Origin of the sequence: Virgibacillus salexigens (genome assembly GCF_014905415.1) — a bacterium.
Classification (GTDB): domain Bacteria; phylum Bacillota; class Bacilli; order Bacillales; family Amphibacillaceae; genus Virgibacillus; species Virgibacillus salexigens.
In genome coordinates this window covers 115344-173014 of record NZ_BNEO01000006.1, presented here as the reverse complement: position 1 = coordinate 173014, position 57671 = coordinate 115344, and the positions used below count along the sequence as shown (strand labels likewise).

The following is a 57671-nucleotide window of genomic DNA, read 5'->3' as shown; positions in this document are numbered from 1 at the left end:
TTTTATTATTATCTATAGTTTTAATTGCTGTTAGCGGGTGTAACAATAATGAAGATAATACAAACCAATCCAAGCAAGAAAGTGATCCCGTTCTTATAAAGAATCATCAATTTAGTCTAGGTACTGAAGGTGATGGTGAATTTTATAAGTATAAAAGTTTAAATGATATTGGTACATATGAAACTGGACCAGTTGTTGTCAATTTAGAGAGGGTAGAGGTAGTGCGAGGGAGCTTTAACCAGGATTACTCTGAGGTATATAATGTTGAAGCCGATGAAACACTCGAAATGATAAATTTTCATATTAAATTCGAATTAAATAAAGAAATAGACAATTTTACGTTTAATCAGGAGCATCTCCACGTAATAACAGATAATAGTGAAAAGATTGAGAAGCCAAATGAACTATTGAGTAGTGTCGTTCACGCATCAATTCTTAAGAGTCCTAAAGATAATAGCGAAAGATACTTGCGGCAATTTTCGTTTCGATTGAAAGAATCTACTGCGGAAAAAATTGAGAAAGCAACACTAATTATAGATCCACCTGTTGATAGTAATGGTGATCTTTTAGGAGAAGAGATAGAGATAGAAGTTGATTTTTCTAAAGATAATGGTTAATACATATATAATTATAAATAACCTTAAAAGTAAAAAAAGTAGGATAGAAAATACATAAAAGTAGCTAATTTATCATTATAAAGTATTAGATGTTTGGATAGATTAAACAACAAGAAAGCCCACACTAAAACAGTGTGGGTTATTTATATATAAAATGAAATTGTCTTATAATAGGTAGAAACTCGTTTTTATCATCTATGACTTCTGCCGACATTCTTGCCGACGAATTTTTTTGTTTCTATAATTTTAGGATTATTTATTTTGGTTTGGAAATGTTGCTAGAATAAGTGTTTTCTAGTTGGTTTAATTATGATATTTCCTACTCAGCCACCATGGTAAGGTGGGGGTCAGCGGTTCAAGTCCGCTTGGAAGCTCTCTTAAAAAACCTTGATATTACAGGCTTTTACTCTTCATTGGGTAAAAGCCTATTTTTGTTATCAATAGAGGAAGCCCCTTATAAATTTCTTGCTAAGAAGAAGTACTGGACGTCGTATTAATATAACTACAAGAAATTTATTTTCACGCTTACCTTGTCCAGGCTAGCAGGTATGCAGTGAACGAAAGAAGTAAAAATATCTAACATTTGATGCGGTGTTTATATACTATAATAAACCTATATTAATTTGTTATATGTAAAAATTCGGAATTATATTGAAATAATTACCTTTTTATGAGATCATTCTATGTAAATAAATAGGAGAGGGAGATTTCATGAAAAAAGTTTATTCCATTTTAACTATTATGGCGATTTTATTATCATTTTCAGTAAATCAAGCATTTGCATCAACAAAAACTGAAAATGAATTAAACCAAGAGAAAATGTTAGCAGAATTAGATAATTTTGAAGAAATTCAAGATAAAAATAGCCTTGATGAGCTAAAATCAAAATTCGATGAATTTTCCACGACTTTAGAGATTGACAATAATTTATTCAAGTATGATAATGCAAAAGCATACAATGTTAAAGAATCCAATATTAAAGCTTTAACTATTCCAGTGACTGATGGGGAAAATTATAATGAAATTAGTAATATCTCCGTTTATTTTGATAGTAATGGAGAAGTATTACATTATACAGAGTTATACGTATCTAAATCTGATAAAGGTACATTTGAAATTGAACTACTACTAAACGGTAAAGTCCAAGCACAAAAAATTACAGATGAAAAATTTACAACTGCTAAAGAATACCAAGAAAAACATGGTGGAGAAATTCAACCAATGGGTGTAAACTGGGATAATTTCTTAGAATGTATGGGTATAACAGGGATAGCAGCTGGTTTCATTTCTTCCGTCTGTGGCTTTGCTTGTGCCCTTACCGCTGGAACTGCTTGTATAGTATGCGCAGCAGGCGTATTAGGGTTTAATTCTGGCGCTATTGGAGGTTGTTTAGCAGGAAGTTGGGAATAATAATAAATAAGTAAGTGGGTGAAATAAATGGAATTTATAGTATCAGCCGTATTAATCTTAATGATGATTTCCATTGGAGTTATTTCTAGAAGAAATAAACAAAAGAACAAAATTGCCGCAGCATATTTATTCTTAGTTGTAGCATCTACTTCCCTAGCTGTATACTTTAATAATATGTATTCTTTAGTATTATATGGGCTGGCTTTATTATCAAGCCTACTTGCATTTGTATTTGCTCTTAAAATGAAAAAAAATTATAGTACTCAATAGTGAATGTAATAAAACCTCACTCTACATTAGTAGAGTGAGGTTTTAGTATAACTATAAATAGTGAACATTGGAAAGTTTCTTTAAGTAAACCTTACATAAGTCCGATTAGCAGTAATGTACAAACCACTGTAAATATAGTCACCTCTATAAAGAAACTAATCAAATTGTGTCTGAACAATTAGATGATATTCTCCAATTAAATGCCATTAAAAACAAGTAAAAAAACATCAAAATATCCTAATAGAAACAGTCATGACTCCTAAGATACTACCCAATTGGTGTACAAGGTTCACTAAGGAGGATATAGTCAAGTTGAGCATAATAGTTTTATTATATTATCCCATGAAAAAAGGCTTTTGTTTATTTCACAAAAGCCTTTTCCTTTATTATTTAATCTTCATTATTTGTACGAATATATTCAAATGAATAAATATGCGTTTTTGTTAAATCAATAACTTCCTCTATAAATTCTTCTTGAGTTTCCTTGAAACCATTTAGAATCCAATTGTTGAACCGAATCCGATGGAACGCTTTGGAAAACCAGAAGAAGTGGGGTACTTGGTTGCATTTTTATTGTCTGATCAAGCTAGTTTTATTAATGCGGCTGTTGTTCCTATTGATGGAGGTCAATCGTATAAATATTAAAGATAAATTGAAGTAATATCAAGAACTCCCTATCTGTAAAAGATGGGGAGTTTTTTCTTAAGCTCAAAACTGGTTATCTTTTAATGTAAATGGCTTATTGGAATCATGTAAGAGCTTATTCTCATACATTTCTAACCTATGGCATGCGAAGTCATACTCTACGTTAAATAATTCCATCATTTGATAAGGGGAAACCATGCCAATTTGTTGTAACATGAATGTTGGTATGCATAAATGATAGCTAAAATATTTTGCCTGCCATTCTTGCAGCTCAACAAATAAGTGAGGCATATGTTCTTATCTTCCTGCGTGCCAAAGATTGTGAGCAATTTCATGAGTGAATTCCTGCCACTGTGTTTGTTTATTCTTGGTTTTATTTAAGAAAATCAAGTTTCTACCACCTTTACAAACACTTTCGCTGCTGAATTCCCAAAAATAAACGGAGATACCCAAGGTATTGGAGAGGGTTTTTATTTTTAATTCATGCGGTGTATGAATGCCTACTTCTGTTAAAAGACGCCTAATATAGTCTTCCGTTCTTGAGTAAATAATCATTGTTCTCCCCTTTTTAAAAGAATGTGTGTTCTTATTTCGTTAAAATTAATGGTGTACATTCATGTACACCGAAAGATAGATACATATTATGTCAATATTCTTCTTTAAATGCTTCCCAAATCCGTTTGAGGCGACGAAGATCTTCTTCGTTATTCTTTGGTAATTCCTTGTACCACCTTTCCAGTGATGGATCATTACGGAAGGCTGCAAATGCTTCTTCTTCGGATAATGTTGGCTGATCCGACCTTCCTAATAGAAAATCCGTAGTAACTCCTAATTTCGTCGCAAATCTGTCTAGTTCGTGGTCTTTAATGGATCGCTCTCCCAATTCAATTCGATTCATCACGCTAACATTTAAGCCAACTTGTTTGGCTAATTCACGCTGACTCCAATTTTGGTCTTCTCTTAATTCAATGATTCTCTTTCCTATATCCACGCAAACTCCGCTTTCTATGTAACAGTTACATCGTAACATAATTTCTAAAAGAGAAAAAAGTTCTGCTTAAAATGCAAGAACAGAATTTGACATTTCTATTTTAGCAATGTAATATGAGAACAAACGTTCTATAAGAAATATATGGTAATTGTAAAGGAGGGATGTCAATGAACAAAAATCATACAGACAATCATGATATTTGTTGGATTGTGAATGAATATCGAAATGATCAACGTACCGGTGCTTTATCTCCGATCGTTAGAAGTGATTATGCTCAATTACTTTTTGATAAGGGGGCTGGTTTTCATGAACAAAGAAGAAATCGAGAGCATCTTGAGGGATTACAATTGGATGATAAAAGAAATTAATAGGCAGCATGCTATAGTAAGTAATGGTGTAGAAACTAGAATGGTGGCTAAATCTGGAATTGAATCAACCCTTCCTCGTGCTAGAGGAGGTGTGAGTGATCCGGTTGCTAAAGAAGTCATTCGGAGAGAGAGGAAATATGCGTGGATCACGAAACTTGAACAGAAAGTTATCTATATTCAAGAGCGGTTATCTGCTATTGATGACCCTGAAGAGATAGCGGTATTAGAATGCATCCTAGATGGGATGACAATAACAGCAATTAGTAAATATATGGGATTACCGAGGAAGCGAATATATAACATCAAACGATCAATTATTTACAAGCTTTCCCAATTTACACAGACTCCCGAACATATGTAAAACTAGGAAAGGTATAGATATAGAATACAGTTCAATGAAACAAGCTCCATGCCCATAACAACCGCTCTTGTCCGAAATGACATTAAACTAATAATTGTACGAATAAATTAGTAGTCGTAAATGCGTCCATACGTAATTTAGGGCTTTTTTAATGGGGGTGAAAGAATAATGCTTTTGTAAACTATCAATTTGGTATTGTGATGATTCTTAATCCTCTTTAACCAATTTTGTCAGATAAGGAGGGGGAGTCGTTGAAAGAAAAAGTATCCTGGGAAGAAATAATCCAACAGGATATAGATGTAATTAAAACAGAGCAGAATGATCTAAAGCAAAGCATAAACGAATTAAAGCTCAAAGACCTAGAGCATGATAAAGAGATATTTGCGCTACGTCAGACATTAAATGAAATAAAGGAAGATACGAAATGGATTAGGAGAATGGTCACAAAGGCAATCGTGTCAGCTGTTGTTACTGGGCTGATCGGTGGTTCCTTAGCATTGTTTTTCACAAGTGTCTTTCAAGGAGGTTAAATGATGGACAAGGCTACATGGGTGCGTACCATAGTTTTGCTTTTGGCGTTAATAAACCAATTTCTTATCGCCTTTAACCTACATCCCATACCGGGCAGCCAAGAGAGGTGGGGAGAGGTCATTTCCTTACTATTCACGGCAGTTGCAAGCGGATGGGCATGGTTTAAAAACAACTATGTAACTGTTAAGGGAAAGCAGCAACAACAAGTATTAAAACAATCAAAACTTATTTCGTAGTCAAACGGCTAGTTCACTTGGACAAGCCGTTTTTCTATATAAAAATACTAATTGGAGGAGATACTATGACAAAATTATTTATTGATGCAGGACATGGCGGCTCTGATCCAGGAGCTGTAGGGAATGGTTTACAAGAAAAGAACGTTACATTAGCTATTGCACTAAAACTAAGAGATATTTTAAATAGTGATTATGAGGGTCACTCTGTGATGCTATCCCGAACGACTGACCAGACGTTATCTCTAGATCAACGAACAGCAATGGCAAATAGTTGGGGGGCAGATTATCTTGTTTCCGTTCATATAAATGCTGGTGGGGGGACAGGATTTGAATCGTATACGTTTAATGGTAACTACGAAGGAAAGGAAGAAACAAATCGGTTACGTCGTTTGGTGCATCATGCGATAGTGGCTGAAACGGATTTTAAAGACCGTGGCATAAAAGAAGCAAATTTTCATATGTTGAGAGAATCAGCAATGCCAGCTGTGCTCACAGAAAATGGGTTCATTGATAATACTTCGGATGCTGCGGCATTAAAAAGTGATACCTTTCTTACAGCAATAGCCCGTGGACATGCAGTTGGGCTCGCTAACGCATTTGGTCTAGTAGAATCTACCAATGACAATGAGAAATTTGTTGAAGTGTTAGTAGATTCCCTTTGGACCTATCATACAGCGAATTGGGGTGATAAAGCAGTAGTAGTTAATCAAGGAGATGTTTTTACTGTCATTCAGGACAGGTTCCCAGTAGATGGCGGGTATATGTATCAGATTAAAAGTGGTTTATATATTACGGCGAATCCTAGTTATGTTCGCTATTACACGAGATAATTTATTGCCCCCACAGCAACGTGGGGGCTATTTTTTAGTTTTATCCTCTGGCTCGAAATATAGATCCAATCCCTTTAATTGTTCCCGTGTTGCTTTTATTTTTGCTAAATGATGATATCGGTAAGTGTTTTGTTGTTTAATTGCTTTATGACGCCACCATAAAAATTTTAAATAGATAGGGTGCAAGAAAAACAGCTGTTTCGATGGCTGGGTTAACCTTTCCAAGTGTTTATAGTCATACGATTTTCGTCCCCTATGAACATTGCTTGCCAAATATTTATGGCCGAAAAAATCCATATAAACGAGCATATATTGAACATCATGTTCGAAACTCTCCTCTTTCGTAATGGTAAATTCTATTGCTGTATCAGGTTGTATTTCTCGTTCTGGTTTAGACATATAATATTGTGTTCGATTGTTTACGTCTTTTTCTTTTAATAATAAGAAGGAATCAATGCATACACCATTACCAAGGTTCTTTACTGTAATATTAAAGCGGCTTTCATCCATCTGATTAGATTGTCTCAATTTATTACTAGTTATTGTAATTACGGGTGCATGATTTGCTTGAAACTGCAAACGTGCTAAATATAGTGTGAGTAGTGAAATGGGATACAAGATAATGCTAATCAATTCAGTAGTTCCTAGATCTTGATTTTTCACACTGAAATAGAATAAAGCAGTTATCACACAAATTAAGATGAGTAATTTGAAAACTTGTATCACCCCATATTATATATATCATGCGAGAACAGGAAATATGTTCCAAAATGAAAAGGCTGTTGCCTATTCTTTCTTACAGCAAAAGCGCTTATCTTTTATTGGTATCCGTAGCCTAGATAATAATAATTAGGGTAGGGTTGCATGTATCCATATTGTGGAACAGTATACGGATAATTTGTATTAGTTTCAGGGTAATATGGCTGGGAATAACCTTGATGGTCTTCTCTTTCTCTTGTGCATTCATCCGTTGGTCCAATAATAATGGATTCGTTAATAGGAGCGATTGCTTCCTTCCAAGTTTCAGGATCTAAGCAAAACGTATGTGCCATGATTTCAACAGGCGTTTTTGTAAGTATATCCGATCCAAGAATATATTCTGGATAAGGCGCATCAAAGATGGCAAAAAGATGCGTATTATTATTGGTTGCTTCCTCCCAATGCCACCATCCTTGAGGGATATTTGCTACTTGCCCAGGTGTTATAGGGATGTTAGAAACTTCATTATTGAAAGGATTAATTAGAGAGACAACAGCTGACCCACTGATACAATATACAAGCTCTGAAGCATTTTGATGATAATGAGGCTCAACAACACGTCCATTACTTAAGTAGATATCAAGCATCGACACATTACCTAGTGTATTTAATTCATTTCGTCCCAATTGATTAATGTAATTTTCATCATTTCTAGTAAATAAGCGGTTTTTGTTTACATCAGAAAAAAACGCTACACCTGGTTTTGTATAGTCCATATAAGAAGTTGGCATAAGTACGTTCAACTCCCTTTCATAATAATAGTTACAAACATATCCTATGTATGGGCGTTAAAAGTGTGACAGATGCCTAATAATTCGTATTTTAGTGGTTTCTTATGATTATTCGTCGATATATCACCATATAACAAACTACAAAAACTAGAAAAGCTAGAATACATAAACTCAGATAATACAACCACCCATCCCCAAGTAAATCTAATGGCGTTTTAGCTGTTGGAGTGGAGGATAGGTATAAATAGTTGGATTGAAATAGAGGATTAATGATAAAACCAATGAATATCGCATAAGCCAATAAATAACCATACGTTTCTAATACTGACCTAAATGTAATTGATTGTACTATAAATAACAGTAAAAATATACTTGTTAGCGATATGGCCATGTGATGAATAAAGAACTTCCAATAACGAAAATGGGGAAAATCATATGGGAGTTCAGGTGTAATTAATGCTAAAAGAGCTGGAATGAATCCAATATAAAAAGTAATGTAGGAGAGCTTCTGACTTTTCGTTGCCAAGGCAATAGCACCTGTAATACTAGCTATACCACAAAGGTGAAGAGGTATATGCTCTTGTAAATTCCATATACCAGTTGTTAGTGTCCACCATTGGTAGCTGATTTCAGATAAAATTAAGATAGTGAATAAAAGCCAGTGTGTAAGTTGAACGAAGAATTTTTGGGTGTGTTGGTGATGGGATAAAGCAATAATCAAAACGAATGCAACGATATAAATAACCAGTATAATTACATGACTAATACCAAATTGATTAAAGGGGGGAGTATGCATCTTCTATCCATCATTCCCTTCATTATGCCATTTCATCTTGACGTCGATAGCTAATAAAGGCGCTTTTCCCAGCTTGTAGGATGAAGCGCCTTTGTTCTCTGTTAACTATAAAAGTAAAAAGGATTAGCCTCCAATAATATGGTAACCGGAATCAACATGAAGTACTTCCCCTGTTATGCCTCTTGATAGTTCACTCATAAAGAATAATGTGGCATCTCCAACTTGATCTTGATCTACATTCTTACGAAGCGGAGCTTTTTCTTCAATCACTCCCATTTTTTCGTTAAAACCAGAGACTCCTTTTGCGGAAAGTGTACGAATTGGACCAGCTGAAACAGCATTTACACGAATCCCATACTTACCCATATCCTCAGCGAGGTAACGAACGCTTGCTTCAAGTGAAGCTTTTGCCACTCCCATCACATTATAGTTCTGGATAACTCGTTCTGCACCAAGGTAGGTTTGGGTAACAATGCTTCCACCTTCTGTCATTAATTCTTTCGCTGCCTTTGTTACGGCTACTAAGGAGTAGGCGCTAATTTCCTGTGCCAGTAAAAAGCCATCTCGCGAGGTGTCAGCATATTCCCCTTGTAATTCATCCCGATTGGCAAAAGCAACAGAGTGTACAACTCCGTGAATAGTTCCAATTTCATCTTTTATCGTGTTGAATGCACTCGTAATACTTTCGTCACTGGCAACATCACAGGATACGACTAATTGAGCTTCGATATCATGTTTCTCCAAAAGCTTTGTTAGCTTTTTGTATGACCGTTCTTGTCTATATGTAAATATAAGATTTGCTCCTGCTTTATGTAAGGATGATGTAATTCCCCAAGCAATACTTCTTTCACTTGCAACACCCATAATAACAATATTCTTTCCTTCTACTAAATGTCCCATCATCGAACCTCCATGATCATTTCTTTCATACATTATAACCTAATCCATATTTCGAAAGAAAGCCTTATCTATTTTGAAGTTATTTATCATCGTAACCTGCTTTATACTCGTCTATACAAACGAATAAAAAGAAATGATAAAAAAATAAAATTTACCCTTTACAAATGATATAGAACTGGGTATAATAAAATTCGTTGGTTTCGACGGAACTTAACAAAGACATCCAAGAATCGACATTTTTAAAAAGATATGGCCCGTTGGTCAAGTGGTTAAGACACCGCCCTTTCACGGCGGTAACACGGGTTCGAATCCCGTACGGGTCACCAATTTTTATTTTCTACATAATTGGTGCGGAGGATTAGCTCAGCTGGGAGAGCACTTGCCTTACAAGCAAGGGGTCGCAGGTTCGAGCCCTGCATCCTCCACCATATGCCGGCCTAGCTCAACTGGTAGAGCAACTGACTTGTAATCAGTAGGTTGGGGGTTCAAGTCCTCTGGCCGGCACCATTTTTTTAAAAAGCATGAATAAATAATAAATTGTGTGTTAACAATATGGAGGGGTAGCGAAGTGGCTAAACGCGGCGGACTGTAAATCCGCTCCCTCAGGGTTCGGGAGTTCGAATCTCTCCCCCTCCACCATATATATAGAATTGTTGGGCTATAGCCAAGCGGTAAGGCATCGGGTTTTGATCCCGTGTACCCCAGGTTCGAATCCTGGTAGCCCAGCCATTTTTTTGTTTCTAAAAGTTTTTTACATAATACAGTGTTTAATTTTATATGAGCCATTAGCTCAGTCGGTAGAGCAACGAGCAATATCTTCCACCGAATTAACTGCGAGTAACCCCGATGCACAATGCTTCCAAGAATAGGCTGGGAGAAGTAGGGGTAATTAAAGAATGATCTTATTTAGAAACAAATTAATTTCATATGAGCCATTAGCTCAGTCGGTAGAGCATCTGACTTTTAATCAGAGGGTCGGAGGTTCGAATCCTCCATGGCTCATCAAAGTATCATAACAATAAATAAGAATTAGAAATAAACAAGGTGTTATAACTGTAGCAGCCTTGTTTATTTGCATTTTACGGTGATTTTTTACATAATAGAAACAGTTATTTTTATATATAACATGTGGTATTATGTTACCATGTGCGAGGACTAGGGAATTCAGTAGAAAGATGAGTTTATATAACGAAAAAGTGTTAAATCGTGATATAATTTACTATAGATAAATGCCTTAAAAATTTTTTGACGTACGAAATTCTATGATAACGATATAAAGGATGATAGGCAATGGAAACCTCGAGGATTCCTGGTTTTTACAATAGATCGGTGGAAGGGCGCAGAGAACTTTTAAAAAGTATGGATGTGTTCTCGGAGGAAGAGCTGCAGGGTTTAGAAGCAAAAGAAGGTTTACCTACTGAAACAGCTGATAAGATGATTGAGAATGTAATTGGTACTTATCCCCTTCCGCTTGGATTAGGATTGAATTTCTTAATAAATGGGAAAGAATATGTAGTACCGATGGCAATTGAAGAGCCTTCCGTAGTCGCTTCTGCTAGTCATATAGCCAAAATTGTTAGAGATTCCGGCGGTTTTACTACTGAAGCAACCGAAAGAGTCATGATTGGTCAGATTCAGGTTGTAGGCTGCGAGGATTTTCAAAAAGCGAAGCAAGTATTAGTTAATCATAAAACATATTTGCTAAAACAAGCGAATGAAGCGTACCCAAGCATTGTTGCTAGGGGAGGGGGAGCTGAGGATTTGGATATTCGGATCCTAAATGAAGCATCGAATTCCTCTTATCAACAGATGCTAGTATTACATTTATACATTAATACATGTGATGCAATGGGAGCGAATATAATAAATACAATGGTTGAATCACTTGCTCCTTACATTGAAGAATTAACAGGCGGGAAAGTGTATTTGCGTATTTTGTCGAATTATGCTGATAAGTGTTTAGCTCGGGCAAAATGTGTTATTCCACCTGATATTCTTAAAACTGGGGATTTTACTGGGGAAGAGGTGCGTGATGGCGTTGTACATGCGTATGAGTTTGCTGCCTCTGATCCATATCGTGCTGTCACCCATAATAAAGGAATAATGAATGGGATTGATCCAATTGTAATTGCTACAGGTAATGACTGGAGGGCAGTGGAGGCTGGTGCCCATGCCTATGCTTCGCGCCATGGGCAATACAGTTCCATGACGTCGTGGTCCGTTGATCAAGAAGGGAATCTTGTCGGTGAATTAGAATTACCGATGTCGGTAGGGACAGTTGGAGGATCAATAAACGTACACCCGATTTCTAAGATTGCGCTACGCATGTTAAACGTCGAATCTGCCCAAGAGCTTGCACAGGTTATTATTGCCGTTGGATTAGCGCAAAACCTTGGAGCCCTAAAAGCGTTAGTTACAGATGGCATCCAAAAAGGACATATGGCATTACATTCTCGTTCTGTTGCCATAGCAGCAGGAGCTACTGGGGAGTTGATTGATATCGTTTCAGAAAAATTAGTAGAAGCAAAAGAAATCCGTGTCGGAAAAGCTAAAGAATTGGTGGAAGAGTATACAAAATGAGTGCAGAAAAAGCTACAACAACAGAAAAAACAGCTATAGGTATAGCTCATAGTAAACTAATTTTAATTGGAGAGCATGCAGTTGTACACGGGCAACCAGCTATTGCTATTCCATTTCCTTTAGTCGGTGTTGAAACTTCGGTAGAGTATATCCCTGGTTCAGTAATGATTGATACAACATTTTACCATGGCCCCCTTTCTACGGCACCTGAATCATTGCAGGGTATTGCACAATGTATTCAAGAGACGTTAAAACATATCAATATGCCGGCTGAGGACCTTGTTATTCGAATTAAATCTTCTATTCCTCCTGGTAAGGGACTTGGTTCAAGTGCATCTGTAGCTATTTCTGTAGTGCGATCGTTATTTGCTTACTTTGAAGAGGATTATACAGATGAAGATTTATTAACATTAGCTAATATATCCGAAACCTTTGCACATGGTGCACCTTCAGGAATCGACACATTGACGATTACATCACAGTCGCCGGTTTGGTATGAGAAAGAACATCCAATAGATTTTATAGAATTAAGTGATGATTTCCATTTTGTGGTCGCGGATTCTGGAAGAATCGGCGATACTCGTATGGCTGTAGAGTCAGTTGCCCAACTGTTAAAGATGGCTCCAAAGCGAATTCATCGCAAGCTTGAACGGATTGGCCAATTAACACACCATGCAAAACAGGCATTGGAGAAAAAAGGCAAACATATTCTAGGTCATATGTTAAACGAAGCTCAGAAAGAATTAGAGGCTTTAGGTGTAAGTGATGCAGGTTTAAATCGGTTAATACACTTCGCTCGTAGTGAAGGAGCATTAGGCGCAAAATTAACCGGAGGCGGTAATGGCGGCTGCATAATTGCACTTGCTCAAAATGAAGTACATTCAAGGCAATTAGCAGAAAAGCTGCGGAAGTTCGGTGCTCATGCAGTATGGCCATTTGTGCTAAAAGGAAATCAAGAGAAATAGTAGCTTGTGAATAGTGAAGGGGAATTATCATGAAGGCAACAGCTAAGGCACATACGAATATTGCCTTAATAAAATATTGGGGAAAGCGCAATGAACCCATTATATTACCGACAAATAATAGCTTGTCGCTTACCTTAGATGGATATTTTACGACAACGTCCGTAGAATTTGATGAAACACTTACAAAAGATCAATTTATCTTAGATGAACAAGTAGTTACAGGTGAGCAATATGAGCGGGTTGCATCTTTTTTGGATATTATACGTAAGCTAGCGGGGAAGCAACTTTACGCAAGTATAACCTCTAAGAATGAAGTCCCTACGGCTGCAGGGTTCGCTTCTTCAGCATCTGGATTTGCTGCATTAGCAGCAGCGGGAACGAAAGCAATAGGATTAGGTTTAAGTAACATGGAGCTCTCCCGTCTAACTCGACAGGGGTCTGGTTCAGCATGTCGTTCGATTTACGGCGGTTTTGCTGAATGGCAAATGGGTAAGAAGGAAAATGGTTCCGATTCTTATGCGATTCCAATTGCTTCTGCAGAACATTGGGATATTCGAGTTGCTGCCGTTGTATTATCTTCGACAAAGAAAAAAGTTTCGAGCAGAGCTGGAATGAAACGAACGGTCGAAACTTCTCCATTCTTTCAAGGATGGTTGGATAGCATTCCGCAAGATTTAACAACGATCAAAGAAGGTATTCGTCATCGTGACTTTCAAAAGGTGGGGGAAATAGCTGAGGCTAATTGCCTAAAAATGCATGCAACAACACTTGGAGCGAATCCCCCGTTTACCTATTGGCATGATACAACTATTGCTGTTATGCAAAAAATTCAAGAAATGCGTACACAGAATATACCGGTTTATTTCACCATTGATGCTGGTCCTAATGTAAAGGTGCTTTATTTGCCAGAATATGAGAAAATTGTCGAAGAAACGCTTCGTAGTCTATCTGGTGTAGCTGATATACGGTTAAGCAAGCCGGGACAAGGAGTAACCTATTTATAGGGGTTGAACATGTTGCAACAAACACCAATGACCATCAAAGTTCCAGGAAAGTTAATGGTAGCAGGCGAGTTTGCTGTATTACAGCCAAATAATCATTTGGTAGTAATGGCAGTAGATCGTTATGTGTATGCTACGATTCAACCAACGGAAACAAATGAAATTAGTCTACTCGATTTTCAATTAGAACAATTAGAATGGGAATTCACAAATGGTCGTGTAAAGATTGACTGTGATGATATCCGAACAAGCTTTGTTGAAGAGGCGATGACGATTGCAATAAAGTATTTGAAGGAGCAGCGTATTTTAATAAAGCCGTTTCGATTAACGATTAAGAGTGAATTGGATGACACATCCGGTGTGAAATACGGACTAGGGTCTAGTGCCGCAGTAGTAACTTCTGTAATTACTGCTATCCTGCATCAATCACTCCCCTATAGACCTAGCGCAAGATTAATCTTTCAACTTGCTGCTATCTCTCATGTGGTGACGCAAGGGAATGGCTCTGGAGCCGATGTAGCTGCATCATCCCATGGAGGCTTTCTTAACTATTCTTCGTTTCAGGCTGATTGGTTACGACATGCGTATCAAAATGCTTTATCACTATCTGACGTAGTAAATCAAAATTGGAAGTACTTATCCTTACAACGCGTACAGCTTCCAGAAAATATACATATGTGTATCGGCTGGACTGGTAAACCGGCATCTACGGCGAAACTGGTCGATGAGATTTTGAAGTTAAAGACGGATAATTTAAGCCACTTTAATCAGTTTCTGTTGGAGAGTGAACAAGCGGTTACGAAGATTTTAAACGGAATGAAGGAAAATGATGCATCCTTATTTTTAAGCGGTATTACGGAAAATCGTCATGCTTTAGCTAAAGTGGGTCGATATGCTAATGTGGATATCGAGACATCATTATTATCGAAGTTGTGTGACCTTGCCGAAGCTTATGGTGGTGCCGGAAAGCCTTCAGGTGCAGGAGGTGGTGATTGTGGAATCGCCTTTATGCCTTCGAAACAACAAGCGGATCAATTGATTAAAGCTTGGGAAGAAGTGGGGATAAAACCACTTTCGCTTAAAGCAAACCCTTTTGGGGCAAGAAAGGTAGAGGTTTAAAAGAGATTCAGATAGTATCCGAATGGATAGTATCTGTTTTTTTAGTTAAGAAGGAATAGTTACTGTCTGATATGAGTCGTTGACTAGATCACCTGCAGCAATAATCTAACACAAACAAACCCATTTTATCTTGCTAATCCGACTCCATTGTATATATATACAGTCTAATGTTGAGTTGAGTCATCATGCGTATTTTGTCTACAATGGGAAAGGGAGGAGGCGATTACATGACAAACAACAAAATTTCAATTATTGGAGTACCGATGGACTTAGGACAAAGCCGCCGTGGAGTCGATATGGGACCAAGCGCACTGCGATATGCTGGTGCTATTGAGAAATTGGAAGAATTGAAATACCAAATTCATGATTTAGGGGACATTCCAATCATCCGTCCGGATAAGCCGATTACGGATCATGATAGTAAATTAAAGAATCTAAAACAAGTAGTAGAAGCCAACCAAAGGTTATCTGAAATGGTGGATCAAGAAGTAACAAAGGGGCATTTTCCACTTATTTTTGGTGGTGATCACAGTATTGCCATTGGAAGTTTAGCAGGCATTTCAAAACATTATGACAATCTTGGAGTAATCTGGTATGATGCTCATGGGGATTTAAACTCAAGTGAGACATCTCCATCAGGGAATATCCATGGGATGCCACTTGCAGTTAGCCTAGGGATAGGTGATGACAAATTAACTGCGATTGGAGATTATGTTCCAAAGGTAAAGCCAGAAAATATTGTTATCATTGGAGCGCGTTCTCTCGATCTAGGTGAAAGAGAATTGATTCGTAATAAAGGCATTCAGGTATATACGATGCATGAAATCGATCGCTTGGGAATGCCAGCTGTAATGGAAGAGGCGATTGGTTATTTACAAAACAGGACCGATGGTGTTCATTTAAGTCTGGACCTTGATGGGCTTGACCCTTCAGAAGCACCGGGAGTAGGAACACCGGTAATAGGTGGAATTACATATCGGGAAAGCCATTTAGCGATGGAAATGTTAGAAGAGTCATCAATGCTGACATCAGCAGAATTTGTAGAAGTAAATCCAATACTTGATGAAAAAAACAAAACGGCAACCGTTGCAGTAGGGTTAATGGGATCGCTCTTTGGTGAAAAATTAAAATAACACAGTACGAAATTTGAAGCGTTATAAAAAAGACATTAAATTTCAAACTGGAAATTTGATGTCTTTTTTACCCTATTTCTATCTCTTTTTATAAAGTTGTGCGTTAATACGTGCCGTATTGTGAAGATCATGCATTCTAATCGTGTTTGTTAAGATACTCATTAATAAGTTGATCTAGCTTGGTACTAGAGGAAATGACAACTTCTGAAGTCAATGCATGTGAGTCACTAAGTGAGATCATTTCTTCACGACATTTCTCAATTTCTTCCAATAATACATAATTACTCACAAAACTATCCTCCTATCTAGTATACTATAATAGGAGAGTATCCAAATTATTGCAATTATAAACTAATAATTTTTTTAATTTTTTTTGAAACCTTTTTGAGGTCTATTTCGTAACAGAAATACCGCATAGTTGGCGGAGGTACCAATATGGATGAAATGATACGAGAGAGAATAAAACAAGTGAAAAAAGGAGATCAATCTGCTTTTGAGGATGTGGTCTCATTCTTTCAGAATAAGATTTACCAGCATTGTTATCGGATGCTCGGTAATACACACGAGGCGGAAGATATAGCGCAGGAGGCTTTTATCCGTGCATATATTAATATCCATTCATTTGATGAACGCAGAAAGTTTTCGACATGGCTTTATCGGATAGCTACGAATTTAACCATTGACCGAATTCGTAAACGAAAGCCTGATCATTATCTTGATGCAGAAGTAAAGGGAACAGAAGGATTAGATATGTACTCTCAATTGGCCGATAAGGGTCGAAAACCGGATGAAGAAGTTGAAGGTTTAGAGCTGCAACGCTATATTCAGTATGAAATTTCTAAGCTTCCACCGAAGTATCGAAGTATTATCATGCTTCGATATATTGAGGAATTTTCCCTTCAAGAGATTAGTGAAATCTTAGATATTCCATTAGGAACGGTAAAAACCCGTATCCATCGAGGAAGGGAAGCTCTACGGAAAAAGCTTCGTCACGTGTAAAAGGAGTGTGACTCACTTGAAATGTAATAAAGAAGCTGTAGAACTAATGCATCATTATTTAGATGGGGATATTACCAAAGAGCAGGAACAAGCTCTAAGCAAGCACTTAGAAGTTTGTGAAGCCTGTCAGGAGCATTTTCATGAATTAAAAAGGACGATAACTTTTATTCAAAGTGCAGAACAGGTGAAAGCCCCTGCCAATTTTACAGCGAACGTTATGGGAAAACTTCCTACAGAAAGAAAAAGATTAAAATATACAAGATGGTTAAAGGCGCATCCAATGATTACAGCGGCCGCCATCTTCTTCCTGTTTATGTTTAGTGGTATTTTTTCTGTGTGGAATCAAGATAATCAACTGGTTGTCTCAAAACAAGAAGACCTTATTATAAAAGGGGATACTGTAATTGTTCCAGCGGACGTTACAGTAGAAGGAGACTTACTTGTTAAAAATGGCAACTTAATTGTTAATGGAACGATTGATGGAGATGTAACCTTAGTAAATGGGAAATTTATTGAAAAGCCTCTAGAAGGTGAAGGTTTAATGGCTTCTGTTGGAGAAGTAAATGGAGAATTAAAACAAGTGGATCAGGTGTTTGAATGGATATGGTATAATCTAAAACAATTGTTTCAACGTATTTTTGCATTATAATTTCAAATGGATTAACCTGAATCGTATTTTGTATTCAGGTTTTTTGTTGTCAAAAAAATAGTTACATGCTTTAGATCTCTTGCTATAGATGTGGAGCTTTTTATCGTATTTTTATAGGAACAAGCTTTCCGCTGTGCTCAGAGTTTGGCGATAAACACAGCTTGTGCGTTACATCCTTTGTGAACTTTTATTATTCGTGAGTGTTATCATACATGTTGTTGGTAAAATTATGTTATAATAATAATGTTATAATGCGATAAATTTGGGTATTACTGAAATTTTGTTGAAGAAGGATGTGTAATCATGCTTGATGGGGGATTCGACCTGATACAGCTTCTAAGGATAGGCGTAGATATTGCTCTCGTCTGGTATGTTCTATATAAATTAATCATGCTGATTAGAGGTACAAAAGCAATTCAGCTTTTAAAGGGAATTGCAGTCGTATTAGCTGTATGGCTTTTAAGTATTGTGCTAAATTTACAAACTGTCCAATGGATTACAAGTCAAGCAATTGACTGGGGTCTTATCGTAATTATTATTTTATTCCAACCAGAACTAAGACGTGCATTGGAGCAATTAGGTAGAGGGAATATATTTGGAAGGAGTTCCAGATCTGAAGAAGAGATTATTGAACAAAATATAGAATCGATTATTCAGTCTTGTAATTACATGGCGAAGCGTCGTATCGGTGCCCTCATCTCCATTGAACGGGAGACAGGAATTGGTGATTATGCTGAAACAGGAATCCCGATAAACGGTAAACTGACACATCAGCTTCTAACAAATATATTCACTCCAAATACCCCATTACATGATGGTGCGGTCATTTTAAAAGGAGATAATATCTTAGCTGCAGCTTGTTATCTTCCGTTATCAGAAAGTCCCTTTATTTCTAAGGAGTTAGGGACAAGGCACCGTGCTGCTATGGGAATTAGTGAAGTTACAGATGCATTAACGATTGTTGTATCCGAGGAAACAGGAAATATATCTTGTACAAAAAATGGTGAGCTACATAGAGAGCTTAATCAGGAAAGTCTCCGAGAACTATTACGGGAGAATTTATCATTAAGTATGAAAGCCCCTGATAAAAAGTCAAAAAAATGGAGGGGAAACAAAAATGGATAATTGGTTTAGAAGTAAGTGGTTTGTCCGTGTCGTTTCCTTAGCCTTTGCCGTTTTATTTTATGTTTTCGTATCCGTAGAAGTCAATAATGCACCAAATAATGCAGATTCAACTTTCCCATCTGGGGGGGATTCACAGAATTTAGAAACAATTGATGAGGTACCAGTCGATATACGTATCAATAATGATAAATATGTCGTTAGTGGCGTACCTGAGCATGTATCTGTGTCGATGGAGGGATCTTTGTCCATACTAACTCCAACAATTAAAAATAGAAACTTCAATGTATTTGTGGATCTTCAAGGATTAGAGGCTGGAAATCATACAGTTGAATTGCAGCATGATATACCTGAAAAATTGGATGTATTTATTGAACCAAAGCGAATTGAAGTCACCATTGAGGAAAAAGCAACACAAGAATTTGATGTTAATATCGACTTCTTACATGAAAATCAGCTTGCTGAAGGATTTGAGTTAGGTGATTATGAAGTAAGTCCACAAAAAGTAACCATTACAAGTGCGCAAAGCGTAATTGATAAAATAGGTATTGTGAAGGCGTATGTGGATTTAAATGGCTTGGATAAATCAATTAATAATCGAGAAGTTCCTGTCAATGTGTATGATAGCCAAGGTAATGAATTGAATGTAAATGTACAGCCGGAAAATGTAGTCGTCTCTGCCGATATTAATAATCCAAGTAAAAAAGTACCAATTAGTGTGGAGACAAGCGGTGAACTACCGAAGGGCTATGAATTAACTTCAATTTCTGCTAATGTAGAAGAAGTGGAGTTATTCGGTACAAATCATGTACTGGAAAATATTGAAGGAATTTCGACCGAAAAAATAGATCTATCTGAAATTACCGACTCAGGTACCATTGAAGCAGATCTTGCTTTACCTGATGGAACAAGTGCTAAAGATATCGAAAATGTTGAGGTAACGGTAGAGTTAAAACAGACAAAAACCATTAATGCTTTACCAATTAATGTAGAGTCCCTGGCAGAGGGACAGGAAATAACATTTGCTGATCCAGCAAACTCCGAAATGGATATTACTGTAACGGGTAATCCATCAGATATTAAAGAACTCACTGATGAAGATTTTCGTGCATATATAAATGTAGAAGAATTAGAAGTAGGGGAACATGATGTTCCTATCTCAGTTGAAGGACCTGAAGAGGTATCCGTAGAAGCTGAATTCGAACAAGCTACGATTGAAATTAGTGAACCCGAATAGGGGTTACTTCGCTTGATAAACGGTGGAAATGGATATAAAGGAGAGAAACTACATGGGAAAATATTTTGGAACAGATGGTGTGCGAGGAGTAGCTAATAAAGACCTTACTCCAGAATTAGCCTTTAAACTAGGTCGTGTTGGAGGATATGTACTAACAAAAGAAACGCAACGTCCAAAAATTATTATTGGACGCGATACACGAATTTCTGGACATATGCTTGAAGGAGCACTAGTAGCTGGTTTACTTTCCATCGGAGCAGAAGTGATGCGAGTTGGGATTATTTCTACACCAGGCGTTGCGTATCTAACAAAAGCAACAAGCTCGCAAGCAGGAGTAATGATTTCAGCGTCCCATAATCCTGTGGAGGATAACGGAATTAAATTCTTTGGTCCAGATGGCTTTAAATTAACAGATGCAGAGGAACATGAAATAGAAGCATTAATGGATGGAGAAGATGAATTACCTCGTCCAACTGGTGCTGATATTGGCAGCATCAATGACTATTTTGAAGGCGGGCAGAAATACCTTTCCTTCCTAAAAGACACAGTAGATAATGATTTCGATGGCTTAAAAATTGCTTTTGATTGTGCGCATGGTTCAACCTCAAGTTTGGCTACCCATCTATTTGCGGACTTAGAAGCAGATATTTATTCAATTGGCTCATCCCCGGACGGGTTAAATATCAATGATGGTGTGGGCTCAACCCACCCTGAGAAACTACAAGAATTTGTATCAGATAAGAATGCAGATGTCGGATTGGCTTTTGATGGAGATGGAGATCGGTTAATTGCTATAGATGAACGAGGAAACCTTGTTGATGGTGATCAAATCATGTTCATTTGTGCGAAGTATATGAATGAAAAAGGTGCTTTACGCCATAACACAGTAGTTTCTACAGTAATGAGTAATATTGGTTTTTATAAAGCATTAGAAAAAAATGGTATGCGCAGTGATAAGACGGCTGTAGGTGATCGGTATGTGATGGAAGAAATGCGTCAAGGCGGTTATAACCTGGGTGGAGAACAATCTGGTCACATTATCTTTTTGGATTATAATACAACTGGAGATGGAATGTTATCCGCATTACAGCTTGTTAATGTAATGAAGGAAACAGGAAAGCCATTATCAGAACTTGCTGACGAGATGACTATTTATCCGCAAATACTTAAAAATGTAAGAGTTACTGATAAAGAAAAAGCATTAAATCACCCAGACATTACTAAAGAAATAGAAGATGTTGAAAAAGAACTTGGTGATCAAGGACGTGTATTAGTGCGCCCTTCAGGTACAGAGCCATTAGTCCGTGTCATGGTTGAGTCACCTACAAAAGAAGATTGCGACAAATATGTAACTCGTATCGTTAATGTTATTGAAAAGCTACTTGGAGCAACGGAATAAGGAAATAAAGGATCTGCTCTTATTAACAGAGCGGTGCTTAGCTTGTAGAGAGCCCTGCGGTTTTCTACAAGCTTTTTTTGTTGTTTATAGTATCCGCTCGCTCGGTTTCGGTAAATGGACGTTCAAGTTGATTAAACAACAGCCTTTTTTCTTTTTCGCTTGTTCATGGTTAATTCTATAAACGATCAATTAAACAATGCTCGCTCATTCCTTGGTTATAAAGAATATGTCGTATTATCACATGAACGAGTCTATTAGATAAGCGCCTCATTTAGTAACTTTCTAAACAAATACCGCCACTTCCATGCTGTTGGTTCATAAAATGAATCATCAAGTAAAAGGAGGTGAGAGAATGTTAGGGTTCTCTATGGTTCAATTAACTAGGAAATATAGTGCAAAATTCGACAAAGGAATACGCCAAAGTCTACTTCATTTATATAAACCTATGCGTCGTACTCCTTGTTTCTTGCATCGACCGCTTGAAGGCATATTGAAAAAAACAAAGAAGTTCCCTGTTATTATTGAATTTGACCAAGAGAATACAATCTCACAAAAATCAGAAATAGATAAAGTGCATCAACTTGTTAAACCGCAACTTCGATCAAAAGTGAAACACCAATTTCCCAATGTATGTAGTTGTTCAGCAAACTTAACCGCCTCTGCCATTGAAAAGCTGATGGATAGCGATTGTAATATTAAGAAGATTTATTACGACCGTGAAGTCAAAGCTTTAATGGATGTTGCTTCTCCTTCTATTCATGCTCGGGAATTAAATGAACAGGGATTAACTGGTAAGAATGTTAATATTGCAGTGGTAGATACAGGTGTGCAGCCTCACAAGGATTTAACAGAGCCAACGAATCGTATCATTGCCTTTAAAGATTTTGTTAAAGATAAAACAGAACCTTATGATGATAATGGTCATGGGACGCACTGTGCCGGGGATGCTGCTGGTAATGGGTTTTTATCAGATGGTAAGTATCAGGGATCCGCTCCAGAAGCTGGAGTTATTGGTGTAAAGGTTCTTAACAAAATGGGCTCAGGTTCGCTTTCTACTATTATTGCCGGTATTCAATGGTGTATTGACCATAAAGATGAATACCAAATTGACATTATTTCCTTATCCTTAGGTGCAGAAGCGGATGAGTCCGATTGTAATGATCCCCTTGTGCAAATTGTAGACGCTGCGTGGGAAAACAATATAGTTGTCTGTGTAGCCGCTGGGAATTCTGGTCCAGATCAAAGAACCATTGGTACACCGGCCATTAGTTCGAAGGTTATAACTGTTGGAGCTATCGGTGACCAAAATACTGTTGAACGCGGTGATGATGAAATCGCCTCTTTCTCAAGCCGTGGACCAACATGTGGAGAAACATCTAAACCGGATCTATTAGCGCCCGGGGTAGATATAATCTCCTTACGAGCATCAGGATCTTTTCTTGATAAGACAAATAAAACTAGTCGAGTAGAGAATGATTATTTTTCTTTATCTGGTACTTCCATGGCAACTCCAATATGTGCCGGAGTAGCTGCCCTTGTATTACAAGCGCAACCAGAATTGTCTCCAGATGAAATGAAACAGCAATTGCTTCAAGCCTCTGTTGATATCGGTTTACCGGAGTACGCTCAAGGAGCTGGGTATTTAGATGCAAATAAAGCAATAATAACGAATCCTTCAGGGAAGTAATCAAATGGGGATACGCATGATAATTGTGTATCCCCATTTCTCATCGATGGAAGTTTTTTATGGATAAGGTTGTTTGATAGATGTGATTTCGTGGTATAGAGTTAAAAGTAAATTTATTCCACTATGCTCTGATTAAATTTAAGGAGGAATTAATTTGAATTTATCGCCTCAAGCTCGCGAAAAGGTCTCACCTGTAACCACTGACAGGCAACGGATTAACGAGATTATCTCCCAACTTAGAAGCGCAAAGGCATTAATCCAGCAAGATGAAAAAGAATACTACAATGAAGAAGAGGATCAACAAACGATGGATCAGTACTACAAAACGATTGACTTTGATTCTTCCGATTATAATGCGATCATCCAATCATTAACCCAGCTGATTAAAGAAACCCACAATAATCAAGTTCGTTATGATCCAAGTGAATATGTTTATCCTTGGGTCGATTTGCGACCCGATGGAAATCTTATAAGTATTTATTCTGGGCAAACAAGGGATCCAGAAGAAACGATTCTAGAGGATCATTTGACTTCTATAAAGCGTGAGGAAGCGTTAAAATTAGTTAGCGATCATAATCAGAAACACCTCCTATCTACACTCCAACAAATTAGTAAGGATCTTAAATTTAATTGCGAGCATTCCGTACCCCAATCTTGGTTTAACGAACGAGAACCGATGCGTGGTGATATCCATCATCTATTTACGTGTGATCCAGTATGTAACTCTATTCGCAGTAACTACCCATACCATGATTTTTTAGATTATAATCCAAATGCAATAGATGGTCAGCGAATTGAGGAAGCTTGTGGAAAATCAGAGGAAGAACGATTTGAACCTGAGTATGGGAAGGGGACAGTAGCTAGAGCGATGCTCTATTTTATGATGAGATACCCTAATGAAATAGAGTCATCTCATAGAGAAAGCATTGATATAGACTTATTAATAGAATGGCACCAACAATTCCCCCCTGATTTATATGAGAAACACCGTAATCGAGCCATATATGAAATTCAAGGGAATCGTAATCCATTCATCGATTTCCCAGAAATACTCACTCAACCGTTTACCATATCAATTTAAAGAAAGAGACGAAGACAAAGGTATCTTATTCTAATCCGAACGATAATTTCGTTCGGATTATTTGCTTACATAAAACCGTCAACATACTTCGCTTTCCACGGGCACGTTTTCAGTTTCCTTGCCCCTCATTAGAACACTTTCCTGCGGGATCTTCAGTTCGTGCTGTCCCCACAGGATCTTACGTACGTTGACTGCACGTTTATCAGCGTTTATTTCATTCCGATTTTATCGTTTGCTTTTTGGTTACCTCTTTTAGTTGTTTATCATCCTCTTTCTTATTACCGATAGAATTGACAGGTTTACGATATCAATTTATAATTTGATTGATCAGTCAAACAACTAATGAATAGATAAACAAGAGGTGTTTTCATTGAGTGATATACCATCTTTTATTGGCAAGACAAGGAGAGAACAAATTATTACAGCAGCTATCGAAGTGCTCGAAGAAATTGGTTATATTCATATAAGTTTAGCTAAGATTGCCAAGAAAGCAAAGATAAGTACAGGACTTATTTCCTATCATTTCTCAGGTAAAGAGGATGTTATGAATCAAACATTGTATTATTTAATTCAAAAGGAATGGCAATTTATAAATGAGAAAGTACAGGAGAAAAAAGCACCCTTAGACCGTTTGTATATGTTTATTGAAGCAAGTTTGCTATATCAAAAGACACATCGGGCTAATCAGATTGCTTTAATTGAGATTATTTTTCATGCACGTTCCGAAGATCATATTCCATATTATCTTATTGAAGGCAATGAAGAAGATGATTTATTACGACAATTATTAAAAGCTATTTTATTACAGGGGCAGGAATCAAAAGTGTTTGCTTCTTTTCATATTGATGCTGTTACAACAATTATTCAAGGCGCTATCTCGGAGTATATGTTTTCTACGGAAACAAAACTCGATGCAGATCGTTATGCTAGCGAATTGAAATATTTGGTGCATAAGATGATTACGTAAAGGAGAGAAAAACGGTGAACCATGATAAAACGATTATTGGTCTAAAACGTATGGAGAAAGCAATTGTTATCATTCTTCCTATTCTAAGCGGTGCGATTTTAGGCTGGTATATACCTGTGCTAGCAGATTGGGTGCTAACATTGCCGATTGTACCACTGGAAGATTTCATTTCATTGATCGCCTCGTTAAATAAATTTTGGGTATCTATTGTTTCGTTAATCCTTGGGATTATTGCTGCCATTGTATTTATTATTATTGTATTTAATGAAACCTTAAAGGTAGAAGTGTCAGATAGAATGGTAGAACTAATTATCGGTGAAAAGCAAGACAAATTTGAAAAACAAGAGATATCAGCTATATATGTGGAGGGAAAGCAGCTTGTAATTTTAGGGTTATCAAGTGAAGAAAAATTTAGAGAAGTAGTCGAATCAAAATTTGATTATGTAAAGGAAGTTTTTCTTGCTTATGGATATCCATTTAGAAACGAAGATCCATATATAAACTACTACCAACGATGGGAATTAGGTAATGGAGATCTGCCTTCGGATGTTAATTCAATTTTGTATGCAAGATCTAGAGCATTACGGGAAGATCAAAAAAAAGAAGCGAAACGATTACGTGAGGACTTAGCACAGCTAGGGGTAGTAATAAGAGATGAGCAAAACAGTCAATTTATACGAATGGTACAGAATAAATGATTATAAAGATGGGGCTAAGAAACTATCGGCTTGTTCATTAAAACCACATTCTCAACTAGGCATGTTTAACGTGGGTGAGTATTGCTAACTCGTATATATCAAAAACGCTAACCGATTGAATTTCTGTACCTGTGCTGTACCTGCATAAGACAGGCCTTTTTCAGTTGCTATAATCTACAGACAATATCAGGTTATCCTATTCCTTTTAGTAGTAACTATAACTATAATTTAACAAATCGAACAGAAAAAATTTGAACTATTGGTTTATAAAAGTCACTTTATTATCAAAATCTATGAATTTAACTAGGATAGGATAGACTAAGTAATGTCAGGAGGAAACGCGGAAATGGTTACAATATTACTTGTCGATGATGATGCTCATATTAGAGAACTATTACGATTCTATCTGCAAAAGGAAGGGTATCAAACAGTAGAAGCAATTGATGGAGAAGAAGCTTTGGACAAGCTAGAACAAACTACATGTAGCATAGCTATTGTGGATATTATGATGCCAAAAGTAGATGGCTATCAGTTGTGTGAGGAAATTAGAAGTAGTTATGATATTCCAGTTATAATGCTTACCGCTAAAGGTGAAATAGCAGATAAAGAAAAAGCATACATAGCAGGAACAGATGACTATATTGTAAAACCCTTTGAACCGAAAGAGGTGTTATTTCGTATTCGGGCATTGCTCAGGCGTTTTCGTATGGTACATGATGAAAAAATTCAAGTTGGGGATACGATAATTGATCGAAAAAGTTATGAAGTCTATATTAACGGGGGAGTCATCATTCTTCCTTTAAAAGAATTTGAATTATTAGCACAGCTTGCAAGTTACCCTAATCAAATTTTTTCTAGGGAAAAACTGATTGAGTTGGTTTGGGGATCTGATTATGAAGGAAATGATCGTACGGTGGATGTACACATTAAGCGACTACGAAAGCGATTTTTAGATCTCCATCCTAATTTTATGATTCAGACAATACGTGGACGTGGTTATAAGTTAGATATCGTGGAATAGAGGTATGGAGGGAGTATATGAATGCGAACCCTATACGTTCGAATAATTGTAACCACCATACTTATTATGATAGCAAGTGCAGTCATAGCATTTGTTGTAAGTAATGGTTACTATCAATATGTTTTAAAACCGCAAAATGATGAGAAAGTTACGCATATTGCTAAGAATATTGTGGACTTATACAACAGCAGTGAGCAGTCGATTGACGACTATTTAACGGAGGTTACGGATTTAGGTTATTCTTTTTATTTAGTGCATAATAATGGTGATACGCAGGCGTTTGGTAAATCCTTCGAATCGAAGGATTTACCTTCGAATGTTATTAAGGATGTACTTGCAGGTGAGGTATATCATGGTATCGCTAACTACCCCTGGCGTCTATTTATAACTGGCTTTTTTGATCATACACTTTCCAATACAATAGGTGTTCCTATTAATGAAAACCAGCAAAATTACGCGTTGTTTGTACGCCCGTACGCATCCCAACAATTTGGTGAAATGCGTGTTTTCTTTGCTATAATTATTGGCTTAATCCTTATTCTTAGCTTTTTGTTTGTTCTTATTAGTACACGTTGGATTGTAAAGCCAATTCAAATATTGAAAGAAGCTACGAATAAGGTAGCTGCTGGTAATTACCATTTACAACTCCCAGTTACGCGTAAAGATGAATTTGGACAATTGGCAAAAGACTTTGCAACAATGAGTAAAAGTTTACAACAAACGGAGCAACGAAGGCAAGCGTTTGTATCAAATGTTTCACATGAAATTCAATCACCATTAACCTCAATTCAAGGTTTTTCGCAAGCGCTTCAGGAAGCAAATCTAACGAAGGATGAAAGGGACCACTATTTAGCTATTATCGAAAAGGAAAGCAAGCGATTGTCCATCCTTAGTAGACAATTACTTACACTATCTCAACTTGATCGAGAAGATGAGAAAATAGAACGGACTCCTTTTGAGTTAGAAGAACAGCTGAGGGATGTTTTGTCTACGTTGGAATGGCAGTGGCGTCAGAAGGAGTTAACGGTAGAATGGAAGGTGCAGAAAACAATTATAAATGGTGATCCAAGACTATTGCATCAAGTTTGGATGAACGTGATGACAAATGCAATTCGCTATACACCAGAAGAAGGAGCGATAACCATAGCTGTAGAAAAGACAAAGTCTGAAGTAGAGGTTACTGTGACGGATACAGGTATCGGCATTGCTGCAGAGGACCTTTCTCAAATATTTGATCGTTTCTATAAGGTGGATAAGGCAAGAACAAGAAAAGAAAGTGGAACGGGGCTAGGTTTATCCATTACAAAGAAAATAGTAGAAATACATCAAGGAACGATTATAGTGGATAGTAAACTTGCTTCAGGGACAACAGTTACGATAACACTCCCGCAATAGTAATGATTCGTTCATCTTCTGTTCATATAAAGGAGTTATAGTAGGGACAGTAGAGGAGGGAATCAAATGTTTCTTGCAATTCGGGAATTACTATTTGCAAAGACAAAATATATTTTAATTGGGCTAATTATGGTGTTAACTGCAAGCCTTATCTTTATTATTTCTGGATTGGCACAAGGGCTATCTTCGGATAATGCCTCAGCAATTCAAGACCTTCAAGCAGATGCTCTGATTATAGAAGAAGAAGCTGAAGGGGAGATTGGTAATTCATTTATTCCTGCTGATGAAAGAGAAAAAATGATAGAAGCTCAAGGAGGAAACAATAATGCCAGTACACTTGCAATTCGCATGATGAATACAACCATAAATGACGCTGATCAGCAAATTGATATTGCTCTATTTGCAACCGAGCGTAATGGAATTTTAATGCCGGATGTTGCTGAGGGAATGTTTCCTCAAAAGGCGGATGAAGTATTAGCTGATGCTACCTTGAAGCAAGAAGGTGTTCGATTAGGAGATCAATTACAAGTTGAAGAGAATACATCTTATACGGTTACAGGATTTACGGCAGATCAACGCTATAGCCATACACCTGTTGTCTTTATTAGCAATGATGAATTAGAACAGTTCAATGCTGTTGCTGTCCAAGGTGAAGCTAATACGGATGGATCCTATGAAGTCATTACGAAAGAGACAGCATTAAACGGGATTCCTAGTTATTCCCAAGAACAAGCATCCTTAAATATGATGATTATTTTCTTGTATGTTATTGCTGCTTTTGTTCTAGCAGTGTTTTTCTATGTGATGACCTTACAGAAGCGGGAACAATTTGGTGTCTTAAAAGCTTTAGGTGCGAAAAGCATGTACTTAATTCGTGGGTTAATTGGTCAGGTCATTCTATTGTCACTTATTAGCATTAGTATCGCAGTAGTCGTTACCTTTGGTATTGGTGCCCTGTTTCCAGCCGATATGCCATTTACATTAGAATTAGAGACAATGCTTCAGCCTGCAATCATTATCATAGTTGTTTCCACGATTGGAGCCATTGTATCTCTTTATCAGGTAATTCAAATTGACCCAATAGAAGCTATTGAGGGGGCAGCATATTGACACTTATTTTAGATCATATTACCAAAGCATATACAGACGGACCGAATGAATTTAAAGCATTAGATAATGCATCATTAGAAGTGAAAGCTGGTGAATTTATAGCAATTGTTGGCCCCTCAGGTTCAGGTAAAAGTACCATGCTATCTATTGCCGGTGCACTATTATCACCAACAAGCGGGAAGGTGCTGTTAGATGGAGAAAATATTGCTGGTCTTTCTTCCAAGGAAGTAACCAAACGACGTCTTGATAAAATCGGATTTGTTTTTCAAGCTGCTCATCTAGTACCTTATTTGAAAGTCAAAGATCAATTAAACATTATTCAAGTACTTGCAAAAAAAGGGAAGAAGCACGGAAATGATTTACTTGCACACTTTGGTTTAAAGCATCGGATGAACAATTTTCCAAATGAACTATCTGGGGGAGAACGCCAGCGTGTAGCAATTGCCCGTGCACTCATGAATGATCCGCAGTTAATTCTTGCTGATGAACCGACAGCAAGTCTTGATTCAAAGCGGGGACAGGAGGTTGTCAAACTACTTGCAGATGAAATTAAAAACCGAAATAAAGCAGGAATTATGGTGACTCACGATGAACGCGTGTTGTCGTTTGCAGACCACATCGTAACAATAAGAGATGGGAAAATTGAATAAGGTATAGAGCTGTAGAAATTTATTTTCTACAGCTTTCTTTGTTTATAGGCAGATTACATCTAATTAATTATATTCTATAGTATTAGCCTAGGTCATAAGGTATAATTGGACTGTAAATAGTAAGACTAATTCGAATTTGCTAATAACCGAAGGGAGAGTGATGAGGATCAAATTTCCAAAGCCGACCGTAGAGCAGTTTTTCAGAACTTATGTCATTACTAATTTTTCAGTTAGTAATGATGAAAAACGCCTTGTGTTTAGTACGAATTTAAATGGAAAGATGAACTTATGGGCAATGGATTTGCCTGATGAATTCCCGTATTTATTTGCCCATCACGATGAATCATGCAGCTTTATTAAGTTTGATTCCGAGAATCGATTTGTATTAGCTGGATTTGATAAAGCTGGCGATGAAAATCATCAAATCTATGCATTACCTATGGAAGGAGGGCTACCTCAGCCATTAGTCACCGGTGATCCAAATGAAAAATATTTCTTTGCCCACCTAAGTGGGGATGGGGAACGACTTTATTATGTAACTTCCGTTGACAATCCTTCATTTTTGAATACACATATTCGGCATCTGCAAGATGGGAAGGATGAGTTAATTAATAAGGGAGATCTTTCTCCAACTGAATTAGCGGCAGTTTCTGATGATGAGAATAGCTTTGTTTATACGCGGGTTTTTGCCAATACTTATATAACAGGGGTTGTAAAGGTGGGGAATAAGACATTACATTTAACACCTGATCCAAATAAGGTACATGTCGTATTTGATCCTATCTTTGTCGATAATTCCACCATTTATTTTATAACAGATTATGAAAGCGAATATAGTTATGTGGCGAAATTTGACTTGGAGACTGAGGACTTTGAACAAATCATATCGGTTGATCAAGAAAGCATCCAAACATTGAAATGGAATAAAGACAAAGAAACCCTCTATTTTATAACAGAGAAAGGTGTAGTTGATCAATTATATCGTTATAATCTACAGACAAAGCAGTTGCAAGCATTGGATGCGCCAGTAGATGTGATTGACCAATTGCAAGTAACGAAATCGGGTTCCCTTTATGTTTTAGGAAGAAGTGCTACTGTTCCGCACAATATCTATCAATCTATCGATGGAGAAACGTGGAAACGGTTAACAAATAATCCTGTGCTAGGAGTAAGTAATGATGCTATGGTCGATCCGGAAGTTGTTTCGTATGCGTCATTTGATGGAATGAAGATCGAAGCACTCCTCTTTAAAGCACATCCGGAATATGATAACGGCCATACCATATTCTGGCCGCATGGTGGACCACAAGCTTCTGAACGAAAAATGTTTCGATCGATGTTTCAATGCTTTTTAAATCGTGGATATTCTATATTCGCACCTAATTTCCGCGGGAGTTCAGGATACGGCTCCTCATTTGTGAAAATGGTTGAACAAGACTGGGGAGAAGGTCCTCGTTTAGACTGTATCGCTGGAATTGAATGGCTATTTGAAAATAATATTAGTTCCCAGGACAAACTATTTTTGGTAGGCGGCAGCTACGGTGGATATATGGCGTTATTATTACATGGGCGCCATCCAGAATACTTTAAGGCAGTAGTGGATATCTTTGGCCCGTCTGATTTATTTACATTTGTTACATCGGTTCCTCCTCATTGGAAACCGATTATGGATCGTTGGTTAGGGGATCCGGAACGTGATAAAGAGCGGTTTATTAAAGACTCACCGGTAACCTATTTGGATGGAATGAAAAAGCCGATGCTTGTTATACAAGGGGCTAAAGACCCCCGTGTAGTAAAAGAAGAGTCTGATCAAATTGTAGCCAAATTAGAAAAGGAAGGCCGTGACGTCGAATACCTTGTCTTAGAGGATGAAGGGCATGGCTTTTCTAAAAAGGAAAATGAAATTAAGGTTTATCAACGCATGCTTGATTTTCTACAAAAACATCAAGGGTAGTTGTGCCAAAAAACACAGGGATACGGTTCCTGTGTTTTTTAGCAAATATGTTAGATAAGGAGATATAAACAATGGATTTGATTAAAGAACAATATGATTGGGTACGAATGACAAGGGAAAAATTATTTGATTTTCTTGAGAATATATCTGTTAAGGACTTTCAAACGGAGTTAGAGGATTTTGGGTGGGGCTCTATGAAGCATGCACATTTACATGCTGCTATGTGTTACCATGCTTGGCTAGAGGGATTTGCATGGAAGCGGGAGGTGAAACATGTTTCACCGGAACAAATAACAAAACCAGCGGATATGAAAACAGTCTTTACAGAAGTGGATCAACTTGTTTATGAATTTATCAAGTCGAGTAAGGGAAGATGGAATACCAAAATAGCAGGAACGGTACCATGGCATGAAGAGGAAGTGGAATTTACTAATCTCTGGTTAGTTACGCATATAATGACGCATGAATTTCATCATAAAGGGCAAATTGTTTCGATGGGCAGAAAATTGGGATATGTACCTACCGATACGGATTTAATCGATCCCGTAGAAATAAATCAATACAATAATTAATTTACCCTTTCAAAAAATGTAATTTTTCGGCAAACCATGCCATATAAATGAATAAAGGGGGAAGTAACTTCAACAGTTTGGCAAAGGAAGGAGGTTAAGTTTAGATGAAACGAATCTTCAGGCCATTTTGGAGTTATGATGTAAAGAGAACAGAAAGCTGGCTAAATAACAAGGCCTTATCAGGGTATCAATTAACAGAGATTCATCCGAGTAAAGGCTTATTTTTATTTGAAGCTGGAAACGATCCCCAATCCATTCATTATCATATTGGATATGCCAAATCAGAAGTGCATTCTTTACCTGCCAGCATATCTCATGATGGTTGGAAAGAAGTGTGTTGCCAAGGGAATTGGTTCATTCTTTCCAATGAAAAACCGGCGGTTCAGTTGAAGTGTTATCCAATCCGTGAAGGTATTATTAAGCGTAACCGTAATTTGCTATATGTTCATGGCATGCTCTCTGTGTACATTATTCTAACGGCTTTATTATTCCTTATTCTAGGCGCAACGACGGTGCTCTTTTATGGAGGTGCTTTAAGTTTTAATCCATTTTCGCTTTGGATAACGATCCTCATAATAGGCAGTATTCTCTTGATCGTTGCTCCTTTTCTAACTGTACGGCTATATAAAGCAAATAAACAGTTTTGGTAAAAGCACTTCTATCGAGGTGCTTTTACTTGTGTCTATTTCATGAACATTACATGTTTGTAAACATATATTAAAATGAAACACCACAAAAAAGGATTGACTGAATTTGGGAATTAGGGTTAAAATGTGGTGTATCCTATTAAGGATGATTTAAAAATAGAAAGGAGCTTTAGCGAAGTTTTATTCGGTTCATAAAGCGCCAGGACTATTTTGCCGAACGGTGGGAAAATAGTTGACGAGGTTGGAGGTTATCGAGTATTCGGCGGGTGCCTCCCGATTGTACATCTCAATTGTTATGCTGTTTCTTAAAACAACAAGGCAACTTGTTGGCCAAAGGAAATGAGCAAGATGATTATACAACAATCACGAGAAAGGGGCAGAACAGCGCCCCTATAACCAAATTTATTGGATCGTTTGTCTGCCCCTTGAATAAGGAGGCCACAAACATGTGTGGAATAGTAGGATATATCGGACAAAATGATACAAAGGAAATTTTATTAGACGGTTTACAAAAACTAGAATATCGTGGCTACGACTCAGCAGGTATTGCAATGCTTAATGAAAATGGTGTCAACCTTTTTAAAGTAAAAGGACGTATTGCAACACTTAGAGAGCGCGTAGATCATTCAATTCATGCAACAATGGGAATCGGCCATACCCGTTGGGCGACACATGGTGTGCCAAGTGAAGAAAATGCACACCCGCACCAAAGCGCGTCTGGAAGATTCACACTTGTTCATAATGGAGTAATTGAAAATTATCAAGCAATTAAAGATGCTTATTTAAGTGATGTTGACTTTGCAAGTGAAACCGATACGGAAATTGTTGTTCAACTAATTGAAAAATTATTTGCTGAATTAGGTGACACACCAGCGGCTTTCCGCAAAGCAATGGGCTTATTGAAAGGATCGTATGCTATTGGTATGATTGATAATAAAGATAAAGAAACCTTCTATGTTGCAAAAAACAAGAGTCCATTATTAGTAGGTTTAGGTGATGGATTTAACGTAGTTGCAAGTGATGCGATGGCAACATTGAAAGTTACTGATCAATACTTGGAAATTCATGATCAAGAAATAGTTCTTGTGCATCGTGATCAAGTTGAAATCCAAGATTTAAATGGTACGGTATTAGAACGTGAACCTTATACAGCGCAAATTGATGCTAGTGACATTGAAAAAGGAACGTATCCTCATTTCATGTTAAAAGAAATCGATGAGCAACCATTTGTTATGCGTAAAATTATTAATGAATACCAAACGGAAGATAATGAATTAAAGCTTGATAAAAACGTACGACAGGCAATGAAAGACTGCGATCGTATTTATATTATTGCAGCAGGTACCAGCTACCATGCTGGTTTAGTTGGAAAAGCGTTCATTGAGAAATTAGCCAATATTCCAGTTGAAGTTCACATCGCTAGTGAATTTTCCTATAATATGCCATTACTATCAGTGAAACCACTATTTATCTTTATTTCACAAAGTGGAGAAACAGCAGATAGTCGTGCAGTATTAGTACGTATTAAAGAAATGGGACATCCAGCATTAACGATTACAAATGTACCAGGATCAACCCTTTCTCGTGAAGCAGATTACACGTTGAATTTATATGCAGGACCAGAGATTGCTGTAGCATCAACAAAAGCCTATACAGCACAAATTGCAGTGCTAGCTATTTTAGCAGTAGATACTGCAAAAGCAAAATGCCAAGAATTAGATTTCGATCCAATGCAGGAGCTAGCCATCGTTGCAAATGCAATGGAAGTACTAACCGATCAAAAAGAAACAATTGAAGAATTGGCTCGTGATTATTTAAGCAAGACCCGTAATGCCTTCTTCATTGGTCGTAGTACAGACTACTATGTATGTATGGAAGCAGCTCTAAAATTAAAAGAAATCTCCTATATTCAAGCAGAAGGTTTTGCTGGAGGAGAATTGAAGCATGGAACAATTGCTCTAATTGAAGAAGGTACACCTGTGATTGCCATTTCAACACAAGAGAACGTAAATTATTCCATTCGTGGTAATGTGCAAGAAGTAGTTGCCCGTGGAGCCAATGATATGGTTATCAGCATGAAAGGATTAGAGCAAGATACAGATGCGTTTGTCATTCCACAGGTGCATGAATTATTGACACCACTCGTCAGTGTTGTGCCAATGCAGTTGTTAGCATATTACGCTGCACTTCACCGTGACTGTGACGTAGATAAACCACGTAACTTAGCAAAGAGTGTGACAGTGGAGTAATGAGTAAGGTTAACTGTTTATAAAAAAGTTGCTATCGCCCTGTTACTTTCCATTTCCCTCTGCTAAAAAGTCGGTATCCACTGTTAAATAGTTGGTATATTAGAGGGAAGAGTGTGGAGGAAAAAAGAGCAGGCGAATATGTACTCAATCATTTTTCAATCGTAAAATTAATTATATTTCAGGCTGGATCCAATAGTGGTCCAGTCTTTTTCTACGTTTCCAATAACCCACCAATCCTTTGTCCAATAAGGGTTTCAATAGCCTTTTCAATTTCTAAATCCGTAGGATTTCCAATCTCTATTCAGTTTGTTTCCTAAATGTAACACCATCCTACAATTGCTATATTTCCTTTCTTTTATCTTGATTCTTCTCTCTGTTCGGTACGAACTCTTTAACATTGTCCGAATATTCGATACAGGCCAGAGCGGAGAAAAGGAGGCGAAAATGGAGGTTTTAGGGAAGAACTTAATAACATAATGGAGGGAAGAAGAAGTCGAGAAAAGAAGGTGGAATCCTTGGGGGACAAGGGATTGAGGGGGGCGGATACCAAGAAAGTAACAGTGAGATAGTTGCTATAGACTGGAAATAAAGTTGTTTACTTTAGCTGTTACTATGAGTTAATCATAGTAACAGCTTTTCTTATATTTTTATTTGGAGGAATAACATGTCGAAATGCTCAAATAAATGGACAGAGGAGCAAACAGAAATTTCTGGCTGACCATTTATAATTCAAACCGGTCCAGTTTAATTGAATAAACGTCTAAAATTCAAGAATTGGTTTCCATGTTAGAGCGTTTATTTCCTCTGTAAATGAAATAAATAGCAATAATCATAAATAGTAGTGCAACAAGCCGCTTCCAGTCTAAAGGTATTACTAAACTATCGAACCAGCCAAAATGATCAATAATCATACTAATTGAAAGCTGTCCGCTGATAACGGCAACATTGGTCGCTATGACCCCAATTCTTGGAACAGCTATGACAGAGAGAAGTAAGAACGCCGTACCTAAAAATGCAGCGCTTAACTGCCATACTGGTGCCGAAAGTATCCGGAGCACATTACCTTGACCGAAAAATATAATAATAATTGTCAGAAATACTAACCCAGTTAACATGGTTAAAAACGTCGTTTCAATTGTTCCGGCTTTCCGGCTGAATGTTCCATGGACGGATGATTGTGCGCTTAATGTGATACCAGCTAATAAGGTAAATAGAATCATTAATATATCCATTATTAGACCTCCTAGTTAATTAATATAAGGGCAATTATCATGGAAATAACTGCAAATACTTTTTCTTTATTAATTTTGGTTTGCTGAATACCAAGCCAACCAAAATGTTCAATAACCATACTCATAATCAGTTGACCGATAATTACTGTAACCATCGTTATACCAACACCAACAAAAGGCACACTAATAACGATAGCTGTTAAATATACGACTCCTAAGATTCCGCCAAGAAGTGACCATTTTGGTGCTTCCATCGTATAGGAAAGTTTCCCCTTCCCAAAGAATAACCATAATAATCCCATGATGAGAGTACCCATAAAGAAGTTATAAAAACTGGTTTCCAGCTCTCCTATTGTTTCTCCAAGTTGACCGTATATTGCACTTTCGAAGCTAAGTGCTGTCCCTGCTAATACGGCTAAAATATATGCTAAGTAACGCATGACATAACATCCTCCTTAATCCTTATATTTAAATATCTAAAATAACCGATATATCGATTTGTAAAAAAAACAGAAATCTACAATCAATTTAGATTTCCGTTTTAAAATATTCAGCTAACCGAGATAAGATTTCTTCATTTCGCCGATAATAGGTCCATTGACCATAACGAACAGATTCCAGGATTCCTGCATTCTGCATCATATTTAGGTATTGGGAAACCGTAGATTGAGAAGCCTTAGCTTTTTCCTGAATATCTCCTACACATACTCCTCCTTTGATACTTACCCCCTTTGGTAGATGAGCGCCTTGTTTAGGAAAATGCTTCTCTGGTTCCTTCAACCACTTCAAAATGTTAAGTCGAGTTTCATTTGATAATGCTTTAAATACACGAATAGGTTCCATAAACATAATTGTATATCTGGATTTCTCGATATGTCAAGCAGATAAAGAAAGAACATAGTACCAAAAATGAAGTGAAACTTATTTCTTATCTTATTCCTCTTGAATATTGAAAAGGTGAGTTTACTTTATGAGTTAATCTCTTTTCTGCATGTAAACTCCAATAAGGATCATTAAGCATGCCTCTTGCAATGGCCACAAGTTCTGCATCTCCATTTGAAATGGTTGCTTCTGCCAGTTCTGGGCTGCTTAATTTACCAACAGCGATAACCGGAAGGTCTAATTGTTTTTTAAACTCACGTGCAAAGGGCACTTGATAACCCGGCGTATTTTGTGGTTTACGTTCTCCGGGGGGCCCTTCCCCACCACTTGAAACGTGAAAAACATCTACACCAGCTTTTTTAAAACGTTTTGCCATATCAATAGAGTATGGTAAGTCATAGCCCCCATCTATATACTCAATAGCAGACATTCGCATGATTAGTGGCATATCTGCTGGCATTACACTTTTGACCGCCTTTATAACTTCTTCCCCAAAGAGCGCTAGGTCTTCCCCATACTCATCTGTACGATTGTTGCTGCTTGGTGACATAAACTGATGCAAGAGATAACCATGAGCGCCGTGTAATTCAATTGTATCAAAACCTGCTTTTATAGCTCTTTCAGCAGCGAGTTTAAATTTCTGAACGGTTTCTTTCACTTCTTGGTTTGTTAAAGCCCTTGGGGGGCTAAGTTCACCATTCATGGTTTCCTCTGGTAATACTTCTACAGGTATATCGGAAGCTCCTACAGGTTGAACGGCATCTTCTGCTTTTCTGCCTGCATGAGCAATTTGAATTCCAACCTTGGTGTCGTACTTTTTTAATTCATTAACAAGTCGTTGGTAATGTGGTATTTGTTCATCAGACCAAAGACCAAGATCTCCATTTGTAATACGCCCCTCGGGGGTAACACTAGTCATCTCCATAATAATTAGACCTGTTCCTCCAATCGCTCTTGAAACATAGTGAACAAAGTGCCAATCGTTTGGGGCACCATCTTCTTTAGTGACTGAGTACTGACACATCGGAGACATAACAATACGATTTTTCAATGTTAGATTTTTAATTGTATATGGGCTGAATAAACGACTCATAACAGAAAAACTCCTTTTTTTTTAGGATTGCTTTCAGAAAAAGGCAGCCAGCCAGGTCGACTTTGAACATATTCCCACATCGCATCAGGGAAACATAAATCTTTATAATCTTTTGGTTTGATTTCAGTACGAATGGAGGTTTCATTACCATCTTTAATTTTGCGTATCCAATCTGGCTCAACGAGTAATCCTCTGCCAATGGCTACTAATGGAAGCCCAAGTTCCAGAGTGTTTAAAGCATCATCAGGAGTTTGAATCTTACCAACGCCTATCAAAGGTATATCTTGTCCAATTTCTTCTTGAATATTGGCTAGTACGGCATCCTTAGATTCTTTATTTCGAATGGAAGACTGCTGCGCATCTCCAACAGATACATGGATATAATCTAAGCCTTCTTTTTTAAGTTTGCTCATTAATGCAAGGGTATCATCTAAGGTAATGCCCGGTTCTTCAATCTCTTCTGGGGAAATACGGTATCCAAACAAAAATGGCTTTTTGGAATAAGTGTCAATCATTTCTTTTGCTGATTGGACCACTGCCAAAGGAAATCTCATTCTTTTTTCTAATGTTCCGCCCCATTCATCATTTCTGCGATTAGAATGTGGAGAAAAGAATTGTTGGATTAGATAAGTGTTAGCTCCATGAATTTCAACACCATCAAATCCTGCTTCAATTGCTCTTCGAGTAGCTTCTCCAAATGCCTTAACCATTTCATGAACTTCTTCAGTGCTTAATTCTCTTGGTGTCTCAGCATCCTTTCGGGGGGCAGGTATAGCACTGGCGCTTACCGTTTGTTCACCAATTGCTGCGCTCATTCCCATTCTCCCAACATGAAAAATCTGTAAAATAGCCTTCGTTCCACAACTCTTTATTGACTCAGCTAATTTAGATAGACTTTCGATGTGTTTGTCTGAAGACACACTAAGTGAACCTGGAAACTTTCCGTTCTCCATCACTTGAGCACAAGAAGTAATGACCATACCAACGCCAGTTGCTCTTCGTTTGTAATAAAGGTATTCATCTGTGGTGACCATGCCATTTTCAAATGATGATTGAGTTGTCATTGGTGCCATAATTATGCGGTTGTCTAGACGAAATCCAGATTTAAACGTAAATGGTTCAAAGAGACTTGAATATTTCACATTCATTTTTGTTCTCACTCCTTTCATATGTTTGCGCATGAAATATCATATTCTAGTTCAGGGAAAAAACTAAAAAACCATTTGTATGCACATGCATATAATATAACTTATGATATAATGATGTCAATAAAAAGAATTGGAAAGGGTTATTATCATGAATAATAATGAGTTGTTTAATGCTTGGATTAATCTGACAAAATATCACGACCGTATACTGAAATCAATGGATTATACACTTCAAGATCAATTCCAATTAGGGATTAAAGAATTTTATCTTATGTATTACTTGGTACAATCAGAACAAAAGAAGATGAGGTTATCAGATTTAGTTTCAAAAGTGGGCCTTAGTCATAGTGCTCTATCACGCTTAGTTACAAGACTGGAACAACATCGAGGCGAGTCGTTAGTTGAACGCCAAACGGATGCAATTGATAAACGATCAGTGGATATCTTTCTCATGAAAAAAGGAGAAGAACTTTTTAATGAAATGCAAATGGTAATTAATAATAGCTTACGATCTCAAATGAGTGAAAAGGATATACAAAATATTAAAAGGCTTGTTGAATAAGTCGGCAATACGGATTGAAATAACCTAATGCTATTCCATTTTGTTTAATAAAAGTAAATATTTTCTTATTACAGTTACTGTAGACGTGAAGTAAAGTTCTTTAAAAAAACTTAAAAATCACCCATCAATTAAAATAATAGCTAAGTGTTTAATTTGAAATACATATATGTGAAGAGCCTATGGTTTTTCTATATATTTTAAGTCATGTGAACTTTGAAATGGTTATGTGAACGCAATTGGGAACTGAATCATTATCATTGTAGAATCATCATCTTAAGTACAAATTTTTCCAAACGTTATAATACTTTTAATAAAGTATTCTCGTTTTTGAATGCTCCTTTTCTGTAAGAGACTACGTGTTTACTGCAGAGTTTACATTTAAATATAATGAGGATGTTCGGTGGCCAGCTTATGAAAGATAAGAAAGTCGTACTGTTAAACGCGCGCGTAGGTTTTTATTCTGCTCTGGTAAACAGAGATGTCCGTCAACTACAAGGAGATCATGGAAGAAGTCGTGATTGAATGTCATAATGTAAAGCGAGGTCAGACGACTAAGATTACCGAATTCGGACTAAAAAAGCAGCAGAAGTGCCGGGGAAATTGGTTTGTAAATTCGCTCAAACGGATATTCACTATTTTTTCCAAAAACTTTCCTTTTGAAAATAAGACAAAAGAAGAAATCCCATATTGCACAATTAAGCTAGATCTTAGATAGAAAATACACAAAGTGTGAGCATAATTACTTCTTTTTATACAAATTTCTTTCCCTAAAGATTTGAAGCATATAGTTGCATTCGGTATTCATATTAGTTATTATGTAATTGATCAATCAATAAATAAACATGAGTAGGTGTTTCCGTATGGCTAGACCAAAAAAAGAAAAACGTAAGGAAGATATTCTTGAAGCAGGGTTGGAAGTTTTTGCAAAAAGAGGTTACTATAATACAACTACTGCACTCATTGCAGAAAAGGCGGGCATTTCTCAACCTTATGTCTTTAAATTTTTTAAAACAAAAGAAGAGTTGTTTATCGCTGCGTTAGATAGAGCTTTTGAAAGAATCCTTCAGACTTTTGAAAATGTTGAGGCTAACCAAGATAATCTGGTTGCCAAAATGATTGATGCGTATGAGGAGTTGTCTGAATCAAATCCCAATGAAATTGCGTTACAGGTTATAGGTTTATCGGTGATGGAAGAGTCCATTCAAAAATCAATGAGAAAAGGCTTATCAAATATTAGAAATTATACACTAGAAAGGTTTCGATCTAAAGGAATACCAAACGGGGAAAGGGAAGTCACGACCTTTATGGCAAGGGGGATGCTCTGTAATATTTCCTTTTTCATAGAGTTACCCGAGCTTATTGGTGGTGAACAAGACCGATGACGAATTATCATCGGTTTTTTCACACTATGTTATTTATTGATTGATCACTAATTAAAAAAGGATGAGATTATGAAAACTGCAATTGTATTAGGGGCGACGGGTGGAACAGGTCAGGTTATCGTTTCAGAATTGCTGGAGAGGCAAGTCGAAGTTATTGCTTTCGGACGTTCCGAAAATAAATTGAAATCATTAATGAAGGAGCACGATTTTGATCAACGGTTGTCATACAAAATAGGTGATATATTCGATTACCAATCTATTGTTGATGCAGCAAGAGACGCAGAAGTTATATTTCAATGTGCCAACGTTAAATATCAAGAAATGGAGGGGAAGCTTCATTTGCTTGGAGAAAGTGTAATGAAAGCATCAGATATTCTGGGGAAAAAGATTGTTATTGTAGATGGGATTTATGTTTATGGACATCAAATTGCGAAGGGGGATGAGAATCATCCACAACAGCCACATACTAAAAAAGGTGAATTACGAGTAAAATTTGAGAAATTAATATTTAGTAACAAATGGGAGAATGCAAAAGCATTAATTGTAAGGCTACCGGATTATTATGGTGTGACTTCACAGAATTCTTATTTACAACCCACCTTGGAAGGAATGGCTGCTCAAAAAGTTACCTTTTTTATTGGGAATTTAGCAACACCACGAGAATATGTATATTTACCAGATGCAGCTATGATGATTATAAATATAGCAGAAAAAGAAGATGCTTATGGAGAAAATTGGAATATACCTGGATCAGGATTGATATCAGGTAAGGAAATTATCCAGATTGCTCGTAAGGTAACTGGAAACAGAAAAATAGTCATCCCTTTAAATAAAAGTATTATTCGTTTAATTGGATTGTTTGACCCGTTTATGAGGGAAGTGGTTGAGATTATGTACCTCACTAAAGAAGGGTTTGTTTTAAGTGGGGAAAAATACGAAAAACGTATCGGACCCGTTCCTGCAACTCCCTTCCAAAAAGGCCTTGAAGAAACGTTACGACTTTTAATGCATAAAAAAAATTAGAGGTTCAATGATGTAAACAGAAGAATGGTTTAGATGAAAGCTGGTGAAATGATTTGTGTTAAACCTTATTCAGAAATCGGCGTAGTTCAAACAAGAACTATGCCTGTTCTGGATAAACATTTAGTTTTTCTTCATTAGCAACATTGAATAATCTTAAAGGAAAAGCATGAAGGTTACTAAGTAAAAAGGAATGTTAAAAATAATTTTAATATAATACATAGGATTATAAGTTTCTACACTATACTTTAAGTTCTTACACAGACCCCAATCGTAAGGAAAACAGATTTTCTTACTAACTTTATTTGAAGATATTAGAACTGGAAATCAATAGCTTTATTAAAATTGAACAACTTTATTTATTCACAGTCTGCAAAGGCGACGAAGATATGCATGGTGTCGTGTCAAATTAAGTAACTTTATTCTCATATGATCCGTTTCCCCCCTTTGGATATGATTGTCCAAAGGGGTGTTTTTATGTCCGAAAAAAGAAGATCTAAAGTTGATAAGTAGATTAAAGAAGGGAATCGGGTAGTGGAACATTAAACCGTATTGGCGCAACCATAACTGCAGGAAGTACGCTATCTTCTTCAACCTAATACAGCTACCCCTTTAAGGAATGCATAAAACGCATTTCTATATTTTAAATATAATGGTACTGTTTTACCCCTTTGGATGTTATTTGTCTAAAGGGGTTTGTTATGGTAAAAGTAATATAGGTCATGGATATTATAAGAAGTTTTAAGATGAATGAAAATGGCATTATATCAAGTTAGTAGAACATACAGTGAAATACGATGAACTATATTGTTTAGTAGAAATAATCTCTTTTAAATTTACCACCATTTCAAAAGCAAGTGAACCAGTAACAGGCTGTCACTTTTATTGAAACTTCGTAAAAAGAAAGGGAAAGGATGTTTGAAATGGCAGATTTTACAATTAATCAGGAGAATATAAGCGATGCTGCTCTCCCTTTATTTTCCCTTACCATCTACGATTCACATGTGACAGCTGTTTACAGCGATACGGATATGCAAGCTGAGCTGATGAGGGTCCTTCGCGGCGATTCCAATATCTCGGTTTTTGATAAGCAGGAGGGATTGTACAGCCGCATATCGGTGGAAAGCAATGTCGCCTTTTATCATAAATGGTTCGGATGTCACACGCCGTTGCCAGAGATTCTCGTACAGTTTGAACTGCAAAGCTGTGCAAAACAACCTTTGCATCAGTGTTCGGAATCGGAAATCCGACGGATCTATTTTGCAAAATATTATATGAGCGGCGTTAAGCCAATGGTATTCCATGAACCAATACACGGTGTTGATGTCAGGACAGTTAATACCTTTATTACGATGCTTCAAAAAATTAAAGACGTTGCAACACCTGTACTCATTTTAGTATCCAACATGGAACATGCATTGTTACTTGGTGACATTGCATATAAGCTGCAACAAACTGGAATGAAGCAAGTTGAAATTGATGAAGAGGACATAGTAACTTCAGAAATGGAGGGTACTGATCTCCCAACTACTGCAAACCTATTCAAGATCTCTGCAAAGGTGGATGATAAAATGATTTTATTTGATCCGCCTGAGATCGACTATATCGAAAGCCAGGATGGAAAGGCGATGATTGTCATCAATGAGGAATCATATGCGATGGATGCCACACTGGTAGAAGTTGAGCAGAAATTGAAGGTTTACGGCTTTTACCGTTGTCATCGGTCCTACATTGTGAATCTGCAAAAGGTACGTGAAATCATTACATGGTCGAAAAACACATATTCACTCAGAATTAATAATAAAATTCAGTCGACTATTCCGTTGTCGCGAACCAAAATTCAAGATATTCAAGAGAAATTAAGCCTTAAATGAGTACAGTTCATTTTTAATAGCAGGTACAGGGGGCTTTCAAACGTTATTTTTTAACCGAAATTCAGTACAGTTCACCCTCTTTTTGGTACATTCCATTGGGATTTGACTGTGCCCTCAAGCATCAGCCGCTATGATTGAAGCAGTTGATCAAGGGAGGTTTTTCAGTTGGAAAATATCATTGAAGTAAAAGGAATGCAGAAAGTTTTTGGCTCAAATACCGCTATTAAACATGTTAATTTTGGTATTAATCAAGGGGAGATTTTTGGGTTGCTTGGTCCAAGTGGATCTGGCAAAACAACAACAGTTAAGATTTTAACCGGAGAACTATCGCAAACTACTGGTGACGTGAAAGTGCTCGGTATCGATTCAGAGCGTTTTGATACATCCGATTTCAAATCTAAGATTGGGATATTATCGGATAATAGCTCGTTGTATGAGCGGCTGACCGTCTATGATAACCTGAAATTATTTTGTAAATTATATCGTGCATCATTGAATCAAATTGACGTCATCCTGCGGGAGGTTAATTTGCAAGATGATCGTTCCAAAACGGTTTCGAAGCTGTCAAAAGGGATGAAGCAACGTGTACTGCTTGCCAAAGCGCTCATCCATAAGCCTAAACTGGTATTTCTGGATGAACCAACATCAGCTCTGGATCCCGCCAATATGGCACATATACACCGTGGGCTGCAAAAGCTGAATGATGCCGGTACAACGATTTTTTTGACAACGCATAATATGGAGGAAGCAACTGAACTATGTGACCGTGTAGCATTTCTGCACAATGGCGAACTAAAGGAACTAGATAGTCCTGCCGCACTACGATATAAATACTCAACACATGCTTTTCATGTGGAAACTTTTGATGGTGATCAATTGGTCATTGAAAACCAACCGGAGAAAGCCAATCAAATAAAGGACTTAATTGCAAACGGACAAGTAAAAGCAATGCATACCGATAATCCAACACTTGGTCAGATTTTTTTAAAAGTGACCGGAAAGGAGCTGGTATAGATGAACATTCAACGTATATCTGCCATATTTGAAAAAGACATAAAAGATTTCATGAAGAACATGATGCTGTTGGTGTTACCGGTAATACCAATTGTCACTGCGTTAATGTTCGACGGCATTGGTGAAGATAAGCTTCCACTGGCGTTAAGCTATGTAATTGTTGGAGGGACATTTTCAACGGTTACATCAAGCTGTATAATGACCATGATGGCAGAAGAAAATGAGAAAAAGACATTGCGTGGTTTGATACAGTCTCCTGCTTCCCTTTTGGATATTATTGTAGGTAAAAGTCTGGTCACTGGACTCATAACATTGATTTCCCTTGTTGTGTCATTGGTGATTATTGGCATAGAACCGTTTCTGAACTTCAGGGTATTCGTTGGATTAATCTTGCTGTTTTTGTTCTTTTTACTGCTTGGTATCGGTATTGGGTTATTTTCAAAGTCGCTTGCTGCAACATCCGCTTACCTGATGCCAGTCATATTCCTATTCGGTTTCACACCGATGTTAAATGCGTTTGGTTTTGCAGAAGACAGTATGGCCATTAAAATTACGGATATGTTTCCAATTATGCAAGCAATTGAAATACATGATACTAACTCCTGGCTGCCAATGGGGATACTGGCTGTTTGGATCATCGGTGCAGGATTGTTTACGTATGTTTGTTTTCGAAAGTCTATGACGGATGATTAAGAGGTATCTTATAAGTGTAGCCGCATGATTGAACCATGCGGCTGCTTTTTAAGATATCGATTTTGATAAAGACAGAGGGATTATTTCGAGCGGGTTTACGGAATGACACCTCTATAACGATGGTAATCAACCTAGTTAATTGTTAATTTTTTTCTTTTACTGGCATCCAAATTTCACTATATACATTTTCCGGTGAACCTTCGTGTTTTGTAAAAGAAATGCCAGGTATATCGGATACTTGATAATCTGATGAAGGCAACCATTCAGAATAAATTTTTGCAGTCGTTTCTTGCAGTGTAGAAGGAAATGGTCCTTGATTAGGGAAAATTGCCCATAAACTTTTATCAATAGAAATCTGTTCTAGATCATCGAATGGATTTTCTTTTGTAGTTGCAAACCCAATCATATGCGTTAAATAACCTTTTTCTTCCAAGTAACCATCATCAAAATCATAAGATACATTCAAAACGTGGTGAGGATATAAATCAGCTAATTGATGCATTTCATTTCTTTGTTGTTCGGTAATGGATTTGGCTAATTCCAAGATAGCATTATTTTCACCTTCGAATTGAATGGGTACTCTTTTCGATACACCTACAATATTGAACTTCTCTTTTTCTTCCATTTTGAATTCCATCGATATTCCTCCTCTTATATCTATAAAGAATGTAAATTTGGGAAATGATTTTTGAATTTTATTTTTAGCTACTTCTGATGGTAAAAAACCACTCCATTCACGAAAGGCTCTTGAAAATCCTTCTATAGATTGATATCCATATTTATAGGCTATATCTGTCACTTTTTCTCCGTTTATTAATTCAACATTTGCAACGGATAATCTTCGGTTTTTGATATACGCATTCAATGACATTCCAGCCATATATGAAAACATTCTTTTAAAATGGTAATTAGATATCCCTACAATTTTTGATATATCTTGTTCAGAGATGTCATCCGTTAAATGCGTTTCAATGTAATCCATTAAACTATTGAATTTTTGTAACATCCTTTTCCCTCCCTTTACAAGTACATAGTATCGTTAAAAATGATCCCTTACTTGATATTTTTAGTACGGGATTTATCGGAACTTCTTGTTATGTATTAGTATAGTTATTTAATTAACTCTTTCATAACATTCTTATTCACCATCGATTTATTCACTGGTTGAGATCGTCGAGTAATTTCCGAGTGTAAATGATATTTATTTGTGAAAAGTTAGGAATGTATTTTCCAGATGTTGTTAGGAGAATGTGGATTTACTACGTTAAGGATTTCCAAGAATAAAGCCCAATTCCCTACATTCTTATCGAAAAAATTGGGCGTTTTCCTATTTCTTCATAACAAACTATTACTACTCCAGAGGAGCTAGTTGCGTTTATCTTGCTCATTCTATTAAATCATTTGCTTATTGCTTGGTATTGGATTCCTTCCTATAATCTTCTTTTAATGCTTTAACAAGAGACACGATCATAAACAGCAATATAAAGGCGAAAGGAAATGCTGAGACAATAGATGCTGTTTGTAATGCCCCCAGTCCGCCAGATGCGAGTAATACCGAAGCAGTTGCTGCTTGGATAACGCCCCATATCATTTTTATTTTGTTAGGCGGATTTAAACTACCGTTTGTCGTTTGCATGCCCAAAACAAAGGTTGCAGAATCGGCAGACGTAATAAAGAAGGTACTAATTAATAGTATGGCGACGATGGTTAATACTGGGGCATATGGGAATGATTCGAATAAACCAAATAATGTTTCTTCTTGGGCTAACTCCGTCAGACCAGTATTTATGCCATTTATTTCTTGAAATAGACTAGATCCACCAAAAACAACAAACCATAACGCACAAAAAATAGTTGGGATAAACAATACGCCAATTACAAATTCTCGAATGGTTCTTCCTTTAGAGATACGAGCAATGAAGGTTCCTACAAAGGGAGACCATGCAATAAACCAAGCCCAATAGAAAACAGTCCATTGCTGAACCCAACCATTAAAATTATCATCAAATGACCCTGTTTGAAAACTAAGTGATACGAATGATTCAACATAGTCTCCTAAAGTAGAAATAAACGTATTGAGTATAAATGTGGTTGGTCCAAGGATTAAAGTTAAACCAAGAAGTAACACTGCCAAAATGATATTGGTATTACTTAAGTATTTGATTCCTTTACTTATCCCTGACCAAGCCGAGAACATAAACAAAACCGTTACAATAACAATAATAATGAGCTGGGTACTAAACGTATTTTCTATATCAGTAACAAATGATACCCCACCGCTAATTTGCGAAGCTCCCAAACCGAGAGAGGTTGCAACTCCAAAAATAGTGGCAAATACTGCAATAATATCGATAACATTTCCAATCCAGCCGTTTGTTTTCTCTCCTAGTAGAGGCTGAAAGGTAGAACTAATTAGTCCGGGTGCACCTCTTCTAAACTTGAAATAAGCGATAGCTAATGCGATAACTGTGTAGATACCCCAAGTTTGTAACCCCCAATGAAACACAGAAAAACGAAGAGCATTTTTAGCAGCATCCACACTTTCTGGTTCTGCTTCAGGAGGTGACGCGAAGTGAGCAAGAGGTTCCGCAGCTCCCCAGAATATAATTCCTATACCCATTCCTGCACTAAATAACATAGCGAACCATGTTATTTTATTATATTCTGGTTTATCTTCCTTTTTCCCTAACCGCATCTTCCCAAAGCGGCTAAAAATAAGATAGATAGAAAAAATTAAAAATATAGCGACAGAAACAATATAGAACCAGCCAAATTGTGAAGTCAAAAACGATTGAACTTCAGAAGTAATTAGCTCTAAATTAGATGGTGCTATCACTCCCCATAGAACAAAAATAGCTGAAATAAACAAAGATATCCAAAATACTTTTCCAACTTTAATCACAAATTATTCCCCTTTCAAAACTTATATAATACTTCATGCTTCTATCGGCTAACGGATAACAGCTCATTTAATGATATTAAAGATAAATGTGTTCCCGTTATGAAAAAAATCCTCCCTTTTAAAAACAGCTATCCTATTACCTGAAGTATTCCATTTGAATATATAGAACGACCTTTCTAATTCTTAACATAAGAAAATAAAGTAATCAACCATTAAGGGTTTTTAGAGTACTTTATTTATCTAATGAAAGGTCGAGAAAATAAAAAGGGATTCCTGTTGTAGCCTATTTTTAAGGAAATATTTGACGCTAGTACAGGAAATTGATACTCTAAATGTAGAAAGGTTGTTCTATCTAAAAGGAGAAGTTGATCATATGAGTCGATCTACAAAAAAGGATATACTACTTCAAGTAGCTGAACGTTTATTTTATGAGCATGGATTTCGTGGGGTTGGATTGAAGCAAATTATCAGCGAAGCGAATGTAGCAACAATGACGCTTTATAATCATTTTTCTTCCAAGGATAACTTAGTCGAAGAAGTACTTATACAACGGGAAGAACGTTATTGGTCATATTTGGATTCCCATGTAGAAATGGATTCAGATTCTCCTTTCATTCTTGCTGTTGAGGCACATGGACGTTGGTTAAAAGAACAATCCTACAAAGGAGATATGTTTTTAAGAGCGATAGAAGATTATGCAGGGACGGATAATGAGATTGAAAATATTGCAAGAGGACACAAATCCAAATTACTTCAATATTTTCAGCTATTGGCTCAAAGAAAAGGAAAAGATAACGAACGGGATTTAGCTAATCAATTTACATTATTGCTGGAAGGAACTACTTCCATGACAACATTGATTGGCGCAGAGAAAGCGACGGAATATTCTATTGCGATGGCGAGGACACTAGTCCAACATACATCGTAATTTTTTTAATATAAATTAGAAAGGTCGTTCTATATAATAAAACGTTAGGATGAAGTATATGAAATTTTTAAGGTTGGTTTTACCTGGAGTTACTATGATTGCTGTCACTTATGGATTAGCAAGATTTAGTTTTGGGTTGCTTCTTCCTGAGGTAAATAAGTCACTTGAAATGACTGAGTTAGTATCAGGAATTATTTCATCCCTATTCTATTTAGCCTACTGCTTCACCATCATTTTATCTACTGTGATTACTACAAAAGAAGGGCCAAGGAGGATGATTATTTCAGCAGGGTTATCAGCCTTTGTTGGATTGCTGCTAATCAGTATCGCAACGAATGTATGGGTACTAGCTTTAGGTGTCTTATTTGCTGGAGGAAGCACCGGCCTGGTTTCTCCACCATATGGAGCGGCAATATCACTTTGGATTAAAGAGCATAAGCAAGGAAAAGCAAATACATGGATTAATTCAGGAACAAGTTTTGGTATTGCCCTATCTGGAGTAGGAGCGTCTTTTTTAACATCGGATTGGAGACTGACCTATTTCATCTATGCTATTTTGACCCTGCTAATCGTGATATGGAATTTCCAAGCAATACCTAAAGCAGGTACGAAACCGCCGAAATTAAGGTTAAAAAAGGGGAATTTATCCATAAGAGGAGTTAAAGGATCCAATCCTTTAATTTTAGCATCACTTACATTAGGATTTTCTACGGCCGCTTTTTGGACGTTTTCCAGATCTTTTATTGAGGTGTCCGGTAATTATAGTGATTGGCAGCTATCTGGATTTTGGATTGTCATTGGATTATTTGGCGTGCTAGGAGGGTTTTCCGGTTCGTTAGTTGAAAGGAAAGGGCTGCCATTTGTTTATAAATTAGGGGGGATGTCTATCGCTTCATCCTCCATTATTCTATCCATTACATCAGGGAATTGGTTTATGTCGTATATATCTGCTGGAATATTTGGTTGCGCCTATATATTTTTAACCGGAGTTCTTCTTGTGTGGGGGATCCGTGTTTTTTTCACAAATGCATCGTTAGGTATTGGCGTGCCATTTTTACTTTTAGCAGTAGGGCAAGTAATTGGCTCCATATTCGCTGGCTGGTTTATTGGAGCATGGGGTTATGTTACAACCTTTATCATTTATGGCTTGGTTGGTATGGCAGCTATCCTGATGGGCCCAAAAAAAGAGTGAGGAAGAGTGTTCTTGGCTGTTGGTTGTACTCTAGGTAGAATTAGAGACCAATTCCTATAGCTTGGCAACTTAATAAAGATGCTTTCTTTACGTTTTTTGCTTGAAAAGAACGAACATGAAACCAAATTGAATTGAAAGAATAACAAAGACTAGATTTATTTAAAATCCAGTCTATTTTTATTTATTTGTCAGACAAATAAATAATTTGAATATTTTAATTGACAGAATATTTTATTTGTCTTACAATTAGACGAAACAACAAGATATTTAAAATGGTGAACCGATCATTAAACAGAAAAGAGAAAGTAGGGAAATGATGAGCCAAACAAAGGATCAATTAAAGATAAAATCTGTAAAAAGAGAAACGCTATCAAGCCAGGTAATTGACCAGATCATCGAATTATTATTGAGTGGTCAATTAAAACCAGGGGACAAGCTCCCTTCAGAAATGGAGTTGCTCGACATGTTCATGGTCAGCCGCCCTGTTTTGCGGGAAGCGATCAGTTCGCTAGAGACTATTGGAATTGTCCGCAGGAAGACGAGAGAAGGAACGTACTTTACGAATAAAATTGGAAGCAAGCCTTTTAAAATTATGCTGTCGTTATCAGTAGGAGATATCAAAGCTTTTATTGAGACACGGATAGTACAGGAACTGGGGCTTGTCACACTTGCAGCCGAAAAGATTACTGATGATGACTTGAGAAGGATGAAAGAAAACATGGAGAAGATGGAAGCACAGGAAGGAAGCACGATTGAACTAGATAAAGAGTTCCACCGAATTATAGCTTACAGTGCAACCAATCCGATTATTGAAGGGATAATTGACCCGCTTTTAAACATGATTGATCAGACACAAGAGACTATTCCTCCAGAGGATAGAGATAAGGCATACACGATCGAACAACACAAAGAAATTTATGCTGCCTTGGAAAAACGAGATCCAATTGAATCTTACATATGTATGTACCGGCATTTGGATCATGCAAGAAAGAGAATCTTAGCTCGGCATGAAGCGAGGCTCTCTTCGGATCTTGATAAAAAATAGAAAGGATGAAAAGGATGACAATTGAAAGAAAGGCACCGACAGGCATTTTAGGATTTCCGATTACCCCATTTAATGAAAGCGGAAACATTGATGAAAAAGCGTTAAGTCGCAATATCGAGTTCTTATTGGAGAATCATTTGGAAGCCATTTTTATTGCTTGTGGATCGGGTGAGTTTAATGCTATAAGCCTGAAAGAGTATGAAAGAATGGTAGAATTAGCTACCTCTGTTGCGGGGAAGAAAGTACCGGTCTACACTGGCGTCGGCGGTGTTTTATCTGAGGCGCTGGAAAAAGCTCAGATTTCTGTTAAGTATGGAGCTGATGGATACTTAATGCTTCCTCCTTATTTAATTGCAGGAGAGCAGGAAGGACTTTATGAATATTATAAATCAATTATATTGAGCACGGATCTGAACGCGATCGTGTATCAACGGGCAAATGCGATTCTCGATCTTAATACATTAAGAAAGTTAATAGAATTTCCTCAAGTTGTAGGACTGAAAGATGGCATCGGTAATATGGATCTTAATATTGAACTTACCCAGACGATTAGAAACCGTCTAGGGTGGTTGAATGGCATGCCGATGGCGGAAGTAACAATGCCAGCCTATATACCTTTAGGATTCCATTCGTATTCCTCCGCAATTTCAAATTATATTCCACATATCTCAAGGGGATTCTACGAAGCACTATTGAATGATCGTAAGGAGGAAGTACAAGCATTATATGAAAATATAATTCTACCAATCAACCACATTAGAAAACAGAGAAAAGGCTATGCTGTTTCTTTGATAAAAGCAGGGATGGAAATTATCGGATTGCCTATTGCTAACACTGTAAGACCACCGATTGTACCGGTAGAAAAAGAACATTACCAACAACTTGAAAAAGTATTAACCAAGGCATTTGAAATGTATCCTGTTGCTAATAAGTTGACGCACCCTTAACAAAGCTATTTTATGGTAAATCCAATAAAATAAATTCTATTTTAACAGGAGGCGAACTATGACTATTAATACGCAAAACAAGCGTTATTTAAACTATGTTAATGGCGAATGGATTGAATCAAGTAAAAATGAATGGACTGAAAACAGAAATCCGGCAAATACAGAAGAAGTTGTTGGATATGTACCGAAGTCGAGTAACGAAGATTTAGACAAAGCAGTGGCTGCTGCAAAGAATTCACAGAAGGAATGGAAGAAACTTTCTGGAGATGTAAGAGGGAAGTATCTATACAAAGCAGCTGACATTCTTGAAAGTAGGATAGATGAAGTTGCAGAATCTATGACAAGGGAAATGGGTAAAACTTTACCAGAAGCAAAAGGTGAAACAGCACGTGGAGTAGCAATTCTTCGTTATTATGCTGGAGAAGGTTTACGGAAAGTAGGAGATGTCATCCCTTCAACCGACAAAGAAGCGTTGATGTTTACAACACGAGCTCCTCTTGGTGTTGTTGGAATTATTACTCCATGGAATTTTCCTGTTGCGATTCCAATTTGGAAAGCGGCACCTGCTTTAATCTATGGTAATTCTATTGTCCTGAAACCAGCAACTGAAGCGGCAGTAACATGCGCTAAGGTTTTTGAATGTTTTGAATTGGCTGGTTTTCCGTCGGGCGTCGTGAACATGGTAACTGGCCCTGGCAATGTTATTGGCAAAGGAATAGCTAATCACTCTGATGTTAACGGTATCACTTTTACTGGTTCTAATACGGTAGGGAAGCAAATTGGTCAAACAGCATTAGCAAGAGGTGCGAAATATCAGCTGGAAATGGGCGGGAAAAACCCAGTCATCGTAGATGCAGATGCTGATCTTGATCAAGCTGTCGAAGCAACGATCAGTGGGGCTTTTCGGTCTACAGGACAAAAGTGTACTGCTACAAGCCGAGTAATTGTATTGGAGAATGTGTATGACCGGTTTAAAGAAAAGCTGGTCGCGAAAACCAATGAGATTATAGTAGGAGATGGTCTACAGGAAGGGGTCTGGATGGGACCAGCTGTCAATGAGCGTCAGTTGAATACAGTTCTTTCCTATATTCAAAAAGGGAGAAAAGAGGGTGCCTCCCTTGTTATTGGTGGAGAAAGGCTGACAGCAGGTAGCTTTGAAAAAGGCCATTTCATCCAACCAACGATTTTTGAGAATGTCACTACATCGATGACAATAGCACAGGAAGAGATATTCGGTCCTGTGATTACACTCATGAAAGTGAACACAATGGAGGAAGCATTGAATATAGCAAATGATGTAGAGTTCGGTTTAAGCGCCTCTATCTTCACGTCTAATATACAGAAGATGCTAACATTCATAGAAGATATCGACGCGGGACTTGTTCGAATCAACGCAGAGAGCGCAGGTGTTGAATTACAGGCTCCATTCGGTGGAATGAAAAATTCAAGTTCTCATTCTCGTGAACAGGGACAAGCAGCAATAGAATTCTTCACCTCGATCAAAACAGTTTTAACGAAATAAGAAAAGAATGGTTGCCGCTGGAACTTCTGGCGGCAGACATATTTCTATTCACATTTATTTTTTATATTATATATGTTTTTAAAAGGATAATGAAAAGTATTGGAGTTATATGTATGCGATTACAAATTCGGATGGGAGAGAATAAGATGAAGAATTCTTTAATAATTTTTTTGATCGTTATACTCATGCTCAGTTTAACTGCTTGCGGCGATAAGGCTTCTGGTTCAAACGATGAGGGAGAAGTCGATGTTTCAAGGATTAGACTAGTGATCGGTTCAACGTCAACTGGTGGGGATACATATCAAAATGCCGATACGATTAGTCGTTATTTGGAAGATAATTTAAAGACCAATATTAAAGTGGATGCAGTAGGCGCCGTCAGGGCTTTTCAGGAGTTAGGAAAAGCAAGGAATGATGGAAGTACAATCATGTTTTTTCATGACATGTCGTATTTAGGGGTTGAATATGGAAGTATTCAAGAAAATAACAAGTTGGAAAATTGGACAATTGGGCCAATTGTATCTGTCAACCCAGGTAATGCCTTCCTTGCAAAAGGAGGTGCACCATATGACACAATGGCAGAATCCGCAGAGTGGCTAAAACAGAACCCCGACGAAACGATCACTGTAGCAATTGAATCAGGTGGAGTCTCAGAGATCACGTTCAACGGTTATTATCTTTGGGTGAAAGAAAAATACGGAACGAAAGTTTCTGATCGTATAAAAGCTTATGTGACAGGCTCTCAAGAAGATAAGAACCAGGCACTATGGGATGGGAATGCAGATATCATTAACGGTTCCATAGGCGGCAACAGCGAATATGTCAAAGATGGAGTAGATGATGAAATTAAAATGAAGTTTCTTGGTATTACAGCTGGTGAACGGGTAGAAGGCTATGAAATTCCTACTTTTGCGGAACAAGGGATTAAAGTTGATGGCAAAGAGTTCGTATTTGATAAGGAATTTTTCTTCCTTATGCCAAAAGATGTTGATCAAGACTTTGCTTCAAAGTTAAACAATGCTGTAGCCAAAATACAAGAAAACCCAGAATATGCGGAAGACTTAGCTAAAAACTCATATAAAACCAAGTACATCCCAGCTGATAAAGCTGAGGAATATTTACTGGAAAAGAGGGAGACCTTCCAAAAAATTATCAAAAAGGCGCCAAGCTTGGACAATATTACCAATTAATTGAAATAGTCCGTCTGAATAAACAGATGCTTATAGAAGAGGTGAAACCATTGAAAGGTCTGCTTACGGTTGAATTGAAATTTAGTGAATACCATACTATCTTTCCGAACATTATGCTGACGATTTTGATTTTTTTAGCGGTGTTGATGTTGTTTCTCAATGTCATCAGAAGAATAAAAGAAAGAAGGTTGAGGGAGTTTCATTTTCAATTTTTCGTCGACAACTATGACAAACTGAAATTCTTTGGAACCCTCGTGTTAATAATAGCGTATGCGTTTGTCCTTGAATCAATTGGATTTTTGCTTGCGACCATCCTTTTTATGTTTTTGATTAGTTTACTATTCATTGGTGATATCAAAAAGAAATCGATCTTTGTCTCATTAACTAACTCACTTTCTACATCATTGATCATCTGGTATTTGTTCGGCCAGCTGTTCGATATTACTTTACCATAAGGAGGGTGGTATCCAATGGATATGTTTGAAATAATCAGCCCACTATCAGTTTTGCTCTGTTTTCTAGGTGTTTTCATGGGAATTATTTTTGGATCAATTCCGGGAATGACCGCAACCATGGCGATTGCCCTTTTCCTGCCAATCACATATACATTGGACCTGGTTGACTCGATTGCTTTATTAATTGGTTTGTATGTAGGTGGGATAAGCGGCGGCCTAGTCCCGGCGATCTTATTAAACATTCCTGGTACGCCTTCATCTCTCACTACAACGTTTGATGGTTATCCAATGACTCAGAAAGGCGAAGGGGAAAAAGCATTGAAAGTGGGGATAACGGCATCGATTATTGGTGGTTTTTTCAGTTTGATCATTTTATATTTCTTTGCTCCAGTGCTCGCTTCTGTTGCAATAAAATTTTCATCCGTTGAAAAATTCCTGATTATCGTTTTTGCGCTGACCGTCATCGCATCGATTTCAAAAGGAAGCTTGTTAGGAGGAATATTTAGTGGATTCATCGGTGTGTATTTGAGTTTGATTGGGATGTTTGCTGATAACAATCAAATGAGACTTATTCCCCCTGGATTTGAAGAAGAATTGGTTTATGGTTTTTCTCTTCTCCCAGTATTGATCGGGTTATTTGCAATTGCCCAAATTCTTCAGGAATCTGAAACAGGCATGAAAGCTTCGCCCCATCAGAATTTTGACTTCAAAAAAGATAAGAAAAATCGTTTCACGTTTAAAGTTTTTAATGGTCAATTGATAAATACGGTTCGTTCCTCGATCATCGGTACATTTATTGGTATGCTGCCAGGGGTTGGTGGAAGTGCTGCTTCAATTTCCTCTTACTCACAAGCAAAAAACTTTTCGAAGCATCCTGAAAAGTTAGGTACAGGTGAACCAGAAGGATTAA

The 57671-nt window shown here is 37.1% G+C and carries 59 protein-coding genes, 6 tRNA genes and 1 pseudogene (2 of these 66 cut by a window edge); 51 read left to right on the top strand and 15 right to left on the bottom strand.

Annotated features, from left to right (window positions below):
* The 4 genes and pseudogenes from JKP73_RS19520 to JKP73_RS19505 all read left to right on the top strand — a co-directional run.
* Positions 1-617: the 3' portion of a hypothetical protein gene (locus JKP73_RS19520; protein ID WP_200411706.1), read on the top strand. Its footprint begins 16 nt before the window's first position; only the last 617 of its 633 coding nucleotides appear in the window; its start codon lies off the left edge, out of view; its stop codon occupies positions 615-617.
* 711 nt (positions 618-1328) lie between these two features.
* Positions 1329-2027, top strand: a complete 699-nt coding sequence (locus JKP73_RS19515) for a hypothetical protein (protein WP_021290390.1) — start codon at positions 1329-1331, stop codon at positions 2025-2027.
* Between the two features lie 27 nt (positions 2028-2054).
* Complete coding sequence (locus tag JKP73_RS19510) at positions 2055-2297, top strand: hypothetical protein (RefSeq protein ID WP_021290391.1); 243 nt, start codon at positions 2055-2057, stop codon at positions 2295-2297.
* Between the two features lie 507 nt (positions 2298-2804).
* A pseudogene (locus JKP73_RS19505) lies at positions 2805-2942 on the top strand (SDR family oxidoreductase); the annotation flags it as partial.
* A 63-nt stretch (positions 2943-3005) separates the two neighbouring features.
* Here the strand turns inward: JKP73_RS19505 and JKP73_RS19500 are convergent.
* The 3 genes from JKP73_RS19500 to JKP73_RS19490 form a co-directional block, all read right to left on the bottom strand.
* Positions 3006-3233 carry an ImmA/IrrE family metallo-endopeptidase gene (locus JKP73_RS19500; RefSeq protein WP_188943995.1) on the bottom strand — a complete coding sequence of 76 codons (228 nt, stop codon included), beginning with the start codon at positions 3231-3233 and terminating at the stop codon, positions 3006-3008.
* 6 nt (positions 3234-3239) lie between these two features.
* A complete protein-coding gene (locus JKP73_RS19495) occupies positions 3240-3497 on the bottom strand; it encodes a hypothetical protein (RefSeq protein ID WP_188943993.1) in 258 nt (85 codons plus the stop codon).
* Positions 3498-3588: 91 nt separating this feature from the next.
* On the bottom strand, positions 3589-3933 hold the full coding sequence (locus tag JKP73_RS19490; RefSeq protein WP_160807593.1) for a helix-turn-helix domain-containing protein: 345 nt from the start codon (positions 3931-3933) through the stop codon (positions 3589-3591).
* Between the two features lie 167 nt (positions 3934-4100).
* On the opposite strand from JKP73_RS19490, the gene JKP73_RS19485 reads away from it, so the two are divergent.
* The 5 genes from JKP73_RS19485 to JKP73_RS19465 all read left to right on the top strand — a co-directional run bounded on the left by JKP73_RS19485 (position 4101) and on the right by JKP73_RS19465 (position 6259).
* Entirely contained in the window at positions 4101-4301 is a 201-nt protein-coding gene (locus tag JKP73_RS19485; protein ID WP_021290394.1) for a hypothetical protein, read from the top strand.
* On the top strand, positions 4240-4662 hold the full coding sequence (locus JKP73_RS19480) for a hypothetical protein (protein WP_031335339.1): 423 nt from the start codon (positions 4240-4242) through the stop codon (positions 4660-4662). Before JKP73_RS19485 ends, JKP73_RS19480 begins: the two co-directional genes overlap by 62 nt.
* A gap of 251 nt (positions 4663-4913) precedes the next feature.
* Complete coding sequence (locus tag JKP73_RS19475; protein ID WP_021290396.1) at positions 4914-5192, top strand: hemolysin XhlA family protein; 279 nt, start codon at positions 4914-4916, stop codon at positions 5190-5192.
* A 3-nt stretch (positions 5193-5195) separates the two neighbouring features.
* Complete coding sequence (locus tag JKP73_RS19470; protein ID WP_021290397.1) at positions 5196-5429, top strand: phage holin; 234 nt, start codon at positions 5196-5198, stop codon at positions 5427-5429.
* Positions 5430-5494: 65 nt separating this feature from the next.
* On the top strand, positions 5495-6259 hold the full coding sequence (locus JKP73_RS19465) for an N-acetylmuramoyl-L-alanine amidase (RefSeq protein ID WP_200411705.1): 765 nt from the start codon (positions 5495-5497) through the stop codon (positions 6257-6259).
* Positions 6260-6286: 27 nt separating this feature from the next.
* Here JKP73_RS19465 and JKP73_RS19460 read toward each other — a convergent pair whose 3' ends face one another.
* The 4 genes from JKP73_RS19460 to fabI all read right to left on the bottom strand — a co-directional run bounded on the left by JKP73_RS19460 (position 6287) and on the right by fabI (position 9445).
* Positions 6287-6922: a glycosyltransferase family 29 protein gene (locus JKP73_RS19460; protein WP_200411704.1), complete on the bottom strand. Its 636-nt coding sequence runs from the start codon at positions 6920-6922 to the stop codon at positions 6287-6289.
* Positions 6923-7077: 155 nt separating this feature from the next.
* Positions 7078-7749: a cupin domain-containing protein gene (locus tag JKP73_RS19455; protein WP_200411703.1), complete on the bottom strand. Its 672-nt coding sequence runs from the start codon at positions 7747-7749 to the stop codon at positions 7078-7080.
* A 91-nt stretch (positions 7750-7840) separates the two neighbouring features.
* Positions 7841-8545, bottom strand: a complete 705-nt coding sequence (locus JKP73_RS19450; protein ID WP_200411702.1) for a YwaF family protein — start codon at positions 8543-8545, stop codon at positions 7841-7843.
* A gap of 123 nt (positions 8546-8668) precedes the next feature.
* Positions 8669-9445, bottom strand: coding sequence for an enoyl-ACP reductase FabI (fabI, locus tag JKP73_RS19445; RefSeq protein WP_021290402.1), 777 nt, complete (start codon positions 9443-9445; stop codon positions 8669-8671).
* A gap of 251 nt (positions 9446-9696) precedes the next feature.
* Between fabI and JKP73_RS19440 the strand changes: the two genes are divergently transcribed.
* From JKP73_RS19440 to rocF, 11 genes are all read left to right on the top strand, one after another.
* Positions 9697-9771: transfer RNA gene (locus JKP73_RS19440), tRNA-Glu, on the top strand.
* A gap of 26 nt (positions 9772-9797) precedes the next feature.
* Positions 9798-9873, top strand: a tRNA-Val gene (locus JKP73_RS19435).
* Between the two features lie 3 nt (positions 9874-9876).
* Positions 9877-9952 (top strand) — tRNA-Thr (locus JKP73_RS19430).
* Between the two features lie 47 nt (positions 9953-9999).
* Positions 10000-10084, top strand: a tRNA-Tyr gene (locus JKP73_RS19425).
* A gap of 15 nt (positions 10085-10099) precedes the next feature.
* Positions 10100-10174 (top strand) — tRNA-Gln (locus tag JKP73_RS19420).
* A 200-nt stretch (positions 10175-10374) separates the two neighbouring features.
* A tRNA-Lys gene (locus JKP73_RS19415) sits at positions 10375-10447 on the top strand.
* Between the two features lie 288 nt (positions 10448-10735).
* Entirely contained in the window at positions 10736-12025 is a 1290-nt protein-coding gene (locus JKP73_RS19410; protein ID WP_021290403.1) for a hydroxymethylglutaryl-CoA reductase, degradative, read from the top strand.
* On the top strand, positions 12022-12990 hold the full coding sequence (gene mvk, locus JKP73_RS19405) for a mevalonate kinase (RefSeq protein WP_021290404.1): 969 nt from the start codon (positions 12022-12024) through the stop codon (positions 12988-12990). The genes JKP73_RS19410 and mvk overlap by 4 nt, the downstream gene beginning before the upstream one ends.
* A gap of 29 nt (positions 12991-13019) precedes the next feature.
* Positions 13020-13994, top strand: coding sequence for a diphosphomevalonate decarboxylase (gene mvaD, locus JKP73_RS19400; RefSeq protein ID WP_200411701.1), 975 nt, complete (start codon positions 13020-13022; stop codon positions 13992-13994).
* A gap of 9 nt (positions 13995-14003) precedes the next feature.
* Positions 14004-15110, top strand: coding sequence for a phosphomevalonate kinase (locus JKP73_RS19395; protein WP_234447140.1), 1107 nt, complete (start codon positions 14004-14006; stop codon positions 15108-15110).
* 227 nt (positions 15111-15337) lie between these two features.
* Positions 15338-16243, top strand: coding sequence for an arginase (gene rocF, locus JKP73_RS19390; protein ID WP_200411700.1), 906 nt, complete (start codon positions 15338-15340; stop codon positions 16241-16243).
* Positions 16244-16379: 136 nt separating this feature from the next.
* On the opposite strand, the gene JKP73_RS19385 is transcribed toward rocF, so the two are convergent.
* The gene (locus JKP73_RS19385) at positions 16380-16532 is read right to left on the bottom strand and encodes an aspartyl-phosphate phosphatase Spo0E family protein (RefSeq protein ID WP_021290408.1); all 153 of its coding nucleotides are present in this window, start codon (positions 16530-16532) and stop codon (positions 16380-16382) included.
* A 146-nt stretch (positions 16533-16678) separates the two neighbouring features.
* On the opposite strand from JKP73_RS19385, the gene sigW reads away from it, so the two are divergent.
* The 17 genes from sigW to glmS all read left to right on the top strand — a co-directional run bounded on the left by sigW (position 16679) and on the right by glmS (position 35680).
* Positions 16679-17242 carry an RNA polymerase sigma factor SigW gene (gene sigW, locus JKP73_RS19380; RefSeq protein WP_200411699.1) on the top strand — a complete coding sequence of 188 codons (564 nt, stop codon included), beginning with the start codon at positions 16679-16681 and terminating at the stop codon, positions 17240-17242.
* Between the two features lie 7 nt (positions 17243-17249).
* Positions 17250-17891 (top strand): anti-sigma-W factor RsiW, encoded by a 642-nt coding sequence (gene rsiW, locus JKP73_RS19375; RefSeq protein WP_308436514.1) that lies wholly within the window; start codon positions 17250-17252, stop codon positions 17889-17891.
* 303 nt (positions 17892-18194) lie between these two features.
* The gene (cdaA, locus tag JKP73_RS19370; RefSeq protein WP_021290411.1) at positions 18195-19016 is read left to right on the top strand and encodes a diadenylate cyclase CdaA; all 822 of its coding nucleotides are present in this window, start codon (positions 18195-18197) and stop codon (positions 19014-19016) included.
* Positions 19009-20250 carry a CdaR family protein gene (locus JKP73_RS19365; protein WP_021290412.1) on the top strand — a complete coding sequence of 414 codons (1242 nt, stop codon included), beginning with the start codon at positions 19009-19011 and terminating at the stop codon, positions 20248-20250. The genes cdaA and JKP73_RS19365 overlap by 8 nt, the downstream gene beginning before the upstream one ends.
* Before the next feature lie 52 nt (positions 20251-20302).
* Positions 20303-21649, top strand: a complete 1347-nt coding sequence (glmM, locus tag JKP73_RS19360) for a phosphoglucosamine mutase (protein ID WP_021290413.1) — start codon at positions 20303-20305, stop codon at positions 21647-21649.
* A 352-nt stretch (positions 21650-22001) separates the two neighbouring features.
* Positions 22002-23336 (top strand): S8 family peptidase, encoded by a 1335-nt coding sequence (locus JKP73_RS19355; RefSeq protein WP_200411698.1) that lies wholly within the window; start codon positions 22002-22004, stop codon positions 23334-23336.
* 154 nt (positions 23337-23490) lie between these two features.
* Positions 23491-24417, top strand: a complete 927-nt coding sequence (locus tag JKP73_RS19350) for an endonuclease I family protein (RefSeq protein WP_021290415.1) — start codon at positions 23491-23493, stop codon at positions 24415-24417.
* 370 nt (positions 24418-24787) lie between these two features.
* A complete protein-coding gene (locus JKP73_RS19345; protein ID WP_200411697.1) occupies positions 24788-25384 on the top strand; it encodes a TetR/AcrR family transcriptional regulator in 597 nt (198 codons plus the stop codon).
* A 14-nt stretch (positions 25385-25398) separates the two neighbouring features.
* Positions 25399-26082, top strand: a complete 684-nt coding sequence (locus JKP73_RS19340; protein ID WP_200411696.1) for a YqeB family protein — start codon at positions 25399-25401, stop codon at positions 26080-26082.
* Between the two features lie 346 nt (positions 26083-26428).
* Positions 26429-27103 (top strand): response regulator transcription factor, encoded by a 675-nt coding sequence (locus tag JKP73_RS19335; RefSeq protein ID WP_200411695.1) that lies wholly within the window; start codon positions 26429-26431, stop codon positions 27101-27103.
* Positions 27104-27124: 21 nt separating this feature from the next.
* Positions 27125-28498, top strand: coding sequence for a HAMP domain-containing sensor histidine kinase (locus JKP73_RS19330; protein WP_021290419.1), 1374 nt, complete (start codon positions 27125-27127; stop codon positions 28496-28498).
* Between the two features lie 66 nt (positions 28499-28564).
* Positions 28565-29608 (top strand): ABC transporter permease, encoded by a 1044-nt coding sequence (locus JKP73_RS19325; protein ID WP_200411694.1) that lies wholly within the window; start codon positions 28565-28567, stop codon positions 29606-29608.
* Complete coding sequence (locus tag JKP73_RS19320) at positions 29605-30258, top strand: ABC transporter ATP-binding protein (RefSeq protein WP_021290421.1); 654 nt, start codon at positions 29605-29607, stop codon at positions 30256-30258. Before JKP73_RS19325 ends, JKP73_RS19320 begins: the two co-directional genes overlap by 4 nt.
* Positions 30259-30418: 160 nt before the next feature.
* Complete coding sequence (locus tag JKP73_RS19315; RefSeq protein WP_188943975.1) at positions 30419-32212, top strand: S9 family peptidase; 1794 nt, start codon at positions 30419-30421, stop codon at positions 32210-32212.
* A 71-nt stretch (positions 32213-32283) separates the two neighbouring features.
* A complete protein-coding gene (locus JKP73_RS19310; protein WP_021290423.1) occupies positions 32284-32784 on the top strand; it encodes a DinB family protein in 501 nt (166 codons plus the stop codon).
* A gap of 104 nt (positions 32785-32888) precedes the next feature.
* Positions 32889-33434, top strand: coding sequence for a DUF2812 domain-containing protein (locus JKP73_RS19305; RefSeq protein ID WP_200411693.1), 546 nt, complete (start codon positions 32889-32891; stop codon positions 33432-33434).
* 443 nt (positions 33435-33877) lie between these two features.
* Entirely contained in the window at positions 33878-35680 is a 1803-nt protein-coding gene (gene glmS, locus JKP73_RS19300) for a glutamine--fructose-6-phosphate transaminase (isomerizing) (protein WP_200411692.1), read from the top strand.
* 767 nt (positions 35681-36447) lie between these two features.
* On the opposite strand, the gene JKP73_RS19295 is transcribed toward glmS, so the two are convergent.
* The 5 genes from JKP73_RS19295 to JKP73_RS19275 all read right to left on the bottom strand — a co-directional run bounded on the left by JKP73_RS19295 (position 36448) and on the right by JKP73_RS19275 (position 40035).
* On the bottom strand, positions 36448-36912 hold the full coding sequence (locus JKP73_RS19295; RefSeq protein WP_021290426.1) for a DMT family transporter: 465 nt from the start codon (positions 36910-36912) through the stop codon (positions 36448-36450).
* An 11-nt stretch (positions 36913-36923) separates the two neighbouring features.
* Positions 36924-37352 (bottom strand): DMT family transporter, encoded by a 429-nt coding sequence (locus tag JKP73_RS19290; RefSeq protein WP_021290427.1) that lies wholly within the window; start codon positions 37350-37352, stop codon positions 36924-36926.
* A gap of 88 nt (positions 37353-37440) precedes the next feature.
* Positions 37441-37755, bottom strand: a complete 315-nt coding sequence (locus tag JKP73_RS19285) for an ArsR/SmtB family transcription factor (RefSeq protein ID WP_031335345.1) — start codon at positions 37753-37755, stop codon at positions 37441-37443.
* A gap of 85 nt (positions 37756-37840) precedes the next feature.
* Positions 37841-38887: an NADH:flavin oxidoreductase/NADH oxidase gene (locus JKP73_RS19280; protein ID WP_021290429.1), complete on the bottom strand. Its 1047-nt coding sequence runs from the start codon at positions 38885-38887 to the stop codon at positions 37841-37843.
* Entirely contained in the window at positions 38884-40035 is a 1152-nt protein-coding gene (locus tag JKP73_RS19275; protein ID WP_200411691.1) for an NADH-dependent flavin oxidoreductase, read from the bottom strand. Before JKP73_RS19275 ends, JKP73_RS19280 begins: the two co-directional genes overlap by 4 nt.
* 148 nt (positions 40036-40183) lie before the next feature.
* Between JKP73_RS19275 and JKP73_RS19270 the strand changes: the two genes are divergently transcribed.
* The 6 genes from JKP73_RS19270 to JKP73_RS19245 all read left to right on the top strand — a co-directional run bounded on the left by JKP73_RS19270 (position 40184) and on the right by JKP73_RS19245 (position 46580).
* Entirely contained in the window at positions 40184-40597 is a 414-nt protein-coding gene (locus JKP73_RS19270; protein WP_021290431.1) for a MarR family winged helix-turn-helix transcriptional regulator, read from the top strand.
* An 860-nt stretch (positions 40598-41457) separates the two neighbouring features.
* Positions 41458-41979 carry a TetR/AcrR family transcriptional regulator gene (locus tag JKP73_RS19265; protein WP_021290433.1) on the top strand — a complete coding sequence of 174 codons (522 nt, stop codon included), beginning with the start codon at positions 41458-41460 and terminating at the stop codon, positions 41977-41979.
* 69 nt (positions 41980-42048) lie between these two features.
* A complete protein-coding gene (locus JKP73_RS19260) occupies positions 42049-43002 on the top strand; it encodes an SDR family NAD(P)-dependent oxidoreductase (protein WP_200411690.1) in 954 nt (317 codons plus the stop codon).
* A 920-nt stretch (positions 43003-43922) separates the two neighbouring features.
* A complete protein-coding gene (locus JKP73_RS19255) occupies positions 43923-44873 on the top strand; it encodes a response regulator transcription factor (protein WP_200411689.1) in 951 nt (316 codons plus the stop codon).
* 165 nt (positions 44874-45038) lie between these two features.
* Entirely contained in the window at positions 45039-45887 is an 849-nt protein-coding gene (locus tag JKP73_RS19250; RefSeq protein ID WP_200411688.1) for an ABC transporter ATP-binding protein, read from the top strand.
* A complete protein-coding gene (locus JKP73_RS19245) occupies positions 45888-46580 on the top strand; it encodes an ABC transporter permease (protein WP_200411687.1) in 693 nt (230 codons plus the stop codon).
* 142 nt (positions 46581-46722) lie between these two features.
* On the opposite strand, the gene JKP73_RS19240 is transcribed toward JKP73_RS19245, so the two are convergent.
* Both JKP73_RS19240 and JKP73_RS19235 read right to left on the bottom strand, forming a co-directional pair.
* A complete protein-coding gene (locus JKP73_RS19240) occupies positions 46723-47586 on the bottom strand; it encodes an AraC family transcriptional regulator (RefSeq protein WP_021290439.1) in 864 nt (287 codons plus the stop codon).
* 399 nt (positions 47587-47985) lie between these two features.
* Positions 47986-49482, bottom strand: a complete 1497-nt coding sequence (locus JKP73_RS19235; RefSeq protein WP_021290440.1) for a glycine betaine uptake BCCT transporter — start codon at positions 49480-49482, stop codon at positions 47986-47988.
* A gap of 373 nt (positions 49483-49855) precedes the next feature.
* On the opposite strand from JKP73_RS19235, the gene JKP73_RS19230 reads away from it, so the two are divergent.
* The 8 genes from JKP73_RS19230 to JKP73_RS19195 form a co-directional block, all read left to right on the top strand.
* Positions 49856-50410, top strand: a complete 555-nt coding sequence (locus JKP73_RS19230) for a TetR/AcrR family transcriptional regulator (RefSeq protein WP_021290441.1) — start codon at positions 49856-49858, stop codon at positions 50408-50410.
* A gap of 58 nt (positions 50411-50468) precedes the next feature.
* A complete protein-coding gene (locus JKP73_RS19225) occupies positions 50469-51602 on the top strand; it encodes an MFS transporter (protein WP_038245884.1) in 1134 nt (377 codons plus the stop codon).
* A 313-nt stretch (positions 51603-51915) separates the two neighbouring features.
* A complete protein-coding gene (locus tag JKP73_RS19220; RefSeq protein ID WP_021290443.1) occupies positions 51916-52647 on the top strand; it encodes a FadR/GntR family transcriptional regulator in 732 nt (243 codons plus the stop codon).
* Between the two features lie 14 nt (positions 52648-52661).
* Positions 52662-53594 (top strand): 5-dehydro-4-deoxyglucarate dehydratase, encoded by a 933-nt coding sequence (gene kdgD / locus JKP73_RS19215; RefSeq protein WP_021290444.1) that lies wholly within the window; start codon positions 52662-52664, stop codon positions 53592-53594.
* A gap of 58 nt (positions 53595-53652) precedes the next feature.
* Complete coding sequence (gene gucD, locus JKP73_RS19210; protein WP_038245882.1) at positions 53653-55116, top strand: alpha-ketoglutaric semialdehyde dehydrogenase GucD; 1464 nt, start codon at positions 53653-53655, stop codon at positions 55114-55116.
* Between the two features lie 113 nt (positions 55117-55229).
* Positions 55230-56306: a tripartite tricarboxylate transporter substrate-binding protein gene (locus JKP73_RS19205; RefSeq protein WP_021290446.1), complete on the top strand. Its 1077-nt coding sequence runs from the start codon at positions 55230-55232 to the stop codon at positions 56304-56306.
* Between the two features lie 41 nt (positions 56307-56347).
* The gene (locus tag JKP73_RS19200; RefSeq protein ID WP_200411686.1) at positions 56348-56761 is read left to right on the top strand and encodes a tripartite tricarboxylate transporter TctB family protein; all 414 of its coding nucleotides are present in this window, start codon (positions 56348-56350) and stop codon (positions 56759-56761) included.
* Between the two features lie 15 nt (positions 56762-56776).
* Positions 56777-57671, top strand: partial view of a tripartite tricarboxylate transporter permease gene (locus JKP73_RS19195; protein ID WP_021290448.1) — the 5' portion only. The gene runs 599 nt beyond the window's last position; only the first 895 of its 1494 coding nucleotides appear in the window; its start codon is at positions 56777-56779; its stop codon lies off the right edge, out of view.

Bases quoted from the DNA above. Each gene is read 5' to 3' on its own strand.
- JKP73_RS19515 (WP_021290390.1), top strand. From the start codon at position 1,329: ATGAAAAAAGTTTATTCCATTTTAACTATTATGGCGATTTTATTATCA.
- JKP73_RS19510 (WP_021290391.1), top strand. From the start codon at position 2,055: ATGGAATTTATAGTATCAGCCGTATTAATCTTAATGATGATTTCCATT.
- JKP73_RS19500 (WP_188943995.1), bottom strand. From the start codon at position 3,233: ATGCCTCACTTATTTGTTGAGCTGCAAGAATGGCAGGCAAAATATTTT.
- JKP73_RS19495 (WP_188943993.1), bottom strand. From the start codon at position 3,497: ATGATTATTTACTCAAGAACGGAAGACTATATTAGGCGTCTTTTAACA.
- JKP73_RS19485 (WP_021290394.1), top strand. From the start codon at position 4,101: ATGAACAAAAATCATACAGACAATCATGATATTTGTTGGATTGTGAAT.
- JKP73_RS19480 (WP_031335339.1), top strand. From the start codon at position 4,240: ATGAACAAAGAAGAAATCGAGAGCATCTTGAGGGATTACAATTGGATG.
- JKP73_RS19470 (WP_021290397.1), top strand. From the start codon at position 5,196: ATGGACAAGGCTACATGGGTGCGTACCATAGTTTTGCTTTTGGCGTTA.
- JKP73_RS19465 (WP_200411705.1), top strand. From the start codon at position 5,495: ATGACAAAATTATTTATTGATGCAGGACATGGCGGCTCTGATCCAGGA.
- JKP73_RS19455 (WP_200411703.1), bottom strand. From the start codon at position 7,749: ATGCCAACTTCTTATATGGACTATACAAAACCAGGTGTAGCGTTTTTT.
- JKP73_RS19450 (WP_200411702.1), bottom strand. From the start codon at position 8,545: ATGCATACTCCCCCCTTTAATCAATTTGGTATTAGTCATGTAATTATA.
- fabI (WP_021290402.1), bottom strand. From the start codon at position 9,445: ATGGGACATTTAGTAGAAGGAAAGAATATTGTTATTATGGGTGTTGCA.
- JKP73_RS19410 (WP_021290403.1), top strand. From the start codon at position 10,736: ATGGAAACCTCGAGGATTCCTGGTTTTTACAATAGATCGGTGGAAGGG.
- mvk (WP_021290404.1), top strand. From the start codon at position 12,022: ATGAGTGCAGAAAAAGCTACAACAACAGAAAAAACAGCTATAGGTATA.
- mvaD (WP_200411701.1), top strand. From the start codon at position 13,020: ATGAAGGCAACAGCTAAGGCACATACGAATATTGCCTTAATAAAATAT.
- JKP73_RS19395 (WP_234447140.1), top strand. From the start codon at position 14,004: ATGTTGCAACAAACACCAATGACCATCAAAGTTCCAGGAAAGTTAATG.
- rocF (WP_200411700.1), top strand. From the start codon at position 15,338: ATGACAAACAACAAAATTTCAATTATTGGAGTACCGATGGACTTAGGA.
- sigW (WP_200411699.1), top strand. From the start codon at position 16,679: ATGGATGAAATGATACGAGAGAGAATAAAACAAGTGAAAAAAGGAGAT.
- cdaA (WP_021290411.1), top strand. From the start codon at position 18,195: ATGCTTGATGGGGGATTCGACCTGATACAGCTTCTAAGGATAGGCGTA.
- JKP73_RS19365 (WP_021290412.1), top strand. From the start codon at position 19,009: ATGGATAATTGGTTTAGAAGTAAGTGGTTTGTCCGTGTCGTTTCCTTA.
- glmM (WP_021290413.1), top strand. From the start codon at position 20,303: ATGGGAAAATATTTTGGAACAGATGGTGTGCGAGGAGTAGCTAATAAA.
- JKP73_RS19355 (WP_200411698.1), top strand. From the start codon at position 22,002: ATGTTAGGGTTCTCTATGGTTCAATTAACTAGGAAATATAGTGCAAAA.
- JKP73_RS19335 (WP_200411695.1), top strand. From the start codon at position 26,429: ATGGTTACAATATTACTTGTCGATGATGATGCTCATATTAGAGAACTA.
- JKP73_RS19330 (WP_021290419.1), top strand. From the start codon at position 27,125: ATGCGAACCCTATACGTTCGAATAATTGTAACCACCATACTTATTATG.
- JKP73_RS19325 (WP_200411694.1), top strand. From the start codon at position 28,565: ATGTTTCTTGCAATTCGGGAATTACTATTTGCAAAGACAAAATATATT.
- JKP73_RS19315 (WP_188943975.1), top strand. From the start codon at position 30,419: ATGAGGATCAAATTTCCAAAGCCGACCGTAGAGCAGTTTTTCAGAACT.
- JKP73_RS19310 (WP_021290423.1), top strand. From the start codon at position 32,284: ATGGATTTGATTAAAGAACAATATGATTGGGTACGAATGACAAGGGAA.
- JKP73_RS19305 (WP_200411693.1), top strand. From the start codon at position 32,889: ATGAAACGAATCTTCAGGCCATTTTGGAGTTATGATGTAAAGAGAACA.
- glmS (WP_200411692.1), top strand. From the start codon at position 33,878: ATGTGTGGAATAGTAGGATATATCGGACAAAATGATACAAAGGAAATT.
- JKP73_RS19295 (WP_021290426.1), bottom strand. From the start codon at position 36,912: ATGGATATATTAATGATTCTATTTACCTTATTAGCTGGTATCACATTA.
- JKP73_RS19290 (WP_021290427.1), bottom strand. From the start codon at position 37,352: ATGCGTTACTTAGCATATATTTTAGCCGTATTAGCAGGGACAGCACTT.
- JKP73_RS19285 (WP_031335345.1), bottom strand. From the start codon at position 37,755: ATGGAACCTATTCGTGTATTTAAAGCATTATCAAATGAAACTCGACTT.
- JKP73_RS19280 (WP_021290429.1), bottom strand. From the start codon at position 38,887: ATGAGTCGTTTATTCAGCCCATATACAATTAAAAATCTAACATTGAAA.
- JKP73_RS19275 (WP_200411691.1), bottom strand. From the start codon at position 40,035: ATGAATGTGAAATATTCAAGTCTCTTTGAACCATTTACGTTTAAATCT.
- JKP73_RS19270 (WP_021290431.1), top strand. From the start codon at position 40,184: ATGAATAATAATGAGTTGTTTAATGCTTGGATTAATCTGACAAAATAT.
- JKP73_RS19265 (WP_021290433.1), top strand. From the start codon at position 41,458: ATGGCTAGACCAAAAAAAGAAAAACGTAAGGAAGATATTCTTGAAGCA.
- JKP73_RS19260 (WP_200411690.1), top strand. From the start codon at position 42,049: ATGAAAACTGCAATTGTATTAGGGGCGACGGGTGGAACAGGTCAGGTT.
- JKP73_RS19255 (WP_200411689.1), top strand. From the start codon at position 43,923: ATGGCAGATTTTACAATTAATCAGGAGAATATAAGCGATGCTGCTCTC.
- JKP73_RS19245 (WP_200411687.1), top strand. From the start codon at position 45,888: ATGAACATTCAACGTATATCTGCCATATTTGAAAAAGACATAAAAGAT.
- JKP73_RS19240 (WP_021290439.1), bottom strand. From the start codon at position 47,586: ATGTTACAAAAATTCAATAGTTTAATGGATTACATTGAAACGCATTTA.
- JKP73_RS19230 (WP_021290441.1), top strand. From the start codon at position 49,856: ATGAGTCGATCTACAAAAAAGGATATACTACTTCAAGTAGCTGAACGT.
- JKP73_RS19225 (WP_038245884.1), top strand. From the start codon at position 50,469: ATGAAATTTTTAAGGTTGGTTTTACCTGGAGTTACTATGATTGCTGTC.
- JKP73_RS19220 (WP_021290443.1), top strand. From the start codon at position 51,916: ATGATGAGCCAAACAAAGGATCAATTAAAGATAAAATCTGTAAAAAGA.
- kdgD (WP_021290444.1), top strand. From the start codon at position 52,662: ATGACAATTGAAAGAAAGGCACCGACAGGCATTTTAGGATTTCCGATT.
- gucD (WP_038245882.1), top strand. From the start codon at position 53,653: ATGACTATTAATACGCAAAACAAGCGTTATTTAAACTATGTTAATGGC.
- JKP73_RS19205 (WP_021290446.1), top strand. From the start codon at position 55,230: ATGCGATTACAAATTCGGATGGGAGAGAATAAGATGAAGAATTCTTTA.